Annotated in this window: 57 protein-coding genes and 4 tRNA genes (2 of these 61 cut by a window edge); 35 read left to right on the top strand and 26 right to left on the bottom strand. The window is 35.0% G+C overall.

Features of this window, described 5'->3' with window-relative positions:
* The 12 genes from J3U56_RS03555 to trxB form a co-directional block, all read right to left on the bottom strand.
* Positions 1 to 34, bottom strand: partial view of an amino acid ABC transporter ATP-binding protein gene (locus J3U56_RS03555; RefSeq protein WP_065634203.1) — the 5' end (the start) only. Its footprint begins 692 nt before the window's first position; 34 of the gene's 726 nt are visible here — the first part of the coding sequence; it begins with the start codon at positions 32 to 34; the stop codon falls past the left edge of the window.
* Positions 31 to 732, bottom strand: a complete 702-nt coding sequence (locus tag J3U56_RS03550) for an ABC transporter permease subunit (RefSeq protein WP_065634202.1) — start codon at positions 730 to 732, stop codon at positions 31 to 33. Before J3U56_RS03550 ends, J3U56_RS03555 begins: the two co-directional genes overlap by 4 nt.
* Position 733: 1 nt before the next feature.
* Positions 734 to 1,468: an amino acid ABC transporter permease gene (locus J3U56_RS03545; RefSeq protein WP_065799040.1), complete on the bottom strand. Its 735-nt coding sequence runs from the start codon at positions 1,466 to 1,468 to the stop codon at positions 734 to 736.
* A gap of 80 nt (positions 1,469 to 1,548) precedes the next feature.
* The gene (locus J3U56_RS03540; protein ID WP_267366744.1) at positions 1,549 to 2,457 is read right to left on the bottom strand and encodes a glutamate/aspartate ABC transporter substrate-binding protein; all 909 of its coding nucleotides are present in this window, start codon (positions 2,455 to 2,457) and stop codon (positions 1,549 to 1,551) included.
* Between the two features lie 229 nt (positions 2,458 to 2,686).
* Positions 2,687 to 4,228 (bottom strand): apolipoprotein N-acyltransferase, encoded by a 1,542-nt coding sequence (gene lnt, locus J3U56_RS03535; RefSeq protein ID WP_267366743.1) that lies wholly within the window; start codon positions 4,226 to 4,228, stop codon positions 2,687 to 2,689.
* On the bottom strand, positions 4,221 to 5,093 hold the full coding sequence (gene corC, locus J3U56_RS03530; protein ID WP_267333220.1) for a CNNM family magnesium/cobalt transport protein CorC: 873 nt from the start codon (positions 5,091 to 5,093) through the stop codon (positions 4,221 to 4,223). The genes lnt and corC overlap by 8 nt, the downstream gene beginning before the upstream one ends.
* Before the next feature lie 73 nt (positions 5,094 to 5,166).
* Complete coding sequence (ybeY, locus tag J3U56_RS03525; protein WP_267333219.1) at positions 5,167 to 5,631, bottom strand: rRNA maturation RNase YbeY; 465 nt, start codon at positions 5,629 to 5,631, stop codon at positions 5,167 to 5,169.
* 19 nt (positions 5,632 to 5,650) lie between these two features.
* Positions 5,651 to 6,121 (bottom strand): 23S rRNA (pseudouridine(1915)-N(3))-methyltransferase RlmH, encoded by a 471-nt coding sequence (rlmH, locus tag J3U56_RS03520; RefSeq protein ID WP_267333218.1) that lies wholly within the window; start codon positions 6,119 to 6,121, stop codon positions 5,651 to 5,653.
* 4 nt (positions 6,122 to 6,125) lie between these two features.
* The gene (gene rsfS, locus J3U56_RS03515) at positions 6,126 to 6,443 is read right to left on the bottom strand and encodes a ribosome silencing factor (protein WP_065634195.1); all 318 of its coding nucleotides are present in this window, start codon (positions 6,441 to 6,443) and stop codon (positions 6,126 to 6,128) included.
* Positions 6,444 to 6,621: 178 nt separating this feature from the next.
* The gene (gene cydC / locus J3U56_RS03510) at positions 6,622 to 8,253 is read right to left on the bottom strand and encodes a heme ABC transporter ATP-binding protein/permease CydC (protein ID WP_267366741.1); all 1,632 of its coding nucleotides are present in this window, start codon (positions 8,251 to 8,253) and stop codon (positions 6,622 to 6,624) included.
* Positions 8,247 to 9,965, bottom strand: a complete 1,719-nt coding sequence (cydD, locus tag J3U56_RS03505; RefSeq protein ID WP_267366739.1) for a heme ABC transporter permease/ATP-binding protein CydD — start codon at positions 9,963 to 9,965, stop codon at positions 8,247 to 8,249. The genes cydC and cydD overlap by 7 nt, the downstream gene beginning before the upstream one ends.
* A 12-nt stretch (positions 9,966 to 9,977) precedes the next feature.
* Complete coding sequence (gene trxB, locus J3U56_RS03500; RefSeq protein ID WP_267333215.1) at positions 9,978 to 10,931, bottom strand: thioredoxin-disulfide reductase; 954 nt, start codon at positions 10,929 to 10,931, stop codon at positions 9,978 to 9,980.
* A 320-nt stretch (positions 10,932 to 11,251) separates the two neighbouring features.
* On the opposite strand from trxB, the gene J3U56_RS03495 reads away from it, so the two are divergent.
* Positions 11,252 to 11,437 carry a hypothetical protein gene (locus J3U56_RS03495; RefSeq protein WP_065633294.1) on the top strand — a complete coding sequence of 62 codons (186 nt, stop codon included), beginning with the start codon at positions 11,252 to 11,254 and terminating at the stop codon, positions 11,435 to 11,437.
* Between the two features lie 67 nt (positions 11,438 to 11,504).
* Here J3U56_RS03495 and J3U56_RS03490 read toward each other — a convergent pair whose 3' ends face one another.
* Positions 11,505 to 12,170: an NAD(P)H-dependent oxidoreductase gene (locus J3U56_RS03490; protein WP_267333214.1), complete on the bottom strand. Its 666-nt coding sequence runs from the start codon at positions 12,168 to 12,170 to the stop codon at positions 11,505 to 11,507.
* Between the two features lie 8 nt (positions 12,171 to 12,178).
* A complete protein-coding gene (locus J3U56_RS03485; protein WP_267366737.1) occupies positions 12,179 to 13,441 on the bottom strand; it encodes an AmpG family muropeptide MFS transporter in 1,263 nt (420 codons plus the stop codon).
* Between the two features lie 266 nt (positions 13,442 to 13,707).
* Here J3U56_RS03485 and J3U56_RS03480 point away from each other — a divergent pair, with 266 nt between their 5' ends.
* Positions 13,708 to 14,697, top strand: coding sequence for a 2-hydroxyacid dehydrogenase (locus tag J3U56_RS03480; protein WP_267333258.1), 990 nt, complete (start codon positions 13,708 to 13,710; stop codon positions 14,695 to 14,697).
* A gap of 56 nt (positions 14,698 to 14,753) precedes the next feature.
* Complete coding sequence (gene mltB / locus J3U56_RS03475; protein WP_267333212.1) at positions 14,754 to 15,833, top strand: lytic murein transglycosylase B; 1,080 nt, start codon at positions 14,754 to 14,756, stop codon at positions 15,831 to 15,833.
* 117 nt (positions 15,834 to 15,950) lie between these two features.
* Here the strand turns inward: mltB and J3U56_RS03470 are convergent, their stop codons facing one another.
* Entirely contained in the window at positions 15,951 to 16,763 is an 813-nt protein-coding gene (locus J3U56_RS03470; RefSeq protein ID WP_267333211.1) for a sulfite exporter TauE/SafE family protein, read from the bottom strand.
* Positions 16,764 to 17,069: 306 nt separating this feature from the next.
* Between J3U56_RS03470 and J3U56_RS03465 the strand changes: the two genes are divergently transcribed.
* From J3U56_RS03465 to J3U56_RS03455, 3 genes are all read left to right on the top strand, one after another.
* Positions 17,070 to 17,489, top strand: coding sequence for an OsmC family protein (locus J3U56_RS03465; RefSeq protein WP_065633299.1), 420 nt, complete (start codon positions 17,070 to 17,072; stop codon positions 17,487 to 17,489).
* Between the two features lie 111 nt (positions 17,490 to 17,600).
* Complete coding sequence (locus J3U56_RS03460) at positions 17,601 to 18,956, top strand: APC family permease (RefSeq protein WP_267366735.1); 1,356 nt, start codon at positions 17,601 to 17,603, stop codon at positions 18,954 to 18,956.
* A gap of 85 nt (positions 18,957 to 19,041) precedes the next feature.
* Positions 19,042 to 19,668 carry a LysE/ArgO family amino acid transporter gene (locus J3U56_RS03455; protein WP_267333209.1) on the top strand — a complete coding sequence of 209 codons (627 nt, stop codon included), beginning with the start codon at positions 19,042 to 19,044 and terminating at the stop codon, positions 19,666 to 19,668.
* A gap of 216 nt (positions 19,669 to 19,884) precedes the next feature.
* Here the strand turns inward: J3U56_RS03455 and J3U56_RS03450 are convergent.
* The 3 genes from J3U56_RS03450 to J3U56_RS03440 all read right to left on the bottom strand — a co-directional run bounded on the left by J3U56_RS03450 (position 19,885) and on the right by J3U56_RS03440 (position 20,167).
* Positions 19,885 to 19,960: transfer RNA gene (locus tag J3U56_RS03450), tRNA-Lys, on the bottom strand.
* 20 nt (positions 19,961 to 19,980) lie between these two features.
* A tRNA-Val gene (locus tag J3U56_RS03445) sits at positions 19,981 to 20,056 on the bottom strand.
* 35 nt (positions 20,057 to 20,091) lie between these two features.
* A tRNA-Val gene (locus J3U56_RS03440) sits at positions 20,092 to 20,167 on the bottom strand.
* A gap of 201 nt (positions 20,168 to 20,368) precedes the next feature.
* Here J3U56_RS03440 and J3U56_RS03435 point away from each other — a divergent pair.
* The 6 genes from J3U56_RS03435 (at position 20,369) to tusA (ending at position 24,656) form a co-directional block, all read left to right on the top strand.
* Positions 20,369 to 21,316, top strand: coding sequence for a PilN domain-containing protein (locus J3U56_RS03435; protein ID WP_267366733.1), 948 nt, complete (start codon positions 20,369 to 20,371; stop codon positions 21,314 to 21,316).
* Positions 21,309 to 21,782 carry a hypothetical protein gene (locus J3U56_RS03430; RefSeq protein ID WP_267366731.1) on the top strand — a complete coding sequence of 158 codons (474 nt, stop codon included), beginning with the start codon at positions 21,309 to 21,311 and terminating at the stop codon, positions 21,780 to 21,782. Before J3U56_RS03435 ends, J3U56_RS03430 begins: the two co-directional genes overlap by 8 nt.
* Positions 21,779 to 22,147 carry a hypothetical protein gene (locus J3U56_RS03425; protein WP_267366729.1) on the top strand — a complete coding sequence of 123 codons (369 nt, stop codon included), beginning with the start codon at positions 21,779 to 21,781 and terminating at the stop codon, positions 22,145 to 22,147. The genes J3U56_RS03430 and J3U56_RS03425 overlap by 4 nt, the downstream gene beginning before the upstream one ends.
* A complete protein-coding gene (locus tag J3U56_RS03420) occupies positions 22,140 to 23,468 on the top strand; it encodes a secretin N-terminal domain-containing protein (protein WP_267366727.1) in 1,329 nt (442 codons plus the stop codon). Before J3U56_RS03425 ends, J3U56_RS03420 begins: the two co-directional genes overlap by 8 nt.
* A 127-nt stretch (positions 23,469 to 23,595) precedes the next feature.
* A complete protein-coding gene (locus tag J3U56_RS03415) occupies positions 23,596 to 24,402 on the top strand; it encodes a Cof-type HAD-IIB family hydrolase (RefSeq protein ID WP_267348048.1) in 807 nt (268 codons plus the stop codon).
* A gap of 17 nt (positions 24,403 to 24,419) precedes the next feature.
* A complete protein-coding gene (gene tusA / locus J3U56_RS03410; RefSeq protein ID WP_267333203.1) occupies positions 24,420 to 24,656 on the top strand; it encodes a sulfurtransferase TusA in 237 nt (78 codons plus the stop codon).
* Between the two features lie 33 nt (positions 24,657 to 24,689).
* Here tusA and J3U56_RS03405 read toward each other — a convergent pair whose 3' ends face one another.
* A complete protein-coding gene (locus J3U56_RS03405) occupies positions 24,690 to 25,097 on the bottom strand; it encodes a protein YgfX (RefSeq protein WP_267366725.1) in 408 nt (135 codons plus the stop codon).
* A 262-nt stretch (positions 25,098 to 25,359) separates the two neighbouring features.
* On the opposite strand from J3U56_RS03405, the gene J3U56_RS03400 reads away from it, so the two are divergent.
* The 4 genes from J3U56_RS03400 (at position 25,360) to J3U56_RS03385 (ending at position 28,873) form a co-directional block, all read left to right on the top strand.
* Positions 25,360 to 27,891: a PBP1A family penicillin-binding protein gene (locus tag J3U56_RS03400; RefSeq protein ID WP_416379648.1), complete on the top strand. Its 2,532-nt coding sequence runs from the start codon at positions 25,360 to 25,362 to the stop codon at positions 27,889 to 27,891.
* 14 nt (positions 27,892 to 27,905) lie between these two features.
* Complete coding sequence (rsmD, locus tag J3U56_RS03395; protein WP_267333201.1) at positions 27,906 to 28,469, top strand: 16S rRNA (guanine(966)-N(2))-methyltransferase RsmD; 564 nt, start codon at positions 27,906 to 27,908, stop codon at positions 28,467 to 28,469.
* Positions 28,469 to 28,726 (top strand): DUF1145 domain-containing protein, encoded by a 258-nt coding sequence (locus J3U56_RS03390; RefSeq protein WP_267333200.1) that lies wholly within the window; start codon positions 28,469 to 28,471, stop codon positions 28,724 to 28,726. Before rsmD ends, J3U56_RS03390 begins: the two co-directional genes overlap by 1 nt.
* Before the next feature lie 71 nt (positions 28,727 to 28,797).
* A tRNA-Gly gene (locus tag J3U56_RS03385) sits at positions 28,798 to 28,873 on the top strand.
* A 237-nt stretch (positions 28,874 to 29,110) separates the two neighbouring features.
* On the opposite strand, the gene J3U56_RS03380 is transcribed toward J3U56_RS03385, so the two are convergent.
* The 3 genes from J3U56_RS03380 to J3U56_RS03370 form a co-directional block, all read right to left on the bottom strand.
* Positions 29,111 to 29,623 carry a DUF2867 domain-containing protein gene (locus tag J3U56_RS03380; protein WP_267366723.1) on the bottom strand — a complete coding sequence of 171 codons (513 nt, stop codon included), beginning with the start codon at positions 29,621 to 29,623 and terminating at the stop codon, positions 29,111 to 29,113.
* Positions 29,624 to 29,941: 318 nt separating this feature from the next.
* Positions 29,942 to 30,460, bottom strand: a complete 519-nt coding sequence (locus J3U56_RS03375; protein WP_267366721.1) for a hypothetical protein — start codon at positions 30,458 to 30,460, stop codon at positions 29,942 to 29,944.
* 148 nt (positions 30,461 to 30,608) lie between these two features.
* A complete protein-coding gene (locus tag J3U56_RS03370) occupies positions 30,609 to 31,280 on the bottom strand; it encodes a JAB domain-containing protein (RefSeq protein ID WP_267333195.1) in 672 nt (223 codons plus the stop codon).
* A 744-nt stretch (positions 31,281 to 32,024) separates the two neighbouring features.
* On the opposite strand from J3U56_RS03370, the gene J3U56_RS03365 reads away from it, so the two are divergent.
* The 16 genes from J3U56_RS03365 to ggt all read left to right on the top strand — a co-directional run bounded on the left by J3U56_RS03365 (position 32,025) and on the right by ggt (position 54,522).
* The gene (locus tag J3U56_RS03365) at positions 32,025 to 33,260 is read left to right on the top strand and encodes an NRAMP family divalent metal transporter (RefSeq protein ID WP_267366719.1); all 1,236 of its coding nucleotides are present in this window, start codon (positions 32,025 to 32,027) and stop codon (positions 33,258 to 33,260) included.
* Between the two features lie 15 nt (positions 33,261 to 33,275).
* Positions 33,276 to 34,052 (top strand): LamB/YcsF family protein, encoded by a 777-nt coding sequence (locus tag J3U56_RS03360; RefSeq protein ID WP_416379718.1) that lies wholly within the window; start codon positions 33,276 to 33,278, stop codon positions 34,050 to 34,052.
* Between the two features lie 78 nt (positions 34,053 to 34,130).
* A complete protein-coding gene (locus J3U56_RS03355) occupies positions 34,131 to 35,729 on the top strand; it encodes an urea amidolyase family protein (RefSeq protein ID WP_267366717.1) in 1,599 nt (532 codons plus the stop codon).
* Entirely contained in the window at positions 35,722 to 37,470 is a 1,749-nt protein-coding gene (locus J3U56_RS03350) for an acetyl/propionyl/methylcrotonyl-CoA carboxylase subunit alpha (RefSeq protein WP_267366715.1), read from the top strand. The genes J3U56_RS03355 and J3U56_RS03350 overlap by 8 nt, the downstream gene beginning before the upstream one ends.
* Positions 37,471 to 38,069: 599 nt before the next feature.
* Positions 38,070 to 42,674, top strand: coding sequence for an autotransporter outer membrane beta-barrel domain-containing protein (locus J3U56_RS03345; RefSeq protein WP_267366713.1), 4,605 nt, complete (start codon positions 38,070 to 38,072; stop codon positions 42,672 to 42,674).
* A gap of 360 nt (positions 42,675 to 43,034) precedes the next feature.
* Positions 43,035 to 43,640 carry a TetR/AcrR family transcriptional regulator gene (locus tag J3U56_RS03340; protein WP_267366711.1) on the top strand — a complete coding sequence of 202 codons (606 nt, stop codon included), beginning with the start codon at positions 43,035 to 43,037 and terminating at the stop codon, positions 43,638 to 43,640.
* A 301-nt stretch (positions 43,641 to 43,941) separates the two neighbouring features.
* Complete coding sequence (locus J3U56_RS03335) at positions 43,942 to 44,937, top strand: MDR family oxidoreductase (RefSeq protein ID WP_267366709.1); 996 nt, start codon at positions 43,942 to 43,944, stop codon at positions 44,935 to 44,937.
* Between the two features lie 209 nt (positions 44,938 to 45,146).
* A complete protein-coding gene (locus J3U56_RS03330) occupies positions 45,147 to 45,377 on the top strand; it encodes a ChaB family protein (protein ID WP_267343769.1) in 231 nt (76 codons plus the stop codon).
* A 123-nt stretch (positions 45,378 to 45,500) separates the two neighbouring features.
* A complete protein-coding gene (locus tag J3U56_RS03325; protein WP_267366707.1) occupies positions 45,501 to 45,791 on the top strand; it encodes a YciI family protein in 291 nt (96 codons plus the stop codon).
* 621 nt (positions 45,792 to 46,412) lie between these two features.
* On the top strand, positions 46,413 to 47,843 hold the full coding sequence (locus J3U56_RS03320; protein ID WP_267366705.1) for a 6-phospho-beta-glucosidase: 1,431 nt from the start codon (positions 46,413 to 46,415) through the stop codon (positions 47,841 to 47,843).
* Between the two features lie 23 nt (positions 47,844 to 47,866).
* On the top strand, positions 47,867 to 48,184 hold the full coding sequence (locus J3U56_RS03315; protein WP_267333184.1) for a PTS cellobiose transporter subunit IIB: 318 nt from the start codon (positions 47,867 to 47,869) through the stop codon (positions 48,182 to 48,184).
* A 147-nt stretch (positions 48,185 to 48,331) separates the two neighbouring features.
* Positions 48,332 to 50,347: a BglG family transcription antiterminator gene (locus J3U56_RS03310; protein ID WP_267366703.1), complete on the top strand. Its 2,016-nt coding sequence runs from the start codon at positions 48,332 to 48,334 to the stop codon at positions 50,345 to 50,347.
* Between the two features lie 4 nt (positions 50,348 to 50,351).
* Entirely contained in the window at positions 50,352 to 50,690 is a 339-nt protein-coding gene (locus J3U56_RS03305; RefSeq protein ID WP_416379563.1) for a PTS cellobiose transporter subunit IIA, read from the top strand.
* Between the two features lie 8 nt (positions 50,691 to 50,698).
* The gene (locus J3U56_RS03300) at positions 50,699 to 51,184 is read left to right on the top strand and encodes a hypothetical protein (RefSeq protein ID WP_267333181.1); all 486 of its coding nucleotides are present in this window, start codon (positions 50,699 to 50,701) and stop codon (positions 51,182 to 51,184) included.
* A gap of 14 nt (positions 51,185 to 51,198) precedes the next feature.
* Positions 51,199 to 52,533: a PTS cellobiose transporter subunit IIC gene (celB, locus tag J3U56_RS03295; protein WP_267366702.1), complete on the top strand. Its 1,335-nt coding sequence runs from the start codon at positions 51,199 to 51,201 to the stop codon at positions 52,531 to 52,533.
* 339 nt (positions 52,534 to 52,872) lie between these two features.
* A complete protein-coding gene (gene ggt, locus J3U56_RS03290; RefSeq protein WP_416380271.1) occupies positions 52,873 to 54,522 on the top strand; it encodes a gamma-glutamyltransferase in 1,650 nt (549 codons plus the stop codon).
* 113 nt (positions 54,523 to 54,635) lie between these two features.
* Here ggt and rplI read toward each other — a convergent pair whose 3' ends face one another.
* From rplI to rpsF, 4 genes are read right to left on the bottom strand one after another with little or no spacing between them, the layout of a single operon-like run.
* Positions 54,636 to 55,085, bottom strand: a complete 450-nt coding sequence (gene rplI, locus J3U56_RS03285) for a 50S ribosomal protein L9 (RefSeq protein WP_065634399.1) — start codon at positions 55,083 to 55,085, stop codon at positions 54,636 to 54,638.
* 21 nt (positions 55,086 to 55,106) lie between these two features.
* A complete protein-coding gene (rpsR, locus tag J3U56_RS03280; protein WP_025314965.1) occupies positions 55,107 to 55,334 on the bottom strand; it encodes a 30S ribosomal protein S18 in 228 nt (75 codons plus the stop codon).
* A 4-nt stretch (positions 55,335 to 55,338) separates the two neighbouring features.
* Positions 55,339 to 55,647 carry a primosomal replication protein N gene (gene priB / locus J3U56_RS03275; RefSeq protein WP_416380270.1) on the bottom strand — a complete coding sequence of 103 codons (309 nt, stop codon included), beginning with the start codon at positions 55,645 to 55,647 and terminating at the stop codon, positions 55,339 to 55,341.
* Complete coding sequence (gene rpsF / locus J3U56_RS03270) at positions 55,634 to 56,017, bottom strand: 30S ribosomal protein S6 (RefSeq protein ID WP_065634401.1); 384 nt, start codon at positions 56,015 to 56,017, stop codon at positions 55,634 to 55,636. Before rpsF ends, priB begins: the two co-directional genes overlap by 14 nt.
* Positions 56,018 to 56,320: 303 nt before the next feature.
* On the opposite strand from rpsF, the gene hinT reads away from it, so the two are divergent.
* The 3 genes in view from hinT to nagZ are tightly spaced (at most 7 nt apart) and all read left to right on the top strand, a layout consistent with a single transcriptional unit that may run on beyond the window.
* Positions 56,321 to 56,668 (top strand): purine nucleoside phosphoramidase, encoded by a 348-nt coding sequence (gene hinT, locus J3U56_RS03265; protein WP_065634402.1) that lies wholly within the window; start codon positions 56,321 to 56,323, stop codon positions 56,666 to 56,668.
* 7 nt (positions 56,669 to 56,675) lie between these two features.
* The gene (locus tag J3U56_RS03260; protein WP_267333178.1) at positions 56,676 to 57,311 is read left to right on the top strand and encodes a hypothetical protein; all 636 of its coding nucleotides are present in this window, start codon (positions 56,676 to 56,678) and stop codon (positions 57,309 to 57,311) included.
* Positions 57,311 to 57,671, top strand: partial view of a beta-N-acetylhexosaminidase gene (gene nagZ / locus J3U56_RS03255; RefSeq protein ID WP_267366699.1) — the 5' end (the start) only. 683 nt of this gene lie beyond the right edge of the window; the window shows 361 of its 1,044 coding nt (coding positions 1-361); its start codon is at positions 57,311 to 57,313; its stop codon lies beyond the right edge, outside the window. The genes J3U56_RS03260 and nagZ overlap by 1 nt, the downstream gene beginning before the upstream one ends.

The following is a 57,671-nucleotide window of genomic DNA, read 5'->3' as shown; positions in this document are numbered from 1 at the left end:
CATACCATTTTGATACATTTTCTAAGGAGATCATCGATTTATCCCTTTTTTGAAATAATTAACTAAACGTGAAGCAGTAAAACAAATTATAAAATAACTTGCTGCTGCAAAAATAATCATAGAATATTTTACCGTGCCACCTTGCACGTTGCCGATTTGTGTCACACTTGCGCCAAATAAATCAATCAAGCTCATGACATAAACTAAAGATGTATCTTGGAATAAGATAATACCTTGAGTGAGTAATAGCGGTACCATTGATCTAAATGCTTGCGGTAAAATGATTAATCGCATCGCTTGCGCTTTGGTCATACCGAGTGCGTAAGCAGCGTGATATTGGCCTTTAGCGACAGCGTTAATACCTGCGCGAATAATTTCAGAATAGTAAGCTGCTTCAAATAAAGCAAAGGCAATCATTGCTGATACAACGCGAACATCGGCATAAGGTGGTAAGTTAAATACATATTTAATAACTTGCGGAAGCGCTAAATAGAACCATAACAGTACTAAAAGTAGTGGGATGGAACGAAATAAATTCACATAGCATTTAGCAAATATGTTAAGTATTTTGTTATTTGATAAACGCATTAATGCAAGCACTGTTCCCCAAACAATGCCAAAAACGACCGCATTGAGTGTAATTCTTGTGGTCAACCATAAACCACTTAATAAAAGATGATAGTTGTCTGATACTAATGAAGGTATATTAGCAATCCAATCGAATAACTGCATTTTATCCTCCATGATTCATGTTAGGTAAGCGCGTATGTTTTTCAACAATTCGCATAATAGTCAGTACTGCATAATTGATTAACATAAATGCAATAGTGACGCCACAAAGTATCTCCACAATACTATTAGTCGATTCATTAATGCGATCAATTTGACCAATGAGATCGATTAGCCCAATAGTTGACGCCACAGATGAATTTTTAATGATATTCGTCATTTCTGAGGTTAATGGTGGAATTATACGTCTATAAGCATTAGGTAATAGAATGTATATGTATGCTTGACGATTCGTTAATCCAAGTGCGATAGCCGCATAACGTTGACCTTTAGGTAAAGTTTGAATACCTGTTCTTACTTGTTCTGCGATACGTGCTGAAGTAAATAATCCTAAAGCAATTGCTGCTGTGATAAAAGAGCTGACATTTGGCGATAAGCCAGATATAAACCATGTTTTTAAGCTACCTGTTAAAATTTCTGGAAATAACATATACCATAAAAACATTTGTACAAGTAATGGAATATTACGAAACAGCTGAATATAACTTGCCGCAAAGTTATTAAGAAACTTATTGTCAAGTGTTCGGCATATCCCGACCAAAGATCCTAACACAAAGGCAATGATCCAAGCGGTCACAGCTAACGACACTGTCACAAAGATGCCATCTAATAGCCAGTTTAAGTAAATCCCATCACCATAAGGGGTGGGTTCAAAAAATAGTGTCCAATTAAAACTCATAATATATTTAATTCACTAATTTAGGTTATGTACTAAATGTTAATACATTTAGTACATGGATTAGAAAGATAAGAATAGTATTAATCTAATGCTTTATCATTAGGATTTGCAAACAGCTCAACCATTTTTGGTGAAATTTCAAGTGCCATGTTGGCGCCTTTTGGTGGAACAGGTTGAGTGAACCATTTGTTGTAAGATTCAAGTGCTTTTCCTGATTTTTGTGCGTCAGAAATAGTTTTGTCCATTAATTGTTTAAATTGAACATCACCTTTTCTTAACATACAGCCATAAGATTCATAAGATAATGGCTCGCCAACAATTTTCCAATCATTTGGTTTTATTGCACGCGAACGTTCCCCAGCAAGTAACGCATCATCCATTAAAAATGCTTCAGCACGTCCTGTTTCAAGCGCATTAAATGCATCACCATGATCTTTAGGGGTAATAATACGAATACCTAGGTTTTCTTTAGCATTGATTTGATTTAAACGAATTTCAGACGTAGTGCCGGCAGTGGTAACCACATTTTTGCCTTTAAGATCTTCAATACTTTTAATATTACTGTCCGCTTTTACTAAAAAGCGCGTACCAACAATAAAAATACTATCTGAAAAATCGACAGTTTTTTGACGTTCAAGATTATTCGTTGTCGAACCGCATTCAAAATCATAAGTGTAGTTATTTAGTAGTTGAATACGTGTTTTAGACGTAACTGGTAAATATTTTACTTTAAGATTTGGTAAATTAAGTTCTTTTTTAACTGCATCGACAATTAAATTAGAATAATCTTGCGAATAACCAATAACTTCTTGATTATCACCGTAGTAGGAAAACGGAATTGACGATTCGCGATGACCAACAACAATCACACCACTTTCTTTGATTTTAGCTAATGTACCATTGAGTTCTTCTGCAACTGCAGTTCCAGCCATTAGACCTAACATTGCAAATGATAAAACTAATTTGGTTAATTTTGTTTTTTTGTTCATAGTCATCTCCTACTGTTTATTTTGTATCATATTAAATTTATTTAATATTTTTACAAAGGGCGTATATTATAACTTATTTTTTAGCATAAAAGTACTTTTTACTGTTTATTTATAGATTATTGGAGCTAGATACATTAATTGATATTTTGCATTTTTAGCAATTAATGAAGCCTCAGGTTTTAGTTGGAACTCAATTTAATTTAAGCAATAATTATGCCAGTATCTTAAATTATGAACGTTTTTTTATAAAAGTGATAATACACATGAATAGGATAAGAACATAATAAGGTAGATTTCCCCATCTTGCATAAGGGGTTAAACCAGTGGTTGGGGATAATGTTGCATTTAACACACCTTCAGTAAATGCAGGTATTTGCTGAATAATATAGCCTTTTTTATCAATAATTGCAGTTATGCCATTATTGGTACTACGGATTAAGGGTCTGCCAAACTCTAATGCTCTTGCTTGTGCCATTTGTAGATGTTGTTTTGGCCCAATACTATCACCAAACCAAGCATCATTTGAAACAGTCAGTAAAAAGTCAGTATCCTGTTGAAAGTTATGCCATATGTAATTAGATAAAATCACTTCGTAACAGATTGCCGTTGTAAATTTAAATCCTTGCATTGTTAATTGGGGTTGCTTTTTATCGCCTTGTTTCATTGATGACATAGGAATGTCTAGCAATGCGGCAATCGGTTCAAGTACAGATTCTAACGGAATAAATTCACCAAAAGGGACTAAATGATGTTTTTGATAACGATTGGTTGTTGGATACTGATAAGCTTCTTTACCTCCTAACACTAAGAGCGTATTGTAAATATCACCGTTAGCTTGGTCTTCAGCGTTTTTTAAACGGTAATCAATAATACCCACCGCTATTTCGGAACCTTTAGCTCTCGCTTGGTTATCTAAATAATATAAAAATGGTTGTTGATTTATCTCGAAGTCAGTAATGCTCGCTTCTGACCAGATAATGATTTTATCTTTGCCTAATGATTGTTGTGTGAGTTGATAATAAGTTTTTAACGTGCTTTCCAATTGTTCACTATTCCAACGTAATGATTGTGGAATATTGCCTTGGATTAACGAAAAGTTGGCTGTACGTTGCTGATCTACGGTTGTCCAATCAATATCTTTGAATGAAATTGGTGCAATAAAGATCGCTATTAGTGCAAATATCGCACCAAGCACGTGCTTTTTATGAACCTTGGAACGCAATTGGTGTAAAATATAAAGTATTAATCCACAGATAATACTAGTAATTAAGTTAACCCCTTCTATACCAATAATAGGAAAATATGCACGCAAAGGGCTATCTAGTTGGCTATATCCAAGCTCTAGCCAAGCAAATCCTGTTAAAATATAGCCACGTAGAAATTCGCTAAATTGCCAAATTACAGGTGCAGTAATAACAAGTTGTTTAAAAGAAAAGGCAGGGGCATAGCGATCCAGCATTCTTAATAACAGTGCAAATAGCATTGGATAAAGCGATAAATAGACAATTAATAATCCCAATATGACAATAGCAATCGCGGTGGGTAATTCACCATATTGTTTGATACTGATATAAATCCAATGTACGCCACCAACAAAATAACCTATCCCCCAAGTTAACCCTATCAATAAGGCCTGTTTTTTGGATTTGTCAGCAATTAACCATAATAGACCAATAAATGAGATAAAAGCTAAAGGCCAAATATGAAAAGGCGCATAACTAAAAACAGCTATGCCCCCCAAAATTAAACTTAGGAAAAGGTGTTTAAGCATTTTCTGGTAGCTCTAAATTAGGTATAGTTGCACCTTCAGGAATTGTTACATGTAATTGAATGATACGCCGGCGATCGACTATCGTCACTTTAAATTGATAGCCATCAATCAAGATACTTTCGCCGCGTAACGGTAAACGACCGAAGTGTTGCATAACCAGTCCACCAATGGTATCCATTTCATCATCACTAAATGAAGTAGCAAAAATTTCATTGAAGTCCTCAACAGGTGTAAGCGCTCGGACGGTATAAACGGATTGAGATAAACGACGAATATTACGATCTTCGACTTCATCGTATTCATCTTCGATATCACCAACAATCAGTTCTAGAATATCTTCGATAGTAACCAGTCCTGATATACCACCAAATTCATCAATGGCCATTGCCATATGGTAACGCTGCATACGAAACTCTTTCAACATATGGTCAACACGTTTACTTTCGGGCACAATGACCGTTGGTCGTAGGATTTTTTTTAAATCAAAATCAGCAACACCTTGGCGAATAAAAATCAGTAAATCTTTGGCAAGTAGCACACCTTCGATGTGATCTCTATCTTCACTGATCACAGGATAACGGGAATGCCCATGTTCAGAAATGATATCTAAACATTGATCAAGCGTGTAATTGTCTTTGATTGTGATTATTTGAGAGCGGGGAATCATAATGTCACGAACGCGTTGTTCTGCAATATCCATCACACCTTCAATCATATCAAGCGTATCAGGATCGATGAGTTCGTTTTCTTCTGCTTCGCGGATAACTTCGATCAGTTCTTCTTTATCTTTTGGTTCTGAATTAAATAACTGACTTAACCATAGTGTAAACCCTTTTTTGGTTCTCCGGTGATTATCATCACTCATTTGCTCTCTTCCTTTGTTTTGATTTATTGTTTAATTAGTTGTGGTAGATAGTTATATTAACTAAATGCTTACATTAGTCAATTGCTTGATAAGGATTATCAAAGCCTAATTGCCGCATAATGTCTATTTCAATATTTTCCATTTCTTCGGCTTCTTCGTCAAGGATATGATCATAACCTAATAGGTGTAAGCAACCATGAACAATCATATGCGCCCAATGTGAAGTTAGTGATTTATGTTGCTCTTGCGCTTCAGCTTCTACCACTTGTTTACATATGATTAAATCGCCTAATAGTGGCACATCAATTTCAATCGGTGATTCAAATGGAAAAGATAATACATTAGTCGGTTTATCTTTATGGCGATAAGTATTGTTTAGCTGTTGGCTTTCAGCTTGGTCAACAATGCGGATGGTAATTTCTGCTTGATCCATAAATTGTGGTAAAATCACATCTAACCACTGCATTATTTGTGTTTCGCTTGGTAGGTTGTCAGTTTCTTCACTTGCGATTTGCAAATCTAAAATAATTTCGCTCATTTTATTTTCCTAATGACGATTATTCACGATGATAAGGGTGATTGGTGGTCAAGCTCCAAGCGCGATATAAACTTTCGGCAACAATTACCCGTACCAGTGGATGGGGCAAAGTAAGTGGAGAAAGTGACCAACTCTGTTCAGCTGCAATTTTACATGCAGGAGAAAGACCTTCAGGACCACCAATCAGTAAGCTCACATCGCGACCATCGGTTTTCCAGCGCTCTAATTGTTGAGCTAAATTGTGTGTTGTATATGCTTTACCAGGAATATCGAGTGTGACAATGCGATTACCTTTACCGCAAGCATTTAACATCATTTCACCCTCTTTATCTAAAATGCGGACAATATCCGCATTTTTGGTGCGCTTACCGGCAGGAATTTCAATTAGTTCTAAAGGCATATCTTTAGGAAAGCGGGAACAATAATCATCAAAAGCTGTTGTAACCCAATGAGGCATTTTGTTGCCAACAGCAATAAGTTGAATCTTCACTAGATTAACTCCACAGTTTTTCCAGTTCGTATAGTTGTCGGCTTTGTTCCTGCATAATATGTACGATAACTGAATCCATATCAACCACTACCCAATCTGCATCATTTTGACCTTCACTACCTAAGACCAAATATCCTTGTTTTTTTGCTTCATCGAGTAAATGTCCAGCTATTGAGGCAACGTGACGATTAGACGTACCAGTACAGATAATCATATAATCTGTAATACTTGATTTGCCTCGCACATCTAGGGTAACAATGTCTTTGCCTTTTAGATCATCAATTTTATCAATAATAAAATCTTGTAACGATTGTTGCAAAATAATCTCTCTACTGTTAAATATAAAGCGTCATTATAGCATATTTTTTAAATAGAATGGTGGTGATAATACGCCGAACTTTTGGTAGCAAAATTAATTTAGCCGTTTACTCACTTAACAATCATTAGCTATCCCCAATAAACGTTGTGATCATTGGGGAGTAGGGAAATGTAACTATAACTTAAAGTGTAATAACCCGATCAAATAACGGATTATTGGTTAAACGATGAGTAACCATAAGTAACGTTTTTCCAGCACATGTCTGTTTAATTAATTGAATTATCTGTTGTTCAGTTTGTTGATCAAGGCTTTCAGTTGGTTCATCCATCAAGATCAAAGGCGAGTTGTGGAGTAAAGCTCTTGCGATACCTATTCGTCGAATTTCGCCTCCCGATAATGTTCGTCCACCTTGTCCAAGGGGTAAATCTAATCCTTGTTCGGTTGCAAGTAGTTTGTCCAGTTCGACTTGATGTAATACCTCTTTTAATTGCTTATCTGATGCTTGGTCATTACCAATAAGTAGATTTTGACGAAGGCTATCACTAAAAATAGTGATAACTTGGGGTACAACGGCAATAACTTTGCGCAAAGTTGGCTCATCGAGTTGTTCGATAGGCGTGTTATTAATAAAAATAGTACCAGAATTGGGTTGCCAGCTACGCGTGACTAAACTTAGTAATGTTGATTTGCCGCAACCGGTTTTACCCACTAATGCTATATGTGCACCAGCTTCAACCGTTAATGAAAAATGGGTTAATATCGCAAAAGGTTGATTTGGATAACAAAAATTTATGTGATCAAATTGTAATTTTGCTGAATTTAAATCAATTGTCTTGCCATGTTCAACAAAATGTATATCGGGTGTTTGGTTGAAAATATTTGTTGTACGTTTAGCCGAGGCAATGACTTGACCTAAAAAGATAAATGCCGCAGGAATTGGCATTAAAATTTCGTTACTGGCAAGGCAAACAAATACAAATAATGCAACAAGTGGTGATAAGGTATATTGGGTTATAAGCCAAAGCACCAGTAATGTTAAAAAGCCTGCAATTAGTATAACCAGTGCGGTTGATAATGCCACTAAGGTTGATTGGCGTTGTTGATTGTAAAGCCAGTTAGATTCAAGTTCATCTAGTTTAACTCGGTAACGGCACTGTGCGTTAAATAAAATGAGCTCAGCTTGCCCTTGTAAATAATTGATTAACAGCGATCGATACTCACTTTGTTGCTGAGCTAGCTGTTCACCCAATTGCTTACCAGCATAATAAAAAATAATGGGCACAGCAAGTAGGGTTACCGTAAGTATAATACAAATGATTAATGCAATGGGTAGATTAATGGTACTTAATCCAATAAATAGCAGCACAATCATGACTAATGCCGTTACAATTGGTGAAAATAATTTTAAATAAAGATGATCTAGTGCATCAATATCAACAATAAAACGATTAAGTAAGTCAGCTTTTTGATAATGCGCTAATTGATTAGCACTTAGCGGCAATATTTTTTTAAAGGCCAACGTTCTTAAATACGCTAAAATTTTAAAGGTCGTGTTATGATCCACTAATCGTTGCATATAGCGTGAAGCTGTTCGTGTAATTGCTGCCGCACGTACACCTGCCGCCGGTAACATATAATTAAACGTATACAAACCTGCAACACCAACTACCGCTGTTGAGGCTAAAAACCAACCGGATAAAGATAATAAAAAAACACTGGCAAATAACGTCAGTATAGACAGTGATAATCCCAAAATAATTTGCCAAAAATAGTGTTTATACAGTGCAATATAGGGGCGTAAAATGGCTAACATGCATGCTCCTTGCCGTTAATACTCTGTAGTTTTCCCTGTGACAATTGCCATATTTGATCATACTCTTGCATATCTTCATTTTGGTGAGTAATGGTAATCGTGTTGATCGCAATATGTTGTTGATCAATTTGCTGTACCGTTTGCTTATCTAAGCTGGCTGTGGGTTCGTCAAGAATCAATAATTGACACGGTTTTAACATTGCTCTAGCTAACGCTATACGTTGGGCTTGTCCAACTGATAGTCTCACTGCATCTTCTCCCACTTGTGTATCTATACCAGAGGGCAATTTGGCTATAACATCTAGTAATTGCGCTTTTTTTATGACGGTTTCGAGTTCTTGGTCTGATGCATTTTGTTTACCCAGTAAAATGTTTTCGCGCACAGTGCCATTAATTAAGTAAGGATTTTGACCAATCCAACTAATTTGTTGTTGCCATGTTTTGATCTCTATTTGGCTAAATTCAATATCATTAATGGTTAGCGATCCTTGGTAGGGTAAAAAGCCCAATAATACATTCATTAATGACGTTTTGCCTTCACCACTGGTGCCTATCAAAGCTAGATTGAACGGTGCCTTTAGCGTGAAAGTTAAAGGCCCTACAATAGGCAAGCCTTCGCTAGACATGACGATTAAATTAGTTGCTTTAATCGTCTGTAATGTTTGCTTAAATTCAATATTGGTTTGTAAGTTATGACTTGCTTGTTTTGGTTGCTGTTGGCTTAAAAATGTTTCGATATTATCGGCTGCTGCAATCGCTTCTGCTTTGGCGTGATAATATGTGCCAAGATCGCGTAGTGGTTGAAAATATTCAGGCGCTAAGATAAGCGCAAAAAAGCCTGCAAATAACGTCACTGTGCTATTGTATGAACCAAAATTAAATTCACCTAGATAAGAAAAACCAAAATAGACTGCAACAATTGCAATTGATATTGAAGTGAAAAATTCTAATACCGCAGAGGATAAGAATGCTACTTTTAATACTTGCATGGTTTTGATGCGAAAATCTTCAGATGCTTGGGTTATTTGTTTGGCTTGTTTATCACCTTGATTGAATAACCGAATGGTTGCTAGTCCTTTTAGGCGATCTAAAAAATGCCCACTAAGGTAAGCGAGTGCTTTAAAATGGCGACGATTAATATCGGCAGCCCCCATTCCAACTAAAATCATGAAGATAGGAATAAGTGGGGCTGTACATAGTAATATACCTGCCGCAGCCCAGTTGAACGGTAAAATAGCAAAGAAAATTAATATAGGAACCATACTCGCTAGCCGCATTTGAGGCAGATAACGAGCAAAAAAATCGTGCAGCTTGTCAACTTGTTCAATGAGTAAAGTGCTCCAAGCACCTGTAGTGCTCTGATTTAAATAAGCCGGGCCTAGTAATTCAAGTTGATTGATAAGCTGGTGTCGAATGTTTTTGCGAATTTTTGTAGCCAATGAAAAGTTGATTTTTTCACGAAAATAAATCAATGCAGCACGCGCTAGAAAGGTAATGACGAGCGCTAAAAAATAGGGCAGTACTTTATTTAAATTACGTTGTTCAATAATTAATTTTTGCAAAATAATAGCCAATAGCGCTGCTTGAACAATGATCAAAATAGTGAGTAAAAGGCCAGTTAATAGTGAAGCACGCAAATCAGCTTTATGTAGTTTTGCGTGCTGTTTTAACCAACTAAGTAGATAGGTTTGACGTTGTTTATCTAAAGACATGAAATTTTATTTTTATTTTAAATTATCCAAATAATGCTCGGCATCTAACGCCGCCATACAACCTGTTCCCGCGGATGTAATCGCTTGTCGATAAACATGATCCATCACATCACCTGCAGCAAAAATACCTTCAACACTCGTTTGCGTTGCATTACCTTGTGTGCCTGATTGTACTTTGATATAACCACCATTAAGTTCAAGCTGTCCTTCGAATATTGCGGTATTGGGTTTGTGACCAATAGCGATAAATACGCCCATCACAGAAAGTTGCTCGGTGAGATTGCTATCTTGTGTGCTACGCATTCTAACACCTGTTACCCCCATATTGTCACCCAGTATTTCATCCACGACTTGATGAGTATGCAATATTACTTTACCTTCTTTTACTTTTTCATTTAGTCGATCCATTAATATTTTTTCTGCTCGAAAACTATCGCGTCGGTGTATTAAGTGTACCTCACTCGCAATATTGGCAAGATAAAGTGTTTCTTCTACAGCAGTGTTACCACCCCCTACGACTGCAACTTTTTGATTTCGATAGAAGAATCCATCACAAGTGGCGCAAGCCGAAACGCCTTTACTTTTGAAAGCTTGTTCTGATGGTAATCCTAAGTATTGTGCTGATGCTCCGGTAGCAACAATTAATGCATCACAGCTATATTCAGTTTCACTACCGTAAAGTTTGTAAGGTTTCTTGCTAAAATCAACACGATCAATTTGGTCGATAATAATTTCTGTATTAAATCTTTCTGCATGTTCTTTCATTTTGACCATTAATTCAGGACCGGTTAGTTCCGGTGCCCCAGCTGGCCAATTTTCAATTTCGGTAGTGGTTGTTAGTTGTCCACCTTCTTGTGTGCCAGTAATCAATACTGGTGATAAATTTGCTCTTGCAGCATAAACGGCTGCCGTGTAACCGGCAGGGCCAGAACCAAGTATTAATAAACGAGCATGTTTAGTTTTCATATTACTATCCTTATTATTTAAATATTCTGGCTATTAGCAACCAAAGCTGTGCAATTTATAACTGATAAGTTTAACATTATCAATCCATGTCATGAAAAAAATTGATTATTGCAGTAATAGGTTATCGCAATAATTTTTTATTGTTGTAATTTTCAAAGTTTATCTTTATATTTTCATTTTTTTTAAACTATTTTCTTATTTTTAAAACTATATTTTGTTTAATTTCTTTTTTTAAGTGATTAAAATTAATCTTTTAAATTTTTTGTGACTTTATTCCGGTTATCTGTTTAGATTACCCGTATAAACTAAAAGGATATAAGATGAATAATACTACTATAGAAAAAGTCGAGTCAGTGCTTTCAAAAATTAGTTGGGCACAACAAATGTTAAATTCGGTGCAACAACAGGTTAATGATCCTCAACTTGGTAATATTTTATCAGGCATTGAGTTTATAATAGATTGCGCTTCTTCTGATGCAGAAGCGCTATATAATTTAGTGAAATAAAGGGTAGTGTGATGTTAGTTGGCTTACCCTTCATCTCGCCGAGTGACGAGTGAAGGCAATTACTGCCTTATTTGTCATTAGGTAAATAAGTTGTCATATCGGTAAGTGGCCAGCGAATATGTGGTGAACTAGGTTCATCAGCCCGATATCCAAAGGCGATACAAAGTCCAACACCAAATACTTGGCCGCTGAATTGAGGAATTGTATTTTCAAAAATTTTGATGACTTTATCACTCTCAAACCCACCTATTGCACAGGAATCGATGCCTTTGAAAGCAGCAGCCGTCATCATATTTGCGCTTGCTATATAGATTTGCATTTCTGACCAGTGATTGAGGGTTAAACCGTCAGCGAGTCCATGTTTACAAAAATTGATAAAAGATTGGCAAGCAATGTCGATAGCGGTTTTATCCTCTGGATTCGGTAAGGTTCGAGCAATGGTTCGACGTAAATAATCACTTTGTAATGTAAAATTATTAGCCTTACGATAAAGGGCAACAACGTAATGCGAGCAGCTAGTTACTTGTTCTTGATCATAACAAATTGCACGTAATTGCTTTTTAATTTTATCATTGCTCACCACAACAAAATGCCAAGGCTCCATGCCAAATGATGATGGAGATTGACGTGCTGCTTCTAGAATATATTCCATATCGATATCATTGATTTTTTTATTGATGTCGAATTTTTTACATGCATGTCTAAATTCAAAGGCCTGATTTAATTGATCCATATTCTCTCCTAATGTTGTGTATTCCATGGTGCAACTTTAATTAATAATAGCATACCTGGTAAGGCTAAAATCGTACATAAAGCAAAAAAGGTTGTCCAACCTAGATGTTCGACCATCACGCCAGTCGTTGCATTTATCAATGTTCTGGGAATTGATGCGATACTTGTAAATAAAGCAAACTGTGTTGCTGTATAAAGTGGATTAGTAGTTTTCGCAATAAACGCGACAAATGCGGCAGAACCTAATCCCACCCCTAATGCTTCAAATCCTATAACAATGGCTAACATAATTTGTTGATAACCGGTAATGGTTGTAAATGGCCCTTCAATCGATAACCAAGCAAAGCCTAAAATAGAAATAACCTGTACAAAGCCAAAAGCCCAAAGCGCTCGATTAATCCCAATTTTGATCATCAATATTCCACCAACTAACGCACCAAAAACACTCGGCCATAAAGATGCATTTTTAGCAATCCAACCAATATCTAATCGACTATAACCCATTTGTAAATAAAAAGGTGTAGCTAAAGAGGTTGCCATACTATCGCCCAATTTATAAAGAAATATGAAGGCTAAAATAATGATTGCATTTTTAACACCTTGACGAGTGATGAACTCACTAAATGGTTTTATGATGATCGCTTCAAGATTATGATTTTTGACTGATTGGTTAAGTGGTTCTTTGACCCATAACGTCATAATGATAGCTGGAATCATAAATAGTGCAGTAATAATAAAAACACTATGCCAAGCTAAATAACTAGACAATATAAGCGATAATGATCCAGGTACGAGTCCTGCAATTCGATAGGCATTGGTGTGAATACTATTCCCTAGACCCAGTTCATTATCAAGTAAAAGCTCTCTTCTAAATGCATCTAAAGCAATGTCTTGCGTCGCCGAGAATAGCGCGATAATAAAACAAAGTGTGGCAATGAGCCAAATATTGAGTGAAGGCGATAAAAAACCTAATAAACTAATGGATAAAACTAATATGATTTGCGATATGAGCATCCAGCCTCGGCGTCTGCCTAAATGGAATAATGAGGTATTATCCATAAAGGGGGCCCAAACAAATTTAAAAATATAAGGCATTTGCGTTAAAGAAAATGCACCAATTGTTTTAATATTTATTCCTTCGCTTTCTAACCACGCAGGTAAAAGTTGTAGTAATAAATAAAATGGCAAACCAGATGCAAAACCTGTAAAAATACAGATGAGCATTTTAGTTGTAAAAATGGTTTTAAAGATGGTGTTTTGCGTATTATTCATTATTTAACATTAATGGTTAGTTTTTTTGCAAAGTGTTATCATAGCACATTAATAACAAATAATTGTTAAAGCCAATAAAAAGCGTTTTACTCTGACTAGATTGACTAAACGTAAAAATTTTAACTCGTTTTGACTTATTTTAATAACAATCTTAATCTAGGTAGTTAAACTCTTTTTGGACAGACTTAAAGTAAAAACATTCAAAACAAATAATCACGATATTCATTGCATAAATTTGAAAGAGGTTAATTAGTATGAAAGGTAAAATCAAAATAGCGGTTTTTAGTAGTAAACATTATGATAAAGAACATTTAGAGATTGCTAATAAAAAATATGGCTTTGAGATTGAATACTATGAACATAAACTTAGTCATAAAACAGCAGTTACAGCCCAAGGTTATGATGCCGTATGTGTATTTGTTAATGATGAAGTCGATAAGCAAGTTTTACAAAAATTAGCCCATTATGGCATTAAAATACTCGCATTACGCTGTGCTGGGTTTGATAATGTGGATTTAGCTGAAGCTAAAAAATTGGGTATTACCGTCGTGCGAGTACCGGCTTATTCACCTGAAGCAGTTGCTGAGCATGCTGTTGCGTTAATGATGACACTCAATCGTCGAACTCATAAAGCTTATCAGCGTACCCGTGATGCTAATTTTTCACTGGAAGGTTTAACTGGTTTTAACATGCACAACCGCACCGCAGGGGTGATAGGTACAGGTAAAATTGGTCAAGCAGTTATCCGCATCTTAAAAGGGTTTGGCATGAATATTCTTGCTTATGATCCCTATCCAAATGATATCGTTGTCGAATTAGGTGCTCAGTATGTTCAATTAGACGAACTTTATGCAAAATCAGATGTCATCACGTTGCATTGTCCAATGTCACCGGAAAATTATCATTTATTAAATAAAGATTCATTTAACAAAATGAAAAACGGCGTAATGATTATCAACACCAGCCGTGGTGGCTTATTGGATGCTACTGCTGCAATCGAAGCGTTAAAGCAGACCAAAATCGGTGCGCTAGGTATGGATGTTTACGAAAACGAACGAGATCTCTTTTTTGAAGATAAATCTAATGATGTCATTTTAGATGACGTATTTCGACGTTTATCATCATGCCATAATGTGATTTTTACAGGGCATCAAGCTTTTTTAACTCAAGAAGCATTATTAAATATATCTGACACAACTTTAAATAACATACAACAGATATCAGAAGGAAAAGCAAATCCTAATATTGTTGAGTAACGCCAATAATTTTAGGATATTGCTTATTGTTTTAAATAACAAAATATGGATGAATTATGCAACGTATTGTTATCGTAGCTTCTATGCTTTTATTGCTTGCTGCTTGCACAAGTAACAAGCAATCTTCACCCACACCGATGCAAGAACATCGAGGACATGCGAATGTTAAAGGCGGTGTTTACCTAGAACAAAAACATAATCAACCGCTAACCAATAGCGGTCCGTTAGAAATTACTAAAGAAAAATTTATCGACCGAATGGTCAATAAATATCGTTTTGATCGCCAACAATTGCGAAATGTACTTGCTCAAACAAATAAACTTGATTGGGTGATTAACTTGATGGATAAACAAGCACCAAAAACAGGTGTATCAACGATACCAAATGGCGCCTGGATTCGGTATAAAAATAAATTCATCACTGATAGCAATATACCTAAAGGTGTTGATTTTTGGAATAAGTATGAACCCGATTTGAAACGCGCTTACCAAGAATATGGTGTGCCACCCGAAATTATTGTTGGGATTATTGGTGTTGAGACTGGTTGGGGGCGAGTAATGGGTAAAACAACTATTATTGACGCTTTATCTACACTCGCCTTTTATTATCCAAGACGCGCACAATATTTTTCTGAAGAGCTGGAAGATTTCTTGTTAATGTGTCGTGATGAAGGTGTCGATCCCTTTGACTTGAAAGGATCGTTTGCAGGTGCGATGGGATATGGTCAATTTATGCCATCAGCTTTCCGAAATTATGCTGTAGATTTTGATCGTGACGGTCATACCGATCTTTGGAATCCTGTCGATGCGATTGGTAGTGTGGCTAACTATTTTAAAGCTCATGGCTGGAAACGTGACAAAAAAGTGGCAGTTATGGCGAATGGTCAAGCGCCTTTATCACTTGATACTGGGTTTAGTACTAAATATTCAATTGAAACCTTAGCTAATGCTGGTTTGAAACCTCAAAGTTCTTTAGAGGGTTACAAAGAAGCAAGTTTACTACGCTTGGATATGGGGGATCGTTATCAATTTTGGTATGGTTTACCTAACTTTTATGCCATAACACGTTATAATCACAGTACCCATTATGCGATGGCAGTATGGCAATTAGGATTAGCTGTTAAAGAGGCAAGATAGCGTTAAATAGATAATTTATTAAAAAGGTCGCTTTAGCGACCTTATTTTTAAGAAGGAATTAATCTTATCTTTATCCATCCTCGTTATTCGTTACTATTAATAAGTGCTATATTTTCATTACAGAGAAGATACCAATAATTTTAATGCTAACAGTAATAAAAAAATGCCGAAATACTTGATTAATTTATTAATTGATAATTTTTGTGCTATTTGAACACCAACTTTAGCCATGGGTATACTGGCTAGCATAATTGAAAATACAGCTGGTAGATACACAAATCCAAGACTGTATTGAGGAAGCTCTGGAATGTTCCAGCCAGCAATGATATACCCAATTGTTCCACCTATTGCAACTGGCAGAGTAAATGCCGCTGATGTGCCAATGGCTTTACGCATATCGATACCACATTTTTTCAAGAATGGTACCACTAATACACCACCACCTACGCCGACTAATGCCGCAAAAACACCAATAAATGCACCAACAAGCACAAAAACACTATTCCCTGTACTCATTGTTTGAGTGGTTTGATTGTGATTAACTTTACTGGTCTTAAAAATAAATTTTCCGCCAATGTAGAACAGAAAAGCTATAAAGATCCACCTAAGATAGACACCGGGAATATAAGGGGTCATATACGATCCAATTATTGTACCGACAATGCAACCCAATACCATTTTCTTTAACACAGACCATTGAATATTATGGTTTTTATTTTGCAACCAACTCGATGATAAACTCGTACCAATGATTGTTGCTAATGATGAAGCAACTGCAATATGGTTGATCCAGTTGTTACCAAAATTGAAATGGTCAAGTGTAAAAATCAAAGCAGGAACGATTAATGCACCACCACCAATACCGAACATGCCAGCCAGCAAACCGGCAAATGCGCCAATACAGATGAAAATAACAAATTCAACAAGCATTTTAAGTCCTTATAGTGATTAACGTAAAACTAATCACTTTTCCATTTGTTAATTAGATAAATTGATCACTGGGTTAATTATTTTAACAACAGTGTCGATTATTTTTCTCATTGGCTGGTTATTGTACCTGACATATTTGAATGGTAGCAATCTATCAAAGAGTAAATAATCAAATATTAGCAATGAGTTTAATCACAATCTAATACGCTAAAAGATGACATAATGATCAAAAAAGCTTATGTTATTGAGTAATTCAAAAGAAGTCACAAAATATTATGACAATTTTATATTGAAAGGAGTGAAATAATGAAAGATCGTTTAAAGTGGATTGATGATTTTGGTTTTTTAGGTGAAACCGCAAGTGGCCACTCATTGGTCATGGATGGAGGCATTGAGCACGGAGGTCGTAATCGTGGCGCTCGTCCAATGGAACTTTTACTGCACGGTGCTGCTGGCTGTATGGCTTATGATATTATCGCTATCTTAAAAAATAATAAAAAAGATGTGCGTGATCTTTGGATTGATATTGATAAAACGCAGGCAGAATCTTCACCCAAGGTTTACACCTCAATTAATTTCCATATTGTGATTACCGGTGTAAATATTGACAATGAAAGCGTTGAAAAAGCGGTAAAGCTTGCGTCAGAAAAATATTGCAGTGCTTCAATTATGTTAGGTAAAACAGCCAAAATGTCTTATACCTATGAGATTAGAGAGCAACGTTAACTATTTTATATAACTTATAATTATAATCTAATAACTAGCTGATCTTAGTCTGTTTTGCATTAATCGTATAACATTCTATTTTGTTGAATGAAATGTAATAAGAGTATGATTATGCAGCAATTAAAGAAAAATATGCGATTCCGAGATTTAGTGATTTTGGGATTGCTTTTTATTGGTCCAGCAGCACCAGTAGGATTATTTGGTGTGTTATACGCGATCAGTGATGGTGCCATTGCTTTAGTGTATATTGTCGCTACTTTCGTTATGGCTTTTACCGCGTATTCTTATGCTAGAATGGCTCGTGCTTTACCACATGCCGGCGCAGTTTATGCCTATTGTTCTGTTGGTATTCATCCCAATGCTGGTTTTTTAGTTGGCTGGTTATTGCTACTTGATTATATGTTTATTCCTGCTGTTGCTTATCTATTTAGTGGTATATCACTCAATGCATTGATTCCCGAAGTGCCTGTATGGATCTGGACTTGTTTAGCCGTCGTGATTACCACAACATTAAATTTAATTGGGGTTAAAAAATCAGCAAAAATCACATTAATTATCTTAATTCTTGAAATTATTATCCTATTTGCTGTGTTATTGGTGGGTATTTGGATTATCGCAAATAGTGATATTAGCCGCAATTGGTTACATCCTTTTATTGGTGGTGAGTTATTTACTTGGGGCAAATTATTTAATGCGGTGTCTATCGCAGTTTTATCTTATTTAGGCTTTGATGCAATTGCTACTTTTTCTGAAGAAAATAGTGGTCAACGTAACATAGTGAGTAGAGCGATTATCTGCTGTTTAGTTTTAGCGGGTGCTTTATTTGTAGTACAAATTTATGTTGGTGCTTTACTTAATCCATATAGTGCAGATTATTTAAATAGTCATCCTGAACTAAAAGGTAAAGCTTATTATGACATTGTTAATCACGAAATTAATGTATGGTTAGGATGGTCGTTAAGTTTAATGAAAGCGATCGGTGCATCATTTGCGGCAATGGTTGGGCAGGCTGCGGCAAGTCGTTTATTATATAGTATGGGACGAGATAAACGTTTACCTTCATTTTTAGCCAAAGTTGGTCAAAAAAGTGGTGTGCCAACTGTTGCAATTTTATTTGCGGCGATCTTTAATTTAGTTTTAGTTGTTATTGCGGCAAATAATGATAAGGGGCTGCCTACTTTAGTCTCATTTGTTGATGTCGGTGCATTAACTGCCTTTATAATGTTACATGTTGCAGTAATTGGTTATTTCAAATTCAAAAAAGCTTCTAAAGGATGGCTTTCTTGGATTTTTGATATCTTAGTGCCTATTGCTGGTATTGTAGTATTATTACCGGTATTAATGCATATTGATAACGATGCAAAAATTGTTGGCGCAGTTTGGTTAGCTATTGGCACTGTCATGCTCTACTTGAATAAAAATCGCAATCAACCGCTTTGGTTAGAACAAAATAACCAAGACAGTTAATCGATTTTCTTCAACGGATATAACAACTTGATTGTAGCACATGATTATATAATAATACCTTCATTTTTAATTAGGTGTTATAACCATGCTTTCAGAAATAGTAAACGGTGCGTTAATTTCAGCCAGCTTAATTATTGCTATTGGCGCTCAAAATTTGTTTGTTTTAAAACAAGGATTATTAAAAAACCATATCTTTTATGTATCAGCCATTTGTTTTGTCTGTGATTTTGCCTTAATGTCTATTGGTATCTTAGGTCTTGGTACGTTTATTAGTCGTAATCCGTTAATTACCAATATATTGGCAATATTGGGCGCGCTTTTTCTTATTTGGTATGGTTTTGGTGCATTTAAAAGTGCGATTAATGGTACGAGTAGCATGCAAATAGAATCGCAAAGTACCGATAATACTAGCCGGGTAAAAGTTGTAATGGCAACTTTGGCCGTCACTTTACTTAATCCACATGTATACTTGGATACCGTTGTCATTGTTGGCGGTATTGCGGGCACGTTAAACAGTCAACAAAAATTGGCTTTTTTGATTGGTGCTGTTTGTGTTTCTTTTATCTGGTTTTTCAGCATTGGCTATGGGGCAAGATTACTTACCCCTTTATTTAAACAAAAAAGAATGTGGGTAATTTTGGACTGCATTGTCGGTGCTGTGATGTTTTATATTGCTTATCGATTAGTTACGTACGTGTTTTTTGCAAATTAGACCAACCAAATTCGATTGATGATTGATAATTCATCGTTTATTTGTTGATAACATTTATTTGAATTATTTAAAATAAATTTGCTAAGTCGTGCATTTAATCTTTCAAGATTAGCATGTAGTGTTGAAAAATTGATTCCAAACAGATTTGTCGACTGCGAGTGTATTCATGGTCACTCTATAGTTATTAAAATAAACTTGAATCGCAATGAAAAAAGATGGTGGGTCGTGAGCGATTCGAACGCTCGACAAACGGATTAAAAGTCCGCTGCTCTACCGACTGAGCTAACAACCCATATAGAAAACTGCTAAAAGTGGTGGGTGATACCGGGTTCGAACCAGTGACCCCCTCCTTGTAAGGGAGGTGCTCTCCCAACTGAGCTAATCACCCCAAATGTTTTATTTCTAAAACGTCACGGTAAAGATTGGTGGGTGATACCGGGTTCGAACCAGTGACCCCCTCCTTGTAAGGGAGGTGCTCTCCCAACTGAGCTAATCACCCTTACCGTGTGGATGTGCATTATAAGGCACGTCTTATTTCAGTCAACCTTTTTTTTTATATTTCTGCAAAAATAGCCTTGTTCGGTTTAAATTTAAACATTTTTTGGATGATACTTCACAAAAACACGTATTTGCGATTTTTATTTTGGCAATGATGCTTATGATTGAGTCATGAAAATTAAATTACATGAGCTGCTAATTGATGAAGATTATAAATAAATATCGAGTGGTTATGTTTGTTGAGCCATCAATCATACGATATAAAGTAATAAACAACCGGGATCGATTAACAGCTTCATTGTCTGAAGATTTAATGGAATATCCTTATCAGAATTTTGTTGATATTGACCTATTGCTCAGTGCATTACAAGAAAAGTTACCTACACTTGCTTCTTTTGAATTAAATTTGCATGAAGATTATATTCAATCCACTAAACTTGAACTTCCCCAAGTTAAATTAAATTTAAATGAAATACTTCTATATGTTGAAGCCTCTATCTATAAACTGTTTGAAATGCCAGCCAGTCACGCGTTTTTTGATTTTGTTTATTTGGCTAAATCACAAAAACAATTAATGGTTGCGATTTGTGATCGTAAATATGTGAATCAATGGGTTGAGCTATTTAAAAAACATCATTGTCGGTTGAGTTTTATCGGTTGTGTTTTTAAACAGTATAAATTCAATTTTTTACCTTGGAGACAGTCAAAACATAAATCACAAAAACTTTATTTAGCAATGACTACATTAAGTTTAATTGGAATTTTGAGCTGCCTATTTTGTTATTGGTGGTTGCAAGTTAGCAGCGAATTAAATTATTATTTAACACAATGTTCTAATCAACAAATAATTAAACAAAACTTAGCTCATCAGCTCTCAACATATAAGCCCGATCCTTCACCGAGTCAACAGCAAATCAAATGGTCATTATTATTGATTTCACAGATTTTACCACAAAATATTTGGTTGACCTCGTTTACTTATACCCCCAATAAAGTGAGTTTATTAGGACATAGCTTCAACTATAAAGATATTACAGACTTTAATTTAAATTTATTACAGCAAGACCTTATTGAACAAGGACACGTTAAAACGATCAGTAATGATAATCAAAGTTTATTGTTTGATATGGATTTAAAGCTACATGAATAATGATTTTTTTTATAGACCATTTTGGCAACAATATTTAATTTGCATTTTATTTCCCATTATTGCGTTTTTAATAGGCTATTTAGTTTTAATTGAGGATATACAAAATGAGTCAATAAAACAGCGTGCGTTATACCAAGAACAGTTGCAACAAATTGCATCATCGAAACTAAAAATTGCGCGTTATCAGGCAGGAAAACAACATGCATTACGCGTGATTAATCAAAATCAACTCGCATATTTTATCGAGAAAAATCAATTGGTATTAAACATGTTTAAATATCATCAAACGGATACGGGTGTTAGGTGGGAAGTTGGACTTAAAGGTAATTTTAGTCATTTTATTCATTTTCTATCCGAACTCAATAATGAATATTTTTATTTGGATTTTGAAAGTTTAACTATCACCAATCAAGAAACGTATCTTCAAATTATTTTTACGTTATTATTCAAAAAGGAGAACGAGTGAAAATCAACTTTGTTATAGCCCAATGTTTATTATTGATTAGTGCTTTTTCTCGCGCTGATAATGAAGTAAATCGTGATCCTTTTTTACCTTCTCAACAAGTGACGTGTAGTGAACAACAAGAGAGTTTACTAAAGCAGATCAAAGTCTGGCAATTTAAAGGGATAGTAGCTCAGGTGAATAATTCTTATCATCAAATTTGGCTTTATTCTGAAAATCAGTGGTTATCAATCACCGATGATATTGTGCCACATGTGTTATTTCCTTGGTTTATCCAATCTTTGCAAAATAATCAAATGATATGGCAGGCAAATCTTACGAACTATTGTCATGACACAGTGCAATGGATGATGCAATTAAATGAATAGTACACAAATGATGTGTTTTTTTCATCAAATTTTAAATGAAGTGAAATTAAAATTAAAGGTTGTCGGTTTGGGTCTGTTGATAATGATAGTCGTGACTACCAAGATTGATGCCAATCAAATCACGGCTGATCGATCATCTGATTTGAGCATCTCAAACAAGGTTTCAATTAATTTTTATCAAACTGATATTGCAATCATTTTACAGGCTTTGGCTGACTGTAAAGCATTAAATTTAGTTATGGCTGATGATTTGTCTGTGAAGCAAACTATTAAATTACGTGATGTGGAATGGCAAAAAGCTTTAGATATCACTCTTCGATCAGCAAATTTACAGGCAAAAATAGAGGAGAATATTTTATTCATTTCTAAAGCTGACGATCCTGAACAGTTAAGACAAAAACGGCAAGCTGAGATGAAGCAACAAGAGCAAACACAAGCACTAAAAGCACTTTCTATTGCCGTTAACCATGCCGATTTGACTACATTAATCGATGCCATTAAGCTGCAGGGCTTATTATCGGAACGAGGTAGTGTTGTGATGGATAAACGGACAAACTCATTAGTCATCACCGACATTTCAAAGCAATTGGATCTGATTAAAAAACTGGTTGAAGTTATTGATAAACCTATGCCACAAGTCCACATATCAGCACATATTGTCACAATGAGTGATGAAAGTATGGATGAGCTTGGTATTAAATGGGGATATGCGGGGGGATCCTCACAATTACTAGATAAGTTTGATGTTGGGCTTGGTGTGATTAATTCAACTTCAACGTTAGGATTTAACTTAGCAAAACGTTCTGGGAGTTTACTTAATTTAGAACTGTCAGCATTAGAATCGGAAAATCAACTTGAAATTATTGCTAGCCCTAATTTATTAACTGCCAATCAAAATACGGCGTCTATTAAACAAGGAACAGATGTGCCTTACGAAGTATCAAGTGGTAATAATGGTGCAACGACAATAGAATTTAAACAAGCTGTTTTAGGTTTAGAAGTCACACCTAAAATACTTGACGATAAAAAAATGATTTTGGACTTGTATATTACACAAAACACTACTGGTCGTTCTATTAAACGCCGTGATGGTGGGGAAGCATTAGCGATTGATACGCAAGAAATTAAAACACAAGTTATGGTGAAAAGTGGTGAGACTGTTGTACTAGGGGGGATTTTTCAACAGTTAAATGATAAAACTAAACGTGATGTGCCCGGTGTTAGTGAAATTCCTTTGTTCGGTAACTTATTTAAATATAAAGGTAAAAAACAACAAAAAAGAGAATTAGTTATTTTTATAACCCCACAATTAGTTGAGTAAATGCCAACAGCGTTGTATTATACAAGGTCTTATTTTTGATGGTTTACTTTTCTTATAATTTATTATATTCAAATTATAAGGTTTTTATTCATCATAATTACAACTTATTATTACTATAGAGAATATTATGTTTCGTGTTGTTGCTTCTGATCTGGATGGTACTTTATTAACGCCTGAGCATAGCTTGTCACCTTATACAAAAAAAGTGCTTCAAGCTTTACGTCAAAAAGATATTCATTTTGTTTTTGCAACTGGGCGTCATCACATAGATGTCGCGCAAATGCGTGAAAATATGGAAATTGATGCTTTTATGATTACATCTAATGGTGCTCGGGTACATGACAGTGCAGGTAATTTAGTTTTTAGTCAAAGCATTAAACCAAGTTTAGCCAGCGAACTTGCTAAAGAATGTATTGATGATCCACTAGTTTATACCCATGTTTATCGAGGGGATAATTGGCTTATCAATAAAGAAGATACTTATTCTCTTAGCTTTTTTCGTGATACTGATTTTACTTATCAGTTTTTTAATCCACTTGATTTTGCAACTGATGATATTGCTAAGATCTACTACACAACAAGTGGCGATGAACTCCACCCACACTTAGTAAAAATCAAAGAAAGACTTGATGCAAAATATGGCGATAAAGTAAGTATCACATTTTCGTCATTGAATTGCCTTGAAGTTATGGCGGAAAATGTATCAAAAGGTAGTGCACTTAAAAAAGTCGTTGAAAAGTTGGGACTCGAATTAAAAGATAGTATCGCTTTTGGTGATGGCATGAATGATGTTGAGATGTTATCTTTGGCAGGTAAAGGTTGTATCATGGAAAATGCTAGTGCTGATTTAAAGCAACGATTACCTAACTTAGAAGTCATTGGATCAAATGTTGATGACGCTGTTCCTCATTATTTGAGTCATTTATTTCTTTAAAAAATCTGAATAATTTTATGGATCTTAATTTTGATAAAGAACTTAATACGTTAGGATTACGATGTCCTGAGCCTATTATGTTAATTCGAAAAACGATTAGAGAACTTGAGATAGGTCAAGTTCTTCATATTGTAGCTGATGATTTTGCCACAACGCGTGATGTGCCAAGTTTTTGTAGGCATATGGATCATGAGCTATTAGCATCTCAAATAGAATCGGAACCTTATCACTATTGGATAAGAAAATCGCATTAATATTTGTTAACAATTTAATGAATACGATTCATATTAATCAATCAATTCAATTTGAAACAAATAATAACGTAGCGTTCGCCAATCGTTAGGTATTAGATGATCTGTCATCAATAATAATGTACATCGTTTACCATTATGACGTGATTGTAAATTAAGAATTATCATATAGCGAAGCAATAAAGGTTTGCGTAATAAATACCAACGTTGCTTATGCCAATATATCTGGTTGATATGGTGAAATAAAGCAAATTCTCCTTTTATTGTTTTGCAATAGCGTAGCGCTCGAAACCATTCGATAACCAAGATTAATGTCACAATAAAGGTATAACTATTTAATGTGGTATAAGCAAATTGTAATAAACACAATATGACTAACATCAAATAAAAAATTGAAAAAATAGCAATTTGTTGATAAGAATTCGTTAGTTTTGTGCTCCACATATTAATACCTCGATCTTGATAAAACAGGATTATTACATGGTATTGTTAAAAATTGCTTAAAATTAAGCTTAATATGGGAGATAATATCCAGAATTATGTTATTTTTATCATATAGATGTGTAATTACCAAAAGCGCTGGATGACTAAATTTATGATATATTTATTCACAACTATATGAATTAAAACATTTTAGGGTAACAAATATAGCATTTGTTGCCCATATTTTATTTAAAAATTAAATTAGGAATAATTTGTGATATTAATTAGAGTGTTGAAATTTATTCTAAAACTTTTAATCGGCTGCTTTCTTTGTGGTTTAATTATTGGAATCGCTGGATATGCCTATTATTCAAAGGATTTACCCGATGTTGCGACATTGAAAGATGTGCGCTTACAAACACCAATGCAAGTATTAAGTAAAGATGGTGAATTGATTGCTATTTTTGGTGAACGTCGACGCACTCCATTGAAGTATGATGAAATTCCGCCCATTGTGGTTAATGCCGTGATTGCCACCGAAGATGCGCGTTTTAATGAACATTTTGGTATCGATCCTATTGGTATTGTCAGAGCAATGTATATCGGCGTGAAACAGAAAGGCTTTTCACAAGGTGGTAGTACTATCACTCAACAAGTGGCAAAAAACTTTTTTTTAACGCCAGAAAAAAGTATCTCACGTAAAGTAAAAGAGATGATTTTAGCGATTCGTATGGAAAAAGAGTTATCAAAAGAAGAGATCATGGCGCTCTATCTTAATATGATTAACTTTGGTTCCCGCGCATACGGCGTTGCTGCTGCTGCCTATACCTTTTTTGGTAAAACCCCTGATCAGTTAACTATCGATGAAGCTGCATTATTGGCCGGTTTACCTAATGCACCTTCGGCTTTTAATCCAATATCTCATCCTGATCGCGCTTTGACAAGGCGTAATTGGGTTTTAAGTCGTATGCTTGATCAATCCTATATTACCCAAGCTCAATTTGATGAAGCGATAAAAAAACCATTAAGCGTGAGTTATCATTCACCACAGATAGAATTTTCAGCCCCTTATGTTGCTGAAATGGCACGACAATTTATGTATGATAAATTTGGTGAAAATGCTTATACTGACGGTTATAAAGTCTATACAACTATTTCCAAAACAGACCAAATAGCCGCAACTGAGGCCGTCCAAAAAAATATTATTGATTACGATATAAGACATGGTTATCGTGGTGCTGAAAAAATATTGTGGAAAAGTAACGAACCCCCATTGAATGCAGAACAAATTCAGCAAGCGTTAGATAAATATATTTGTTACAACCAAATGTGTCCAGGGGTTGTTATGCAATCTTCCGACACTGAAGCCAAAGTTGTTTTATCCGATAAAAGTGATATTAAAATATTATTTGCTGGTATGAAGTGGGCTCGTCCATTTATTAGTGATAACCAACAAGGTGCGTTTCCCAAAAAAGTATCGGATACACTAAAACCAGGTCAATTAATTTGGGTGAAAAAATCAGGTGACAATTGGGATTTAGCACAAATTCCTGCGGTAAATGCGGCACTAGTCTCTTTAGATTCTGATAATGGTGCTATAAAAGCAATTGTCGGTGGTTATGATTATAATTTAAGTAAATTTAATCGGGCAACACAAGCGCTACGTCAATTAGGTTCAAACATCAAACCCTTTATTTATACAGCCACGTTAGAACAAGGTTTGACTATGGCTACCTTGCTTAATGATGCGCCTATTGTGCGTACCAGCGGTAGTCAAATATGGCAACCTAAGAATTCCCCTCCAAATTACGCAGGACCACTTCGTTTAAGAATTGGTTTAGGGATGTCTAAAAACGTGATGATGGTTAGAGCGTTAAGGGCCATCGGTATTGATTACGCAGCAAGTTATTTGGAGCGTTTTGGTTTTCCGAAAGAAAACATTTCACATAATGAATCTTTAGCACTTGGATCAGCATCATTTACGCCGTTACAAGTGGCAAGAGCTTATTCGGTTATTGTTAATGGTGGTTATTTGATTTCGCCTTATTTAATTGAAAAAATTGAAGAAAATAATGGTGACAGCGTGATATATCAGCATCAACCTTTAATTGCTTGTCACAATTGTCAGGATGATGAAGTCTCTAATGACTCAAAACATCTATCCCTTAATAATGTTGAAGATGTCGCTAATGAGTCAGGTAATGAAGAGCCCGAACAAGCCAATCTTAAATCTGATGATAAATTGATATTACCAGACATTAATGATGCTAATAAAACAAATGATAATACACCTAAATATGCGCCTCATACTATAAATAGTGGTATTGCATTTATTATGAAAGATGGCCTACGCTCTATCGTCTTTGGCGGCTCAGATTGGCAAGGTACGGCTTGGCGTGTTAAAGCTCTAGGTCGAAAAGATGTGGGAGGAAAAACAGGTACGACCAATCAGTCCAAAGATGTTTGGTTCTCAGGATTTGGTGGGAATATTGTTACAACTGTTTGGATGGGATTTGATGATCATCGCAGGGAATTAGGACGCACTTTCCGAGCCGAAGCGGGCGCTGTGACAGCAAATCCGGTGTGGGTTGATTATATGAAAGTAGCATTAAAAGATGTGCCAGTACAGGAAGATGTACAACCTGAAAATGTTATCTCTGTCACGATCGATCAGAAAACAGGATTACTCCCTAACCCTGGTGCGAAAACCATGTCAGAGTATTTTATTAAGGGAACTGAACCTACAACATATGCGACACAAGAAGTCGGTACCAGTGTGACTGATTCACAAGGTAATACTTCAGAGCTATTCTAACTTAAGGATTTTAAATGAATGGTTCGATAAGAATTATTGGTGGCAAATGGCGTGGGCGTAAATTGCCAGTTCTAAATAAACAAGGCTTGCGCCCAACCACTGATAGAGTAAAAGAAACATTGTATAACTGGTTAATGCCAGTTATACATAGCAGCGAGTGTTTAGATTGTTTTTCGGGAAGCGGATCATTAGGTTTTGAAGCTGCATCGCGTGGTGCGCAGAGTGTTACTTTACTTGAGAAAGATAAACAAACCGCTCAACTATTAATCAAAAACACACAACTTTTAGCAAGCACAGCTATTGATGTTTGTCATACTGATACTTTACAGTGGCTTAATCGTTCAGCTTATAAACAATTTGATATAGTATTTATCGATCCGCCTTTTCATCAAGCTTTAGTGGCAAAAACCATTAGCCAGCTTGAAGAGAATGGTTGGTTTAAACCTTCTGCTTATATCTACATTGAAACTGAAATAAATTATAATGTCATGAATGATATTCCATGTAATTGGTATTTACATCGCGAAAAAACCGCAGGGCAGGTGCACAGCTACCTTTTTATACGAGAAGACGTTTAATGTTTATATTTATTGGTAAAGTTTTATATTCCTTAATTTGGTTGTTTTTTTTATTTAATCTTATCTATCCTTATCCAAGACCGGCAAACATTGTAGCCTATGTTGGATTAATCGCTTTTGCTATAACCCATGGTTTACAAGCATGGATGTTACAATCAACGATGACAAACCAAGAAAAAGAGCAGGACAAATATAAAGCACTTCGTCTTTTTATTTTTGGTGTTTTTGAATCACTTAGCTGGAAACAAAAAAAATAGAGAAAAAAGTGGTTGTCAGATACAAAAATTTTTGTATAATGCTCACCACTTCTTTAGAAGTCTCCAAATATGCGGGAATAGCTCAGTTGGTAGAGCGCAACCTTGCCAAGGTTGAGGTCGCGAGTTCGAACCTCGTTTCCCGCTCCAATTCATAATGTAGTACTAAAATGTACAAACTCATAAATATCAACAGTATCATTTATCATTATACCTAGTATAGGTTCTGAAGCTACAGTGTTGGTATGGCTTTAATGAGCACCATCATGATCAATCGCACACATTTTATAGTGTAACTTAAGTTAACATACTTATTACTGGTTTACCTATCCAATAAGAAGCTTGCATTTTTAGCGCTTATAATCCTCTACATGTTTAGTATCTTTTTTAAGAATTTAAATTTTTGAGCAATTTATTAACAATATAGGGGTGGATAATAGAAACGGGTAACATATACAGTTTTCCCCAAATATTATGATTCTTAACTGAAGTAATGATAAACAATTCTTCCTTAAAATCATTAGTTTCAATAATACGAATAGACACACAAACATCGAGATGAAAATCCCTTACAACTAATGTTAGTGTATCTCTTTTTTTCTCGATAATTGTGAAAAAATGAACTTTACTGCCTATATCAGGTTCCCCTTCTTCCAGAGTATCAAATCCATTTATAGATCTGATTCCAACTCTTTTCCCTAAAAAATCCCTAATTCTAAATAGTCTGCCCAACCATTTTGGCTGGTAGGACGTCATCATTTTATAAACTTCGTAAGCAGTAACATTTTTACAAACATTCAGGCACTGATAACTTAAATAATCACATTTTTCGTCTATTAATGCTATGTTATTTAATAAGCCTTTGAGTATTTTAATCGTAGCTTTTTGCTTTTTTTTCATTAATGAAATTAATATTGTTAATATTGTATGGAAATAATACCAATAAAATGGGAATTAAAAGATGACACTCTATAAATTAGATAAATGAAATGGTTCATCTTCTATATTGTTTAGTTTTTTTCAACTTATACTATAGATCAAATTGATAATTTAAAAGGTATGAATGGAAAATTATCACCATGATGCATTATTGACGAAAGCTCCAGCATAATACTAAACCTTTTAGTCACGTTTGGCATCATGTTAAAAATGGAATAGCGCTTATGCAAAAAGAGATAATAATATTTTTCCACATAGCGTGAATTCCGGTTAAAAAGATTAAAAACTATCTGTTGTTTTAAAACCGCCACCACCTGTTGATGAACTAGATGAAAACCCACTACCGCCGGAAGATGAACTGGAAGCGCCTGAAGAACTATTGCTGCTAGTAGATGATGACCTCGATGAAGAATTCCATGAAGTTTGTTTTGATGAACTTGTTGTAGAGAACATGCTGGTGCTTTTGGATGAAGACCAATTAATGGTTTTATTACTATTAGCTTGGGTTCGACATGAAATAAGTACATGGACTATTGTTTCAGGAAAAATATCTTTGTTTAGTAGATTGTTAAGTAACTCATCAAGTTTAGATGATGAGATATTATATTCATAAAAAGAACTAGGGATGTTATTTTGTATAAAAATAGATAGCGTTTGTTCAAAACGCATATAAGTATATTCTAGTGCTTCAACAGTGTGTTTTAGTGTGGGTAAACTTTGCTCTACTTGTTGTATTTTTCTATCTAAAATCGGAATTTGTTGTATTAGTTTATCATCTTCTAAACTATTGCTTTGCAAAGTTAATTGTACCACCTCGTTTATTGATTGTTGCTGTAATAACTTAGCTAGCTTATTTACCTGACTTAGATAAATTGTTTTTAATTTTTTAGTTATGTTATTTAATCTGTGTGTAAACGTCAAAAAGATAGATTGTAAATGATGTTTATTATTTTTTATTTAATAATTTTTCTATTTGTTTAAGTGTAATTCCCATTATTTTGGCGATAGCTTGCTTATCCATGCCTTTTTCTAATAAGGTTGTAACCATGATGATCTCTAATTTTTCCCGTCTAACTTTTTCTGATTTTGTTTTATGTTTTTCACATGCTAGTTTCTCTTTTGCTATGGCTTTTTCTTCTTTGCGGATTTGTTCCATAATTTGATAAGCAGGGACATATTTCAAGCTTTTTTCCAGTTCGTCCATTAATCCAATAGCTTTGAAACTAACATAAGTTTTGGTTGAAATAATTAGATGATCAACCAGTTCGATGTTAAGAATTCGTCCAACTTGAATTAGGCGATCGGTCATATCTTTATTACACACAGAGGGGGCTAAGCGTCCTGAAGGGTGATTGTGTACCGCAATCACACGTGATGCATTTTTCATTACAGCCACTCGAAAGACATTCATTGTTTCGATATTGACTGATTTGTAGGCGCCTAAAGCGATAAGTTCAATATGTACAATATAGCCAGCAGCGTTTAAACCGATAATCCAGAAATGTTCTTTTTCTTGATCTATTTTGTTATCACGTAGTAATACGTTTTTCATGATGTTATAAACATCATCAGTTCCTTCAATATAACGTTTATCATTTTTGCCCAGCTTAATATCCATTCGCAATTCGTATTTAGATAAAAAATGTACGAAATATAACATAAATCAGATGGTATTGTAAGCAATGGCTTTTGCGTCCCTTATTTATCAAGATTTATTGCTTATTTCGTAGTGATTTTAGGATAATAATAAACGGGATAAGTAAACGACATTGAATGTGCTTTTCGACAGTAAAAATATTTGAACGTGTTGAGAAAAACTTTACATTTAGACATGATTAATGCTCACGAGATCATTGATTGTTCAATGCCAAATTATAGACATGTTCGCGTAAATCGACTTTTTAAACCGCTTCAAACAATAGAATGAGGTAAAATAGGCACTTTTTTATATCGTACGATCGAGTAAAGATCGACAAATGGCATCGTGTTTGTGTTGCCATATTGATATAAAATAGACAAATTTATGTTACTTTTTATACTTAAATATCTATATTACCTTAAACATCTTTACATAAAATGTTATTTTTAGTAAGGTTACTTTACGTTGTTTGCACCATTTGATGGCATGATTTTTTCTCATTTTGGTGCAAAACTAGTCATCTTTTTGAACACTATAACTCAATTATTATCCGTTACTAAAACATTATAATTATTTTTTATTAGTTTTTTACTTTAAAAACAGTAATTATATTTATCCACTTTTATAAAGATGTTAAGAACTACTGGCATAGTAATTGCTTGTAATAATATTGAATATAATTAAGTCAATAATTATAGAAATAAGTTTAGAGGAAATATGCATATGGAAAATCATAGCAGTAGTACAGTTGCTTTTGTAAAAAAGCGGCGCTCTTCGTTAATAAGTGCCATTTTTCTAATGGCCACTTCGGCAATAGGTCCGGGATTTATTACTCAAACAGCCACCTTTACTGTTACTTTAGGTACCGCTTTTGCTTTTGGTATTTTAGCTTCTATTATTATCGATTTTGTAGTGCAACAAAATATTTGGCGCGTCGTTGCTTTAACCAAAATGAACTCTTCAGATATTGCTAATGCAACTATTCCTTTTAGTGGCTATGTTTTAGCTATGCTTATTATATTTGGTGGATTAGTTTTTAATATTGGTAATATTGCTGGAGCTGGATTAGGTTTAAACGCATTGGTTGGACTCGATCCTAAATGGGGAGGGGCAATCAGTGCGTTAATGTCAGTTTATATATTTTCATCCCGACAAGCCAGTCACTTTATTGATCGCTTAATGATCGGTTTTGGTTTATTAATGATTATTCTGACATTATTTGTGGTGTTTGCTTCACATCCACCAGTAGGTGAAGCGTTAAAAGAAACGGTTTTCCCTAGTAGCATTGATTTTGCTTCGATTACCACAATTGTAGGAGGTACGGTTGGTGGTTATATTTCTTATGCTGGTGCTCATCGATTACTAGACAAAGGAATGGTGGGCGTTGAACATATTGACTATGTTTCAGGTGCAGCAACTAAAGGCATAATGGTCGTTGGTTTAATGCGTTACATTTTGTTTTTAGCTATTTTAGGTGTTGTTGCAAGTGGTGTGACTATTGATATTTCAAGTTATGCGGCTAACCCTGCATCACAGGCGTTTCAAGCAGCGTTAGGGGAATTAGGACTACGCATTTTTGGCTTAATTTTATGGGCAGCTGCAATAACAAGTATTATTGGCGCTGCTTATACTTCTATGACATTTATAACGCCGTTCAAACGTAATATTACAGAAAGACAACGAAAAATTGCCACCATTATATTTATTGTTACTTCGCTTGCTGTTTATTTAATTATGGGAACAGCCCCAGTGTCATTGTTAGTCTTTGCTGGAGGCTTTAATGGTTTAGTATTACCACTGGGCTTAACTATTTTTGTTTATATTGGATGGCGACGATCTGATCTGATGTCTGGTTATCATTTTCCTCGATGGTTATTATGGTCCGGTGTCGTAGTCTGTGCTATTACTTGGTATATGGGAGCCATGTCAGTAGCGACTATCTTCAATTATTTAAAATAGAAGGGCAATATGATCATCGACAAATTGATTGATTTAAATAGTGACCTTGGCGAAAGTTTTGGTCAATGGAAAATGGGTAATGACGAAGCAATTCTAAAAATCGTAAGTAGTGCAAATATTGCCTGTGGTTTTCATGCTGGTTCCCCTGAGGGAATCTTAAAAACATTAAACGCTGCCAAATTAAATAATGTGGCCATTGGTGCGCATGTTGGTTATCCAGACTTAGTGGGTTTTGGTCGTCGAAATATGGACATTGCGACCGAAGAATTAATTGCCGATGTCATTTACCAGATTGGCGCTTTAAAAGGGTTAGCAACGTCAATTGGTAGTAAAGTGAGTTATGTTAAACCTCACGGTGCGTTATATAACACTATTGCACATGATAAACGTCAAGCAATGGCAGTGATTGAAGCAATTTGTCTAATTGACCCAGCATTGACATTGGTAGCACTTGCAGGTTCGCAGTTAATTAATTGGGCAAAAGATAAAGGCTTAAATGTTGTAGCTGAAGCTTTTGCTGATCGTGCTTATCATGCTGATGGGACATTAGTTTCTCGAAAACAAGAAGGTGCAGTATTGCATGATCCTGATTTAGTTGCTCAGCGAATGTTACAATTGGTCAATGAAGGCGGTGTTACCTCGATTGATGGTCAATTTGTTCGTATTGATGCTGGCTCAATTTGTGTGCATGGTGACAGTTCTGGGGCTTTAGCTATGGCGCAAAAAGTGAAAGAAAGATTACAACAAAATGGCATTACAATAACCTCATTTGCAAAGGTGAAAGATGTGTAAACTTGCCCACAACGTTGTACATTTAGACAAAATATCTCTATTTAGTCTTGAAGTATTTACCATTTACCGAGGTGTTTAATGCGTTTTTTACCTGTTAATATTGATGCACTGATTGTTGAGCTCGCTTCCCTTGAGCAAACAATGGCTCTGACGAATTCGCTGCAAAGCTTGTTAGCACAAGGAAATATAAAAGAGATTATTCCCGCAGCGCGCACCATTTTGATTCGTTATAATCCAATAACGATTGATGCGAATACTCTTGCTAACCACATTGTAAAACTCGATATAACATCGGATGTAATAAAATCAGGTGAACTAATAATCATTCCTGTTCGTTATAATGGTGAAGATTTAGATCAAGTTGCTCAATATTTGGGTATAACGGTTGATGAAGTTATTACGCGTCATACCAGTAATGAATACCAAGTTGCGTTTTGTGGATTTGCTCCAGGCTTTGCTTATATGGTATCGAAAACAGCTCAACTGGATGTACCACGTCGACAGTCACCTCGGGTTCGTATTCCAGCAGGTTCTGTTGCTTTAGCTGGCGAGTTTAGTAGTATTTATCCACAAGCAAGTCCCGGTGGTTGGCAATTAATAGGTATCACAGACGTCGCTGTATGGGATATTTATCGTGAGCAACCAGCTCTATTTAAGCCGGGCACTCGTGTTAATTTTGTAGATGCGAGTAAAACGGCAGTACAATATCATTTACCTACGACTAAAAGGCCAAATAGTGTTATTGAACCAACATCCGATATCAAAATATTATCGATCGGTTTACAAACGCTTTTGCAAGACAATGGTCGAATGGGGCAAGCAGCTTTAGGTATTTCAGAATCAGGAGCAATGGATAAAACGGCGCTACATAGTGCTAATCGTGTTTTAGGCAATCCAATTAATGAGGCCGCATTAGAAATTACTCAAGGTGGGTTTAGTGCTCAAATAAATAGCCCTATGCTAGTTGCGGTAACAGGTGCGGTCTGTGATATCACGATATCAACCTCAACAGGTGAAAGATATCAAGCCTCAATGTATCAACCTATTCAGTTAGAGCATGGTGATACGATTTATTTAGGCCACGTTAAAAGTGGTGTACGAAGTTATTTTGCGGTGAGAGGTGGGTTTGAAGTATTACCGATTTTAACTAGTTGTTCTTTTGATACTCTTGCACAAGTCGGGCCTGCACCGCTTAAAGTTGGTGATACGTTAGCAATTAAACATCAGCAAAAATTAAATCCTGTTTCTTTAACTCAAACACCGGCTTTACATTATCCGTCTTCTAATGATGTGGTTGAGTTAGATATTGTACTAGGACCGCGTACGGATTGGTTTACAAAGCAAGCAATATCGCTACTTACTTCACAATTATGGCAAGTTACACCAGCTTCTAATCGGATAGGACTGCGCTTATTAGGCGATACACCATTAGCACGTGAAAAGCATCAAGAACTACCTAGTGAAGGAACCGTTATTGGCGCTATACAGATTCCAGCAAATGGACAACCCGTGCTGTTTTTAAATGATCACCCTTTAACGGGCGGTTATCCAGTCATTGGTGCTGTTTGTAACTATCATTTAGATTTAGCAGGTCAAATTCCTGTCAACGCTAAAATAAAATTTAATCCTATTGGGATGTTTAAAGAATTCGAAGGGAGTCATGTTGATCATGTCTGAACATAATAAAAAAATAGTGCATAAAGTATTGATTGCTAACCGTGGCGAAATTGCTGTGCGTATAATACGTGCTTGTCGTGATATCGGATTTTTGTCGGTTGCGATATATGCTGATGCCGATCTTGAGTCGCTTCATACCCAAATGGCTGATGAGGCATATGGTTTATTTGGTAATAAACCAAGCGAAACTTACCTAGATATTGATAAAATTATTACCATCGCAAAAAAATCTGGTGCAACTATGGTTCATCCAGGTTATGGTTTTTTGTCTGAACGAGTAGAATTTGCTAAAGCAGTACAAGATGCGGGTTTAATTTGGATTGGGCCGAATCCAGAAACCATCGAAATATTAGGCGATAAAGTTGAAGCCAGAAAACTTGCTATTGAAGTCGGGGCACCGTTGGTGATGGGTACTAAAGAGCCCGTTAAAAACGCCAAAGAAGTGGTTGAGTTTGCACATATGCATGGCCTGCCGATTGCGATAAAAGCAGCTTTTGGTGGCGGTGGTCGAGGTTTAAAAGTTGCGTGGCAAATGGATGAAGTTGAAGAACTTTATCATTCTGCTGTGCGTGAAGCAGCCGCCGCATTTGGGCGGGGCGAGTGTTTTTTAGAACAATTTTTGCATAATCCACGTCATGTTGAAGCGCAAATTATTGCTGATAGCTTGGGTAATATTGTGGTGGTAGGGACTCGGGATTGTTCATTACAGCGCCGCAACCAAAAGTTAATTGAAGAATCGCCGGCGCCTTTTATTAGTGAGCAGTTAGAACAACAAATTATAAAGGCTTCGATTGATATCTGTGCTAAGGCAAACTATGTTGGTGTGGGTACAGTTGAGTTTTTATTAAGCCAAGATGGTAAATTATCTTTTCTTGAGGTCAATACACGTCTACAAGTTGAGCATCCTGTTACCGAAGAAACAACCGGCATTGATCTGGTTATTGAACAACTCCGCATTGCGCAAGGTTTACCACTTAGCATTGAGCAAATGCCAATTCCTCGTGCCCATGCTATTGAATTTCGTATCAATGCAGAGGATGTGGCAAATGGTTTTTTACCTGCTGCAGGGATGATTACTCGATTTGATGCCCCGTCTGGACCCGGTGTACGCTTAGATAGTGGAGTAAAAACAGGATCGACTATCCCAGCAACATTTGATTCCTTGATGGCTAAATTAATTATTGTCGGTAAAAATCGAGAACAAGCAATTGCTAGGGCTAAAAGAGCATTAGCTGAGTTTGTCATTGATGGCGTTGCATCCGTTCTACCATTTCATCGAGAAGTACTTGAAAGTCCTGATTTCACAACTGATTTCAAAGTACATACTCGTTGGATTGAAACAGAATTCTCTGCAACTTTACAACCTGCCAAAAGACAAATACCACATTTAGAACCAAGTATCACCCATACTTTTATTGAAATAGATGGTAAACGTTGCAAACTTGGTTTGCCTACAAATCTTTTTGCTGGATTATCAACATCAACTAAACTTTCTTTGGCAGAACCCTCTTCGACACTAGAGTCCAATTCCACTTTTAGTGTTGAGTCACCTGTATCGGGAAGTTTATTTAAATGGTTGATTGATGATCATCAAAGTGTCAATCAAGGTGAAGTGATAGCAGTTATGGAAGCCATGAAAATGGAGGTTCCTATCACAGCACATCGATCGGGCATTTTAACGCATGAACTCAAAGAAGGCGAATACATTAATGCAGGGACTAAAATCGCTGAAATAAGTTAAACCAATGTGAAGTTATTAATAAGCTTCTCCAAATTAATAATTTTATCAACACATAACATATATTGGTGAGTATATTAATGTGAAATACTTGCCAATATGTTTATATGTAATTTTAAAATCATTTCTAACTGTGTTGATTTGATGATTACTGTAATAGGTAAATTTGAATCAAATATATCAATATATTAAAAGCCAATATTAATCATTAATATACGTGATTTTGATTATTTTGTCTTAAAATTGATTTTACTCAATATTATGTAAATTTTTATAATTTGATTGCTGTTTTACTCTCCATGTGGTGAAATATAAATTGATAATTCGGTATGTATACAATTGATTGTAAAAAAGGTATCGAGTTACCAAAAGCTTTTCTTTTTTCCATCTTAAATTTTTAAAAATAGTTTTTAGCGTTATTTATTCAACAAGTCATTCTAGTTTTGAAGATTTATTGTGTTATTCAAATTACTTAGTCAATAAATAAACCAGTTTTTAAAATTTAAGTGCAACATTATAAAAATAACCAATTAATTAAGTTTTTCATGTTTTTCTATAAAAAAATTGGATGAAAGCCAATAATTGCTTTTGTGAGAGGAAATATGAACAAAGTATCTAAGTTAATTTGGAACACATCGCGTCAACATGATATTGACAGCTCAAGGAAGGCACAATCTAAACGTAAAACATTTTTGATTAATATCATTACAACTAGCATAACTGCGGCTATGATTTCGCCTAGTTATGCGAACTGTAGTAAGAATGATCAAATTAATCAGTCTTGTTCTACCACTCATTCTTCAACTTTATTTAACACTGATACTGCTAATTATATTCAGCGCTTTTCAAGCATTAGCACGCGTGGGCGTTCAATCCATTTGAGCCAAAATAGCGATGTTACAAATAATAGTGGCAATGGATATGAATATACTTCTGCGACTGATACAGACAGTTTAATCTTTGGACAAACAGCAGGTAAAATTACAGGCAGCACTAGTGGTCTAAACTTGGTACATCAAGGTACAAATACTTTATCAATAAATACTGCTGGAACCATACTGGGCGGTACAGATTATGGAATTGTGGCTGAAAATGCTGAAAACTCGACAGATATTATTATCACACAATTAACCAATGGCAGTATTACAGGTGGAAAAACTGGGATTTTAGTTGTTAATAATGGGAAAAGTACAACGAATGTTAATACTTCAGGTGCCGTTAATGGTAACCAAGAAGATGGGATATCGGTGATTAATGGTAATCAGGCAACCGACATTTCAATAAATAATGCTAAACCTGAAGGGGTTATTACGGGTGGTAATCGTGGTATAAATGTCGATAATCAAGGTATAGGTAATACCGAAATTCTGGTTTCAGGTTCGGTAAAAGGGGTCAATGGCGAAGGTATTTTTGTTAAAAATAGTAATAAAAGCAAAATAATTACCATAAACCAATTAGAAGAAAAAAGTATAATTTCTGGTAATACTTATGGTATTTCTGTTTATAATTCTGGTTCAGAGAAAACCAGTATTTTGTCAAAGGGAAAAGTAATAGGAAGTAATAGTGATGCAATTTACTCTGAAACAGCTGAAACAGGATCAGATGTATTTATCACTCAGTTCGAACAAAGTGAAATTACCGGTCATAATAATGGGATTACCGTTATTAATAAGGGTAGAGGAGAAAGTACTTTTAACCTTTCTGGTAAAATAATTGGTGAACAACAAGATGGGATTGTGGTTCAAAATTTAAACCCAGACTCAACTAAATTATCCATAACACAGGGGGGAGGAAGTATTTGGGGAAATGTTAATGGTTTAAATTTATTAAATAAAGGTAAAGGAGCGACAACCATTACAACCAGAAATGGTGTGGAAGGACAACAGAAAGATGGCATTATTGCGATAAATGAAACGGGTTCGGATCTTTTAAAATTAGATCAAACATCAGGTTCAATTAAGGGGCATAATAATGGGCTAAATTTTGTCAACAAAGGTAACAGCTCTATTATTATGAATATATCAGGTGATGTTACTGGTCAACAAGAAGATGGCATTAAGGCTATCAATCAAGAAGAAAGTGCTACAAATATCAATCTTACACAGTCTATAGGATATATCCGTGGTCACAATAACGGTATAAATGTCATAAATAATGGTCGAGGTTCTACTCAGATAGATTTGAGCAGTTATATTTTGAGTTATCAAAATGATGGTGTTTCAATCACTAATGGTAATACAGCCAATTCTCTTACGATAAATCAATATAATGGTACTATTACTGGTAACGGAAAGGGTATTAATCTCAATAATAATGGTAAAGGAACAACCAATATCGGTTTATCCGGTACTGTGTCATCTAATACTAATGAAGCGGTATTTGCAGAAAATGGTAATCAGACAGATGAATTAAATTTTATACAATCTGGTGGGAGCATAAATGGCAAGACAAATGGTGTTTATTTAATTAATAATGGATTGGCTTCGACCTATATTGAGACATCTAGTGTCATTGTGGGTGATTCTCAACATGCTCTATTGGTCGTTAATAACGATACAACTAATGATTTAAACATTAAACAGTCTGATGGCAGTATTACGGGTTTTTATAATGGTATTAATGCACTCAATAATGGTCAAGGGTTAACAGATATCGAAATTGCTGGTGAAGTAAATGGCTATAATGCTGAAGCGATTTTGATTAATAATGGTCTTAAAACCAGAGAGTTAAAATTTACAGTAACACAATCTGGTGATATAAAAGGTCATAGTAAAGGCGTGAATTTGATAAATAATGGCGAGGGATCATCTACTTTAGTTTTAAATGGTAAAATTAACTCGACGTTAGATGATGCGATAGATGTCTTTAACCAAAATAATACGACAGGCATAGATTTGACGCAATCGGCAGATAGTATTATCAAAGGTGCTAATAATGGTATTAAGTTAAATAATTCAGGTAAAGGCAATGTTGTCATCGTTACATCGGGGATTGTAGTAGGTGGAGCAAAAGCGGGTATTGAGGTTGATAATGGAACAACAAGCTCGGGTGTAAGTATCAAACAAAACCAAGGAACCATTCATGGACGAGATAATGGTATTTATGTAAATAATAACGGCACCGATAATACAGTTATTGATATAGCTAATAAAGTTTATGCTGATGGTAACGATCAAAATAATAACAAAGATGCCGGTATTTACACTACAGGTCAATCAGGTACGGCAACGTATATTAACCTTAATAATGGTGCTAATGTTTATTCTACACTTGGTACGGCTATCAGAAACGAAGTAACGAATTCAACTATCAATCTTAATGATGGTTCGAAGGTTAGTGGTAAAATTTTGCTTGGAACAGGCAATGATACGTTGAATATTAACCAAGGTGCTGATATTTCTGATATAACTGTACTTGATGGTGGGCATAAAGCTACCCGAGATGGAGACTTGTCAGAGAAAGACGTGCTTAATTTTAGTACGCATCTTACTGGTTCTTCTGACTCAACAGGCAGTATCAACAATGTCGCTATTTTAGATTGGGAAAATATTAATGTTGGTCAAACAGGCATTTTATCACTAACAGGTGATCTTAATACTGATAAATTAACCCTTAGCTCGGGATCGGTGTTAGATTTAGTGCCATCCTTGCATCAAGCTACAGTGCGAGGAAGTGTGTATAATGCTGGTACTATTACACTTAATAATGGTTATGCTGGAGATAATTTAACTATTACAGGGGATTATAATGGTGTAAATGGCAGATTGTTACTTGATACAGTCGTTCAAGATAGTAATAGTCCGACCGATAAATTGCTCATTGGTGGCAATGCTTCAGGCCATACATCAGTAAACATAAATAATGTCGGTGGATTAGGTGCTAACACCGGTATGACTAATGGTATTGAGATTGTTAATGTCAAGGGTATAAGTTCAAATGATGCGTTTAACTTAGAAGGTAATCATATAGATGTTGGTGCTTTTGAATATTATTTATATAAAGGCGGCCTTAATCAAGAAAACGAAAACTGGTATTTGCGCTCTTATAAACCAACGAACCCAACAGATCCCGATAAGCCGGTTAATCCAACAAACCCGGATAAACCGGTTAATCCGACTAACCCAGATAAGCCGGTTAATCCGACTAACCCAGATAAGCCGGTAAACCCAACAGACCCAGATAAACCGGTTAACCCAACAAATCCAGATAAGCCCGTTAATCCGACTAATCCCGATAAACCGGTTAATCATAAAGTATCTTATCGTAAAGAAGTGCCAATGTTTGCCGCAGTTGCTGCTCAATTACGTCAAGCAGACCTTATAATGCAAGGTAATATGCACCAACGTATAGGTAATACATTATTACCTGATGATTATACTAGTTGGGGAAGACTAATTGCTGCACGTTCAGATATTAAACAAGATGGTGACGTTGATGCACGTAGTAAAGGAAATTATACCGGTTTGCAAGTTGGAAGTGATGTTTGGTTAAGTGAAGATACTAATTGGCGAGCAGGGGGCTACTTTGGTTATTTATATGGACGGTTACATATGAATGGCTTTGCTAGTGGTGACTTTGGCCAAGTTGGTAAAAATAATCTCAACTCTTACTTTATTGGCGCTTATGGTAATTACATGCAAAACGATGGCACTTATTTAGATTTGGTTTTACAGGGTGGGCGTCATGAGGTGGATATTAAACCTGATGAAAATAAAAATAGTAGTCAAAAAGGTTATGGTATTAGCGCTTCAATCGAAGCGGGAAAACCATTTAATTTAAATTATTATGATTGGAAATTAGAACCTCAAGCACAAATTATTCATCAATGGTTAAATATCAATAACAGCCATATAAGTGGACAAACAACGGTTAAACAGGACGATAATGATTCTTGGTTATTCCGTGTTGGTGCACGATTAGAAAATGATTTTCAGACTGATTTAGGTACGTTACGACCTTATACCCGTGTCAATTTGTTCTATTCGCCAGATGGTGATGATAGCACTATTTTTGCAAGTCCAAGTGCTTCAACAAAAATTAAAAGTGGTGCGGGTTATACAAGTACAGAGCTTGCTATTGGTGGAAGTTACGAGATCAATAGTCAAATAAGTGCATACACTGAAATTGGTCATACTTGGTCTAACAGCGGTGATGCCAATGTCAAAGCACCTATTACGGGATCTTTAGGGCTTAGAGCTAATTGGTAGTTTGAGTTAGATCATAATTTTATTTTAGACAAACCGATATCTTATTTAAGTTGGGTATCGGTTTTTTTATTGAGTTCATTTAAAAAATGTAATTAACACTAAGGATATTAAGTTGATTGAAACCATTAAGTATTTATCAAACTTAGTTTTAGTAAGTAGGATTTATTTATCTTATTGTTAATAAATAAGGCATCAATATTGTGATTTTTTCTACGTTTAATTGTCTTTAAATATTCCAAGTATTATTAAACTATTATAGTCGTATGGTTTACTAAGTATATAATCTGGTTGCTTTTGTCTAACTGACTGCTTATTATTAAAGAACTAGAATTGTGTAAAAATCGAATAATCGTTATTTATATGCCATCTCAAACACTCTCAAAAAAAGGAAATGATACTAAAACAGCATTAATTCGTAGTGGTATGGAGTTAATGACAACATATGGTTATCTATCATCAAATATTGAAAGTATATTAAAGCAGGTCGGAGTGCCAAAAGGTTCTTTCTATTACTACTTTAAAAGTAAAGAGGATTTTGGTCATGCCATTATTACCTCATACAACAATTTTTTTATGTATAAATTAGATAAACATCTAACTAATAATGCAATTTCATCACCTTTAGCCAGAATACAAGCTTTTTATGAAGATGCGAAGCGAGGTATGGCAAAGTATGATTACAATCGAGGCTGTTTAATTGGTGAATTAATTCAAGAAGAATCGTTACTGCCAAAGGGGTATGCAACAGTTCTTGAACAAATTTTGCTAAATTGGCAAGCTAAACTTGAAAAATGTCTACTTCTTGCACAGCAATGTGGTGAACTAAAATCAAATAGTGACTGCAAGGCATTAGCTGAATTTTTCTGGATTGGTTGGGAAGGCGCGGTTACACGTAGCAAGTTAATTAAACGATCTGATCCGTTAGATTGTTTTATTCAACTGTTTCTCGATAAAATTGTCCACTAATACCGGCAAGATTATTTATAATAAGACAATAACAATTTGTAGACTATATTTATTTAGAAAATGATAGTATGACTAAATATTCCCCTTTTTTGAATCATCAAACATAATAAACCCGCTAAAACAAAAGCTATATGTAGAATAAAAGTATCTGATTGTCATCAGTTGCAATTAACTAGACGATCGGTCTATAATATTTAGACTATTTGTCTACAAACAGTAATTCAATAAGTTAACTTTATTACTAAGCTTTATTGTAGTGAATTACCCAATCCGATTTACAAAAATTTGATAAGGAATATGTATGTCATTTAACGCCATTATTTTAGAAAAAGATGAGATTAATGGGTTTTCACATTCATTAAAAACCATCACTAAACAACAGTTGTTGCAACAACAGGGTGATACTCTAGTTCAAATTCACTATTCAAGTATCAATTATAAAGATGCATTAGCGTTAACTCATAAAAGTCCTGTTGTTAGGCAATGGCCTATGGTGCCGGGTATTGATGGTGTGGGTACAGTTATTGAATCTAACAGTGATCGATATCATGCTGGTGATACTGTTATTTTAAATGGTTGGGGATGTGGTGAAACCCATTGGGGGTGTCTGGCGCAATATGCTTACTTAAAATCAGATTGGTTAATTCCATTACCCCAAAATATCACACCCTATCAATCGATGATTATTGGTACCGCTGGATATACCGCTGCATTGTGTGTAAAACGTATTGTTGATTTTGGGATAAAACCGCAAAGCGGAACTATACTTGTGACAGGGGCGAGTGGCGGAGTTGGCTCGGTTGCGGTAGCTTTATTAAGCAAATTGGGTTATCAAGTTACTGCATCAACAGGTAAATTAACTGACACAGAATATCTAAACAAACTTGGTGCAAGCAATATTATTGATAGTAAACAGTTGAAAGAGGCAGGTAAACCTCTACAAAAAGAACAGTGGTCAGCCGTTGTCGATGTGGTTGGTTCTCATACCTTAGCTAATGTATGCGCCCAAACTCAGTATGGTGGCATTGTAGCCTGTTGTGGTCTCGCTCAAGGCATGGATTTACCCGCAACGGTTGCTCCGTTTATTTTACGAGGCGTCACACTAGCAGGTGTAGATAGTGTGATGGCAAGCTATGATAAACGAATTGCTGCTTGGCAATTAATAGCAGAAAACATGGATGAAAAGCTGTATTATCATATAGCTCAGACTATTACATTAAATGAATGCTTTGAAGTGGCAAATAAGATGATCGCAAATAAAATTAAAGGTCGCTTTGTAGTTGATGTAAATAACTAAATCGATATTTAATAAAGTGGTGTAATTTTACACTGCTTTATTAATCCTGAAATTGATTTAGATAAAAATTAACCCAATTCATTGATTAATAATTCTTGTATTTCCTATAAAATCAGACTAAATTTAATCTTAACTGTTTTGAAAGTAGAGTTCGCAACAACCGTTTAGAATTATCCATATTGTATGATTAATTTATAGGGGAATGTGATATGCCTTATCAAACACGAGACGACCTACCTGAGTCTGTTCGACATGTTTTACCAGCACATGCTCAAGATATTTTTAAAGAAGCATTTAATAGTGCCATAAAAGAGTATCAAGATCCTAAAAAAAGACGAGATAATAGTTCACCTGAGCAAGTTGCTTTCCGTGTTGCCTGGTCGGCGGTTGAAAAGCTTTACCATAAAGATGAAAACGGCAAATGGGTCGCTAAATCGTAACGTTAATGCTGTACACTTGTTTTAACAAACCATAATGCTATATGATTGATGCTCAATTAAAAATAGTATAATCCAAGCCAACATGTATGGTTGGCTTATTTATATTCAAATTAAGAGATTAAAATGTTCATTTTTTCAATTACCTACCTCAAGCCGATTAGTGAAGTAGAAAAATACTTACCACAACATATCGATTATTTAGAACGTCATTATCAATCAGGACATTTTATTGCTTCAGGCCGAAAAGTGCCACGTATTGGGGGTGTGATACTTTGTCGTGCTAAGAATAAAGAACAAGCGCTAACTATAATGCAAAAAGATCCATTTTATATTTATCAAATTGCACAATATGAACTCTTAGAATTTATACCTACAAAGTTTGCGAAGGAATTTGAAGTGTTTATCTCATTATAGTCAAAAAATTTTAATGAATATTAATAAAATTTTATTAAAAAAATAGTTAGTCTAAGTCTCATTATAAAATGAACCGATTATCAATCCATTCATCTTTTAATATCACTATTTCAAAAAAGTGATAAAAACGTTGAGCTTTTTTGTTTTTTTCAAGTCCTATATAAGTCTGTTATTTGTTAAATAAAATTATTTAAATTCATTTAAGTCTATTTATTATGGATTGATTAATTATTAATGAAAAAATAGAGAATAACTAATCAAATCAGTATGTCAGGGTGATCAATAATCACTTAATAAATTAGGATCGATCTGTCGAACGGGTATTAAATTAGTCGTTATACAACCTAATCATTAACTTATCATTAGCTTAACCTTTTTTAAAAAAATGCGAGTTATTTAGTAAAAGATTATCTCACAAATTTGTACAAACACATTTTTTTATTATGTAAATTTTTATCGTAGTTGCTCAATGTCTTCGCTTTATCTAAAGGTTAGATAAATTTTCCTTATCATGTTCTCATTTTTTATTTTTCCTGATCAATACGGAAAAAGTTGGTTAGTAATTCAGCTTTTTTCCTTTTATACTGAATTCAATCTCTCATTTAATACAGGTATTTGATCATGAATAACAAAGGTTTAGCAAAAGGTTTTTTATGGGGTGGTGCTGTTGCTGCACATCAATTAGAAGGCGCATGGCAAGCTGGTGGTAAAGGGCCTAGTGTTGCGGATGTGATGACAGTTGGATCGACTAAAAGTTATCGTAAAATCACCGAAGGTATAATTCCCGGTGAGTATTATCCTAATCATGAAGCTATCGACTTTTATCATCATTATAAAGATGATATTAAACTCTTCGCTGAAATGGGGTTTAAATGTTTTCGAACTTCGATTGCATGGACTCGCATTTTTCCTAAAGGTGATGAACTGGCACCCAATGAAGAAGGCCTAAAATTTTATGATGACCTATTTGATGAATGTTTAAAATACAATATTGAACCAGTTGTTACCCTCTCACATTTTGAATTACCTTATTATTTAGTTACTGAATATGGTGGTTTTCGTAATCGTAAATTAATTGATTTCTTTGTGCGCTTTGCAGAGGTCTGCTTTGATCGTTACAAAAATAAAGTCAAATATTGGATGACCTTTAATGAGATCAATAACCAAGCCAATTTTAATGAAGATTTTGCGCCTTTTACAAATTCAGGTATCTACTATAAAGCTGGCGATGATCGCGAACAAATTATGTATCAAGCGGCACACTATGAGTTGGTTGCTAGTGCAAAAGCGGTTCAAATTGGTCATGCTATCAATCCTGATTTCCAAATCGGTTGTATGATTGCATTCGTACCAATCTATCCGGAAACCTGTAAACCTGGTGATATCTTAATGGCGCAAAAAGTCATGGAACGTAAGTATTTCTTTACCGATGTTCATGTTCATGGTCAATATCCTAACCATATTATCAAATACTGGCAACGCAAAGGCTTTAAATTAGACGTGACAAGTCAAGATCTCGAAGTGTTAGTAAACGGCACTGTTGATTACATTGGTTTTAGTTATTACATGTCTAATGCGATTAGAAAAAAATCAGATAACTATGAATATAACGAAAAAACCGATTTAATTGGTAATCAATACGTTAAAAAATCTGATTGGGGTTGGCAGATCGATCCGGAAGGTTTGCGCTACACATTAAATTGGTTAACTGATATGTATCACTTACCGCTTTTCATCGTAGAAAATGGATTTGGTGCATATGATAAAGTTGAAGCTGATGGTAGTATTCATGACAGCTATCGTATTGAATATCTTCGAGAACATATTAAACAAATGAAGTTAGCGGTTGAAGAAGATGGCGTTAATTTGATGGGATATACCCCTTGGGGCTGTATTGATTTGGTGTCAGCGGGAACAGGTGAAATGGAAAAACGTTACGGCTTTATCTATGTTGATAAAGACAATAAAGGTAAAGGCACTTTAAAACGAAGTCGAAAAGATTCATTTGCTTGGTATAAAAAAGTCATTGAGTCAAATGGTGAAAATTTATAACGGATAAGTTTATAGGAGACACTATGAAAAAAGCATTAATTATTTGTGCTGCTGGTATGTCATCATCGTTAATGGCAAAAAAAGTCACGGAATTTTTTGCAAAAGAAGATAAAGCTATTACCGTTGATGCAGTTTCAGCCACTGAAGGCACTAACATGATCAAAAACAGTGACTTCGGACTTTTTTTAATTAGTCCACAAACCATGATGATGTTCGATAAATTCAAAAAATTAGGTGATGAAGTAGGTAAACCCGTGGTTAGTATCCCTTTTCAAGCCTATATCCCTATCCAATCAGGGATTGAACAATTAGCAAAGTTGATTGAGGATAATATTAACTAAGTTGAATTTGTATATACAGGTTGGCGCTGTCTTTGCTATGCCTTAAATAACAGCGCCTTATTACCTTGGTCGGTGAGTTTTTCGCGTAGATAAATTTAACCACGATATTTTGTATAGCGGTTTTAGTTGCCACAGGTAAGAATGATAATGATAAAAAACAAACAACGTGACCTTATTGCTTTAATGGTCTGTTCTAAAAATATATTCAAAAGTAGTGCCATGCTCGCAAAAGCATTGTCGTTATCCGATAGAACGGTACGTACTTATCTTCATGATCTCAAATCACTCATTGAAGAAAATGGTGCCATTATTGTGAGTAAGCAAGGTTATGGGTACCAACTACAAGTAAAAGATAGAACCGTATTTAATCAATTTTTAATTAAACATCATTTATTGGATCCCAATCAAGAACAAGTTAATTGTCGAGAACTTTGCCAAAGAAAACATCATATCCTAAATCTTTTATTACTTGAAAGCCAAACAATAGATATAGAAACATTATCAGAACAGTTATTTATTAGTACATCGCAATTATGCAAAGACATGCAAGATATCAAGCTTCAACTGCAACCTTTTGAACTCACTTTAAAAAAAAATCGCAGCTTGTTTTATGTTGATGGTGCAGAAAAAGCAAAGCGACATTTCATTATGAGCTATTTTTTTCATGAAGAAACACTCAATTTTTTACACCGTTTAAGTTATCTCAATAAATTTAGTGATGTAATAAGTTTTGATACTTTAACCATTATTATTTTAGATGAATGTCGTGAAGCAAAAATTAAACTATCTGATGTAATGATGCAAAATATTGTGTTGCATTTGGCATTAAGTATAAAACGTTTACAATCAGGATTATTAATTCAAAATCTTGATTTGCCCAGCTCAGCTAATCACGCTTTGGAGTACCAAGTTGCTCAAAAAATTATTAATCGAATTGAAGTCGTAATTGGATTTTCTTTCCCTAAAGAAGAGCAGATGTACTTAACTTTACATTTGATGAGTAAATCCAATGTTATTGAGCAGAATTTAGATAGCCAATTAAGCTTAATGTTGAACAATTTACTAGTCAAAATTCAACATGAAACAGGTTACCAATTTTTGAACGATGAGCAGTTAAAACATGGATTAGTACAGCATTTAAAACCGATGTTAGTACGCTTAGAACAAAATATAACTTTAGAAAATCCATTACTTAAAGAAATCAAAACCTGTTCGACTGAACTGTTTGAATTGGTTAAACATTATTTTAGCCAACTTCCAAACTTAAAAAACTATTCTATTCAAGATGATGAGTGGGGTTATTTAGCCCTCCACTTTTTAGCATCAATTGAAAAACTAAAAAATGAACAAAAAGCGAAAGTTTTAATTATTTGTGCTACAGGCTTAGGCAGTGCTCAACTATTAAAAAATCGGGTTGAACGTGAATTTCAAGAACGAATTAAAATTGTCGACACGCGAGGATATTATGAAATTGATCCCGAGATGTTAAATGAGGTGGATTTTATCATCTCTTCCGTCGATCTTTCATCAAAAGTGTTTAAAATTCCCGTTTTTCAGGTTTCTGTATTTTTTACTGAAGACGATGTGCAAAAAATTCGTTGTTATCTTGCTTCAAAAAAACATTTTAATTCTGTGAATCGTACCGCATTCAACAAAGTAATGCCCAGTGTTTCAGGTGAATTAACGCATATTGAGCAAGTTATTGATGATTTAAGTGCCGACTATTTTTATATCTGTCAACATCCTATATCAAAAGATGAATTGTTAGTTCGATTACTGGATCGATTATCGATAAATGAATCCTGCTGTTATACAAATAAAATGCTAAAACAGATAGATAAGCGTTCGTTACTAGGCGATATTTTTTTTAGTGATACCATTGCCGTCCCTCATCCGGCTGAACCTGTAGGCAAGCTGTCAAAAATAGGCATTGCTCTTATTCCTGAAGGGCTATTTTGGCAGCAAAATCACCCGAAAATACATTTTGTTTTTTTGATTTCACCGTCTATTTATCAAAATCCCAACTTAGCGATGATGACTAAAGCGATTGTCAATTTAATAGATAGCTTTGATATGCAAGCCAAATTACTCAAAACGCAAAATTTTAATCAATTTAGACAACTTTTTATTCAACTTATTGAAAAGGAGCATAGCCATGAATGATGAAATGAGTTCCGATGATCTTCAATTGATTGCTTTTAACATTATTTTACATAGTGGTAATGCCAAAACCAAAATTCATGATGCATTTAACGCTATGCGGCAAACTGATTTTAACTTAGCAAAACAACTCCTTGAACAAGCCAATGAACAGATTCTTCAAGCACACAAATCGCAAACTGGTTTACTGCAAAGTTATGCTAATGGCATCAAAATCAACATGGAAATTATTATGGTGCACGCACAAGATCATTTAATGACAACCATGACTATGCGAGAAATTGCCATTGAAATGGTCCATCTGTACGAACTCAATCATCAGCTTACCGAAAAATTACGAGGTTAAATCTAATCATGGACAAACAGTTAAAAATACATCAGAAAGCAAGTTTAACTAACCTTTATTTCAATCGCTTTTTAGCCGTCCGTTACAGCACCGCGTTATTCCTATTTTTAAATCTCTATTGGTTGGTATTTTTACTTGGTTCACTGTCATTTATGGCTATTTTACCAGCTATGATTTTTATTCTGGGCACATTAGCCAGCTTTGAACAAATTAAATTATATCGACAACATCAAAATAGATTACCGTTTGCCAAGTTATTTTATCAAACCATTTTTATCAGTTATTGCATGGTAACTATTACTGTTTATAGCTCTGTGTTTCATTTATTTTTTCCATTTTTAAAAGTAGCACCAACAACATTAACTACTATTTTTGTGCTCTTGTTGGGGTGTCTAACTATTTCGCTGTTAATGCTCTATAAATTGAAAAAGATTGAGCGTAACAAAGATAAACACTATCAAAGAATTCTAGCTTACCAAGCGATCATTAATTAGAAGAGGAAAACAAGATGAATACTGGATTTATGTTTTTACAAAAGTACTTGATGTCGCCTATGGCAAAAATATCACAATTTAAAATTGTACGAGCAGTGATGGCGGCAGGTATGGCATCAATTCCTTTTTGTATCGTAGGATCGATGTTTTTAGTCTTTAATACATTACCGATGACTTTTACTGGTTTAGAAAGTCTATTTGAGAATACGATTTTTCGAATAAGTGATCTTTATATGATTGCTAATACAGCAACCATGGGGATTTTAGCGATCTATTTTAATATTGTTGTTGGTTATGAACTAACTAAAATTGAACAAGAAGAGACGGGTTTAAAAGTTAGTCCACTCAATGGAGCCATGCTTTCCATATTTGCTTTTATGATGACTTTACCTGAGCTTGTTTTGAAAAATGGCTCTGTCGTTTTACTTAATGATACAACCGAATTGGTTTTTAATGGTTTACGCTTAAAACCTTTTATTTTTCGGTTAGGTACTTCGGGTATTTTTATTGCTATTGTCATGGCGATAGTTGCAACTCAACTTTATTTTGTTTGTGTTAGACGCAATTGGGTTGTCAAAATGCCCGAAACTGTTCCGTTAGGTGTTTCACGATCGTTCACTGCTTTAATTCCAACATTTGTCATCGCATTTACTATCATCATTCTTAATGGCATTTTAATTTACTTTGGTACCGATATTTTTGATATTATTGGTGTGCCATTTACTTTTGTGACCAATCTAACCAAAAGTTGGCTTGGTATCATGGTAATTCTATTTTTAATTCATGCACTTTGGGTTGTTGGTATTCATGGTGCTAGTATTATCGGTGCGTTTATAACGCCAATAATGTTAGCCAATATGGCTGAAAATGCTTCTGGTTCACATATTCCTTTTGCTGGTGAATTTAATAATTCATTAGTCATTTTAGGCGGATCTGGCTCAACGCTATTAATGACCTTTTTTATTGCTTTTTTTGCTAAATCTAGTCAATTAAAAATATTAGGTCGGGCTTCGGTTGTGCCTGCCATTTTCAATATTAATGAACCTGTTATCTTTGGTATGCCAATCGTTTATAACCCATATCTTGCCATACCATTCTTATTAGCGCCAATGGCTTGCGGTACGTTGGGTTATTTTGCTATAAGTAGTGGTTTTATGAATCCTATTATTGCGTTAGTGCCTTGGCCATCCCCAGCAGGATTAGGTGCTTTTATTGGAACAGGTGGAGATTATAAAGCAGCGATTGTTGCTATATTTTCGGCCATTTTGGCATTATTGATCTATTTACCTTTTGTAAAGTTATACGACAACAAACTTTTTAAAGGAGAACAACAAAAGGCAAATAGTTAAATACAGAACCTATACTCTGCCTTTGATTCTTGTTAGAGCGTTTAAATTTTTATTAAAATGATGACGCTCTTTCTATTTCTCTCTCAAATTCTCATATTTGACATATGCCTCAAATATTTTGGTTCACCTTAATTTGATATTGTTTAATATTTACTCAATTTTTTAAAATTATATGCTATATTGATAATTCCCCTTTATTCAACAGTATTATGATTTAATCATGTTTTGTTGGTACTTTGAGTAAAAGGGAAGGACGAAAATACAATATTGATGAGGAGGTACAAAATGTTAAATTGCAAAGGCCAGTTGATAAAGTATTGCTACCTTATCCTGTTTTTTATGTTTTGTCAGCCCATATATGCGGTTGAAAATGGTAAACAAAAATTTGAATCAGGCGCAATAGCGTCGCCTGATTATTATGGTGCGATTGCTGGGCAAGAAATGTTAACCAAAGGTGGTAATGCTGCTGATGCTGCTGTTGCTACCGCCTTTGCATTGGCTGTGACTTATCCTGAAGCAGGGAATATTGGTGGCGGTGGTTTTATGACGCTTTGGATGGAAGGAAAGCCCTATTTCATTGATTATCGAGAAACTGCCCCACAAAAAGCCGATAAAGATATGTTCCTTGATGAAAATAAGAATGTTATTACTGACTTAAGTTTGTATTCTCATAAAGCTTCGGGCGTACCTGGAACGGTTGCAGGCATGTGGGCAATCCATCAGCGATTCGGTAAATTAACCTGGAAAGAGGTATTAGCACCTGCAATTCGTTTTGCCAATGATGGGTTTACTGTCAATAAACAGTTGGTTGAACGTTATCAAGAAGTTGAAGCATCAGCCCCTACTAATGGTCACTTTAAACAATACTTTGGTTCAATGCAAGAAGGTAAAGTGTTCAAACAACCTGAACTTGGCAAAGTACTTGAAAGTATTGCTGAGCAGGGAAGTGATGGCTTTTATAAAGGAAAAACGGCAAAATTAATTGCACAGCAAATGATACAAAATGATGGCTTAATTAGTGAAAGTGATTTAGCTAATTATCAAGCTAAATGGCGAGATCCACTTGTTACAAATTGGCATGATATGCAGATTGTGACAGCGCCTCCACCAAGTTCAGGTGGTGTGGGCTTAATTCAATTACTTTTAATGAAACAAGATTTAGCAAATGATTTTGAAAATGTTTCCGTTAATTCTCCACAATATATCCATTTATTAGCTGAAATAGAAAAGCGAGTATTTGCCGATCGCGCTGAATATATGGGCGATCCCGATTTTGTTACTGTGCCCGTTGCGAAATTGATTGATGCTAAATATGTGGCAGAAAGAGCTAAACAAGTGAATCCAACAGCAATTTCTATCACCGAACAAGTTAAACCTGGTTTAACTAGTGAACCTGAAAAACTGCAAACAACGCATTTTTCAGTGGTAGATAAATGGGGTAATGCGGCTTCTAATACTTATACGCTTAATGGCTGGTTTGGATCAACGGTTGTGATTGAAGGCACAGGCATTATTTTAAATAATGAAATGGATGATTTTAGCAGTAAGCCAGGTGTTGCCAACCAATTTGGTGTAGTGGGTAAAGATGCTAACGCTATTGAACCTAACAAACGACCCTTATCGTCGATGACGCCAAGTATATTGATTAAAAATAATGATGTGGTTATGGTCATTGGTACGCCTGGTGGTTCAAGGATTTTTACTTCAATCTTCCAAGTGATAACAAATGTATTTGATAATCACATGTCATTGAAAACCGCTATGGATGCACCACGTTATCATCATCAATTATTACCTAAAAATGTGATTTTTACCGAACCTTATCAAAAGAAAGTCCCTGAGGATTTTAAACACAAACTAGAACAAATGGGCTATCGTTTTGAGCAACAGGATTTTAATGGTGATATTCAAGCGATTAAGGTAAATGATAAACAACCAGAGGCTGTTTCAGATAGTCGTGGAAGAGGAACATCCCTCGTCATTAACTAAAATAGTTGATTTAATGTAATAAATTGCTATTTAGTTAAATTTGCTTTGTAATGGTAATCGAGAAAATAAAAAAACCCGTACATAATTGACGGGTTTTTATCATTGTAGAATGATTATTCAGGAATAATATCAACAATAAGTTTAGCAAAAGCTTCACTATGAACTTGGAAGAATACTTCGTGTTCACCAGTGGTGCGCAATACACCATTTGGTAAGCGAACTTCGCTTTTTGATACATTAATACCACGAGCTTTAACTGCATCAGCGATATCACGAGTACCAATTGAACCGAACAATCTACCTTCATCACCTGCTTTAGATTGGATAGTAACTTTACCTAGAGCATTGATTTCAGCAACGCGTTGTTCTGCGGCTTTTAATGTTTCAGCAAGTTTAGCTTCTAATTCAGCACGACGTGCTTCAAAGAATTCAATATTCTTTTTAGTTGCAGGTACGGCTTTACCTTGTGGAATCAAAAAGTTACGTGCATAACCTGCTTTAACATTAACTTGATCACCTAAGCTGCCTAAATTAGCAACTTTATCGAGTAGAATAATTTGCATTATATGTTCCTCTGTTGCTAATTACTGATGGTTGTCAGTATATGGTAATAATGCCAAGTAACGAGCGCGTTTAATAGCGCGAGCTAATTGACGTTGATATTTTGCGCTAGTACCAGTAATACGGCTTGGTACAATTTTACCACTTTCTGTGATATAGCTTTTTAATAAAGAAACATCTTTATAATCAATTTCTTTAACGCCTTCTGCAGTAAAACGGCAGAATTTGCGACGACGGAAATAACGTGCCATTTGGCTATTCTCCTAATAGTTTAATTTGGTCAGCATGTAAAACTATTTGACTGGTTTTATCTCGTTTAGTATGTGTGCTGATAAAGCCACTTACTAATACTTTGCTGCCTTTTTTAATACTGTAACTTAACTCTTGTTGCCCGCTGACGATAACTGGTATTGTACACCATGCTTGTCTTGGGAGTCCTGCTTCGATTTGTTCAGAAACGTGTTCTAAATAAAACTGACAGTGCGAAATCCCACTCGGACTCATTCTTCGTATCGGCGTTTTAGTAACAATACCCGATAACTCTAAACGATTATTCTTCGGAATCATCATCCATGTTTACATCGCTAAAATCTTCTTCAGCGTTACGACGCTCGTCTTTAGCTTTTAACATAGGTGAAGTTTCAGTTACAGCGTGTTTTGTACGCATAATTAAACTGCGAATTACTGCATCATTAAAACGGAAGTTATCTTCAAGTTCATTTACTGCTTCTTGAGTAGCTTCTACATTCATTAACACATAGTGTGCTTTATGCAGTTTTTCGATAGGATAGGCTAATTGGCGACGACCCCAATCTTCTAAACGATGGATTTTTCCACCATCAGTGGTTAATGTACCAGTATAACGTTCAATCATACCAGGTACTTGTTCACTTTGATCTGGGTGAACCATAAATACAATTTCGTAATGACGCATTATCGCTCCCTACGGATTAATCAGCTTTCTGTCGGGGCAACCGCAACCCATTGAAAGCAAGGAACATGAAAAATAGGCGGTTGAAATCGACGGGGCATTATATATCAACACAATATAATTGACAAATGGTTGCATTAGATTTTTTACTTGCAAAGTACGGATAATTTTAAGTGTCATGGCAAATTTGATATTACACCTGTAAAATGTAACGATTTGTATACATTTTTCTCTTCAAAATATGCTATGCTTGCAATAATGAAGTTATGAAATCATAAATATTGATAAATGAAAAGGAGAAACACGATGGCTGAGGAAACCATTTTTAGTAAAATTATTCGGCATGAAATTCCAGCAGATATTGTTTTTCAAGATGAAAAAGTCACTGCATTTCGAGACATTTCTCCTCAAGCACCCACCCATATTTTAATTATACCTAATAAATTGATCCCAACGATTAACGATATTACCGAACAAGACGAATTAGTATTAGGTCATATGATGACTGTCGCTGCTAAAATAGCAAAACAAGAAGGCATAGATGAAAGTGGTTACCGCTTAATTATGAATTGTAATAAAGACGGCGGTCAAGAAGTGTTTCATATTCATATGCATTTACTTGGTGGTAAGAATTTAGGTCATTTAATAGGTTAATTATTATATGAAACAGATCAAGCATGTTGTCATTATTGGTGCATTAAGTTTTATCTTAGCTGGTTGTCAGATTTTTAGTCAAACTAAACCTATTGAAATAAAACCACCGGTTGAAGACTCGCAAGTAAATAATACTGATGTGATTGAGACGCCGCCATCAATTGTGAAATCAACTGATTGGAATAGTATATTGTCACCGTTTGTGCATAAAATATTGCAATCCTCATCTTCAATTGATGGTAATAAAGTTTTGCTGATTAGTGATATTCAGAATCGTAGTGGTGATTATTTAGCAAAAAATCAGATTGATGAAACATTGCACAGCTTAATGAATAAACAAAATCTTTTTGTTATTGCTGATAAGCAATCTATCATCCAAGCAAAACAAGCGTTGGGTATTTCTGCTGATGATAAACTGGTTTCACGTAGTAAAATGATTGGCTTAGCGAAATCTATCAATGCGGGTTATGTGTTATTTACAACGATTAATAAACTGCCGACAGACAACAATGATGCTAATCTTTCTATGGAGTTACTGTCAACGCAAACTGGTGAAATCTTAACTCGCGTAACATCAAAAGATTTCCCTCAACAACACAATTCGTCATCATCGGTTTCTTCAACCCAAGAGGAAACTAAATAATGGGGCCGTTGTTAATTGATGTTGAAGGTATATCATTAAGTGAAGATGATAAAAAACTTCTGCAAAATCCATTAGTTGCTGGAGTGATCTTATTTGGCCGTAATTATCAAGATCCAGCACAATTGAGTGATTTAATTAATCAGATTCGAGCTGTCTCATCAGAGCGTTTATTAATATCTGTTGATCATGAAGGTGGGCGAGTTCAACGTTTTAAACAGGGCTTTACTATTATTCCTCCTGCGCAATCTTTTGCCGCTCTAAATGCGTTACCTCAAGCTAAATCCTTGGCATTTGATGCCGGTTGGATGCTTGCTACAGAGCTTATGGCTTTCGATATCGACCTTAGCTATGCACCAGTAT

The sequence above is a fragment of the Gilliamella sp. B2824 genome (assembly GCF_026536245.1).
Lineage (GTDB): Bacteria > Pseudomonadota > Gammaproteobacteria > Enterobacterales > Orbaceae > Gilliamella.
This window is presented reverse-complemented; position numbering and strand designations above follow the sequence as displayed.

Bases quoted from the DNA above. Each gene is read 5' to 3' on its own strand.
- J3U56_RS03550 (WP_065634202.1), bottom strand. From the start codon at position 732: ATGCAGTTATTCGATTGGATTGCTAATATACCTTCATTAGTATCAGAC.
- J3U56_RS03545 (WP_065799040.1), bottom strand. From the start codon at position 1,468: ATGAGTTTTAATTGGACACTATTTTTTGAACCCACCCCTTATGGTGAT.
- J3U56_RS03540 (WP_267366744.1), bottom strand. From the start codon at position 2,457: ATGAACAAAAAAACAAAATTAACCAAATTAGTTTTATCATTTGCAATG.
- lnt (WP_267366743.1), bottom strand. From the start codon at position 4,228: ATGCTTAAACACCTTTTCCTAAGTTTAATTTTGGGGGGCATAGCTGTT.
- corC (WP_267333220.1), bottom strand. From the start codon at position 5,093: ATGAGTGATGATAATCACCGGAGAACCAAAAAAGGGTTTACACTATGG.
- ybeY (WP_267333219.1), bottom strand. From the start codon at position 5,631: ATGAGCGAAATTATTTTAGATTTGCAAATCGCAAGTGAAGAAACTGAC.
- cydC (WP_267366741.1), bottom strand. From the start codon at position 8,253: ATGTTAGCCATTTTACGCCCCTATATTGCACTGTATAAACACTATTTT.
- cydD (WP_267366739.1), bottom strand. From the start codon at position 9,965: ATGTCTTTAGATAAACAACGTCAAACCTATCTACTTAGTTGGTTAAAA.
- trxB (WP_267333215.1), bottom strand. From the start codon at position 10,931: ATGAAAACTAAACATGCTCGTTTATTAATACTTGGTTCTGGCCCTGCC.
- J3U56_RS03495 (WP_065633294.1), top strand. From the start codon at position 11,252: ATGAATAATACTACTATAGAAAAAGTCGAGTCAGTGCTTTCAAAAATT.
- J3U56_RS03490 (WP_267333214.1), bottom strand. From the start codon at position 12,170: ATGGATCAATTAAATCAGGCCTTTGAATTTAGACATGCATGTAAAAAA.
- J3U56_RS03485 (WP_267366737.1), bottom strand. From the start codon at position 13,441: ATGAATAATACGCAAAACACCATCTTTAAAACCATTTTTACAACTAAA.
- mltB (WP_267333212.1), top strand. From the start codon at position 14,754: ATGCAACGTATTGTTATCGTAGCTTCTATGCTTTTATTGCTTGCTGCT.
- J3U56_RS03470 (WP_267333211.1), bottom strand. From the start codon at position 16,763: ATGCTTGTTGAATTTGTTATTTTCATCTGTATTGGCGCATTTGCCGGT.
- J3U56_RS03465 (WP_065633299.1), top strand. From the start codon at position 17,070: ATGAAAGATCGTTTAAAGTGGATTGATGATTTTGGTTTTTTAGGTGAA.
- J3U56_RS03460 (WP_267366735.1), top strand. From the start codon at position 17,601: ATGCAGCAATTAAAGAAAAATATGCGATTCCGAGATTTAGTGATTTTG.
- J3U56_RS03455 (WP_267333209.1), top strand. From the start codon at position 19,042: ATGCTTTCAGAAATAGTAAACGGTGCGTTAATTTCAGCCAGCTTAATT.
- J3U56_RS03435 (WP_267366733.1), top strand. From the start codon at position 20,369: ATGAAGATTATAAATAAATATCGAGTGGTTATGTTTGTTGAGCCATCA.
- J3U56_RS03430 (WP_267366731.1), top strand. From the start codon at position 21,309: ATGAATAATGATTTTTTTTATAGACCATTTTGGCAACAATATTTAATT.
- J3U56_RS03420 (WP_267366727.1), top strand. From the start codon at position 22,140: ATGAATAGTACACAAATGATGTGTTTTTTTCATCAAATTTTAAATGAA.
- J3U56_RS03415 (WP_267348048.1), top strand. From the start codon at position 23,596: ATGTTTCGTGTTGTTGCTTCTGATCTGGATGGTACTTTATTAACGCCT.
- tusA (WP_267333203.1), top strand. From the start codon at position 24,420: ATGGATCTTAATTTTGATAAAGAACTTAATACGTTAGGATTACGATGT.
- J3U56_RS03405 (WP_267366725.1), bottom strand. From the start codon at position 25,097: ATGTGGAGCACAAAACTAACGAATTCTTATCAACAAATTGCTATTTTT.
- rsmD (WP_267333201.1), top strand. From the start codon at position 27,906: ATGAATGGTTCGATAAGAATTATTGGTGGCAAATGGCGTGGGCGTAAA.
- J3U56_RS03390 (WP_267333200.1), top strand. From the start codon at position 28,469: ATGTTTATATTTATTGGTAAAGTTTTATATTCCTTAATTTGGTTGTTT.
- J3U56_RS03380 (WP_267366723.1), bottom strand. From the start codon at position 29,623: ATGAAAAAAAAGCAAAAAGCTACGATTAAAATACTCAAAGGCTTATTA.
- J3U56_RS03370 (WP_267333195.1), bottom strand. From the start codon at position 31,280: ATGGATATTAAGCTGGGCAAAAATGATAAACGTTATATTGAAGGAACT.
- J3U56_RS03365 (WP_267366719.1), top strand. From the start codon at position 32,025: ATGGAAAATCATAGCAGTAGTACAGTTGCTTTTGTAAAAAAGCGGCGC.
- J3U56_RS03355 (WP_267366717.1), top strand. From the start codon at position 34,131: ATGCGTTTTTTACCTGTTAATATTGATGCACTGATTGTTGAGCTCGCT.
- J3U56_RS03350 (WP_267366715.1), top strand. From the start codon at position 35,722: ATGTCTGAACATAATAAAAAAATAGTGCATAAAGTATTGATTGCTAAC.
- J3U56_RS03345 (WP_267366713.1), top strand. From the start codon at position 38,070: ATGAACAAAGTATCTAAGTTAATTTGGAACACATCGCGTCAACATGAT.
- J3U56_RS03340 (WP_267366711.1), top strand. From the start codon at position 43,035: ATGCCATCTCAAACACTCTCAAAAAAAGGAAATGATACTAAAACAGCA.
- J3U56_RS03335 (WP_267366709.1), top strand. From the start codon at position 43,942: ATGTCATTTAACGCCATTATTTTAGAAAAAGATGAGATTAATGGGTTT.
- J3U56_RS03330 (WP_267343769.1), top strand. From the start codon at position 45,147: ATGCCTTATCAAACACGAGACGACCTACCTGAGTCTGTTCGACATGTT.
- J3U56_RS03325 (WP_267366707.1), top strand. From the start codon at position 45,501: ATGTTCATTTTTTCAATTACCTACCTCAAGCCGATTAGTGAAGTAGAA.
- J3U56_RS03320 (WP_267366705.1), top strand. From the start codon at position 46,413: ATGAATAACAAAGGTTTAGCAAAAGGTTTTTTATGGGGTGGTGCTGTT.
- J3U56_RS03315 (WP_267333184.1), top strand. From the start codon at position 47,867: ATGAAAAAAGCATTAATTATTTGTGCTGCTGGTATGTCATCATCGTTA.
- J3U56_RS03310 (WP_267366703.1), top strand. From the start codon at position 48,332: ATGATAAAAAACAAACAACGTGACCTTATTGCTTTAATGGTCTGTTCT.
- J3U56_RS03305 (WP_416379563.1), top strand. From the start codon at position 50,352: ATGAGTTCCGATGATCTTCAATTGATTGCTTTTAACATTATTTTACAT.
- J3U56_RS03300 (WP_267333181.1), top strand. From the start codon at position 50,699: ATGGACAAACAGTTAAAAATACATCAGAAAGCAAGTTTAACTAACCTT.
- celB (WP_267366702.1), top strand. From the start codon at position 51,199: ATGAATACTGGATTTATGTTTTTACAAAAGTACTTGATGTCGCCTATG.
- ggt (WP_416380271.1), top strand. From the start codon at position 52,873: ATGTTTTGTCAGCCCATATATGCGGTTGAAAATGGTAAACAAAAATTT.
- rplI (WP_065634399.1), bottom strand. From the start codon at position 55,085: ATGCAAATTATTCTACTCGATAAAGTTGCTAATTTAGGCAGCTTAGGT.
- rpsR (WP_025314965.1), bottom strand. From the start codon at position 55,334: ATGGCACGTTATTTCCGTCGTCGCAAATTCTGCCGTTTTACTGCAGAA.
- rpsF (WP_065634401.1), bottom strand. From the start codon at position 56,017: ATGCGTCATTACGAAATTGTATTTATGGTTCACCCAGATCAAAGTGAA.
- hinT (WP_065634402.1), top strand. From the start codon at position 56,321: ATGGCTGAGGAAACCATTTTTAGTAAAATTATTCGGCATGAAATTCCA.
- J3U56_RS03260 (WP_267333178.1), top strand. From the start codon at position 56,676: ATGAAACAGATCAAGCATGTTGTCATTATTGGTGCATTAAGTTTTATC.